The sequence below is a fragment of the Pseudomonas sp. NFACC02 genome (assembly GCF_900110765.1).
Lineage (GTDB): Bacteria > Pseudomonadota > Gammaproteobacteria > Pseudomonadales > Pseudomonadaceae > Aquipseudomonas.
The window spans coordinates 21,399-79,069 of record NZ_FOEO01000022.1 but is presented as its reverse complement, the minus strand read 5'-3'; the positions used below and the strand labels follow the sequence as shown (position 1 = coordinate 79,069).

Annotated in this window: 51 protein-coding genes (1 of these 51 only partly in view); 18 read left to right on the top strand and 33 right to left on the bottom strand. The window is 60.2% G+C overall.

Annotated features, from left to right (window positions below; translation table 11 throughout):
- Nucleotides 1-877, bottom strand: the start of a protein-coding gene (locus tag BMY73_RS18035) for a sensor domain-containing diguanylate cyclase (protein WP_092408752.1). The gene continues 1,133 nt to the left of window position 1, outside the view; only the first 877 of its 2,010 coding nucleotides appear in the window; its start codon is at nt 875-877; the stop codon falls past the left edge of the window.
- A 159-nt stretch (nt 878-1,036) separates the two neighbouring features.
- Complete coding sequence (rlmKL, locus tag BMY73_RS18030) at nt 1,037-3,307, bottom strand: bifunctional 23S rRNA (guanine(2069)-N(7))-methyltransferase RlmK/23S rRNA (guanine(2445)-N(2))-methyltransferase RlmL (protein WP_092408751.1); 2,271 nt, start codon at nt 3,305-3,307, stop codon at nt 1,037-1,039.
- 573 nt (nt 3,308-3,880) lie between these two features.
- Between rlmKL and rmf the strand changes: the two genes are divergently transcribed.
- On the top strand, nt 3,881-4,096 hold the full coding sequence (gene rmf, locus BMY73_RS18025) for a ribosome modulation factor (RefSeq protein ID WP_010223328.1): 216 nt from the start codon (nt 3,881-3,883) through the stop codon (nt 4,094-4,096).
- Between the two features lie 175 nt (nt 4,097-4,271).
- Here the strand turns inward: rmf and BMY73_RS18020 are convergent, their stop codons facing one another.
- Complete coding sequence (locus BMY73_RS18020) at nt 4,272-5,294, bottom strand: quinone-dependent dihydroorotate dehydrogenase (RefSeq protein WP_092408749.1); 1,023 nt, start codon at nt 5,292-5,294, stop codon at nt 4,272-4,274.
- A gap of 274 nt (nt 5,295-5,568) precedes the next feature.
- Here BMY73_RS18020 and BMY73_RS18015 point away from each other — a divergent pair, with 274 nt between their 5' ends.
- The 4 genes from BMY73_RS18015 to BMY73_RS18000 all read left to right on the top strand — a co-directional run bounded on the left by BMY73_RS18015 (nt 5,569) and on the right by BMY73_RS18000 (nt 10,528).
- Nucleotides 5,569-6,777, top strand: coding sequence for a CmpA/NrtA family ABC transporter substrate-binding protein (locus BMY73_RS18015; protein WP_092408747.1), 1,209 nt, complete (start codon nt 5,569-5,571; stop codon nt 6,775-6,777).
- A gap of 12 nt (nt 6,778-6,789) precedes the next feature.
- Nucleotides 6,790-7,365 (top strand): ANTAR domain-containing response regulator, encoded by a 576-nt coding sequence (locus BMY73_RS18010; RefSeq protein WP_092408745.1) that lies wholly within the window; start codon nt 6,790-6,792, stop codon nt 7,363-7,365.
- Nucleotides 7,366-7,604: 239 nt separating this feature from the next.
- Nucleotides 7,605-8,816: a nitrate/nitrite transporter gene (locus BMY73_RS18005; RefSeq protein WP_092408743.1), complete on the top strand. Its 1,212-nt coding sequence runs from the start codon at nt 7,605-7,607 to the stop codon at nt 8,814-8,816.
- Nucleotides 8,817-8,833: 17 nt separating this feature from the next.
- A complete protein-coding gene (locus BMY73_RS18000; RefSeq protein ID WP_371914985.1) occupies nt 8,834-10,528 on the top strand; it encodes a bifunctional protein-serine/threonine kinase/phosphatase in 1,695 nt (564 codons plus the stop codon).
- A 155-nt stretch (nt 10,529-10,683) separates the two neighbouring features.
- Here BMY73_RS18000 and BMY73_RS17995 read toward each other — a convergent pair whose 3' ends face one another.
- The 8 genes from BMY73_RS17995 to ppsA form a co-directional block, all read right to left on the bottom strand.
- Nucleotides 10,684-11,718, bottom strand: coding sequence for an OmpA family protein (locus tag BMY73_RS17995; protein WP_062382447.1), 1,035 nt, complete (start codon nt 11,716-11,718; stop codon nt 10,684-10,686).
- A 107-nt stretch (nt 11,719-11,825) separates the two neighbouring features.
- On the bottom strand, nt 11,826-12,416 hold the full coding sequence (sigX, locus tag BMY73_RS17990) for an RNA polymerase sigma factor SigX (RefSeq protein WP_062382444.1): 591 nt from the start codon (nt 12,414-12,416) through the stop codon (nt 11,826-11,828).
- Between the two features lie 89 nt (nt 12,417-12,505).
- On the bottom strand, nt 12,506-13,330 hold the full coding sequence (locus tag BMY73_RS17985; RefSeq protein WP_062382443.1) for a mechanosensitive ion channel family protein: 825 nt from the start codon (nt 13,328-13,330) through the stop codon (nt 12,506-12,508).
- A gap of 2 nt (nt 13,331-13,332) precedes the next feature.
- Nucleotides 13,333-13,596, bottom strand: a complete 264-nt coding sequence (locus BMY73_RS17980; RefSeq protein ID WP_062382440.1) for a hypothetical protein — start codon at nt 13,594-13,596, stop codon at nt 13,333-13,335.
- An 84-nt stretch (nt 13,597-13,680) separates the two neighbouring features.
- Nucleotides 13,681-14,676, bottom strand: coding sequence for a zinc transporter ZntB (locus BMY73_RS17975; RefSeq protein ID WP_062382438.1), 996 nt, complete (start codon nt 14,674-14,676; stop codon nt 13,681-13,683).
- Nucleotides 14,677-14,721: 45 nt separating this feature from the next.
- Nucleotides 14,722-15,210 carry a ribonuclease E activity regulator RraA gene (gene rraA / locus BMY73_RS17970; protein ID WP_062382436.1) on the bottom strand — a complete coding sequence of 163 codons (489 nt, stop codon included), beginning with the start codon at nt 15,208-15,210 and terminating at the stop codon, nt 14,722-14,724.
- 217 nt (nt 15,211-15,427) lie between these two features.
- On the bottom strand, nt 15,428-16,420 hold the full coding sequence (locus BMY73_RS17965; RefSeq protein WP_062382434.1) for an alpha/beta fold hydrolase: 993 nt from the start codon (nt 16,418-16,420) through the stop codon (nt 15,428-15,430).
- Nucleotides 16,421-16,606: 186 nt separating this feature from the next.
- Nucleotides 16,607-18,982, bottom strand: a complete 2,376-nt coding sequence (gene ppsA / locus BMY73_RS17960; protein WP_062382471.1) for a phosphoenolpyruvate synthase — start codon at nt 18,980-18,982, stop codon at nt 16,607-16,609.
- A gap of 210 nt (nt 18,983-19,192) precedes the next feature.
- Between ppsA and BMY73_RS17955 the strand changes: the two genes are divergently transcribed.
- A complete protein-coding gene (locus BMY73_RS17955; RefSeq protein WP_062382431.1) occupies nt 19,193-20,011 on the top strand; it encodes a posphoenolpyruvate synthetase regulatory kinase/phosphorylase PpsR in 819 nt (272 codons plus the stop codon).
- A gap of 116 nt (nt 20,012-20,127) precedes the next feature.
- Here the strand turns inward: BMY73_RS17955 and prpF are convergent, their stop codons facing one another.
- The 5 genes from prpF to BMY73_RS17930 all read right to left on the bottom strand — a co-directional run bounded on the left by prpF (nt 20,128) and on the right by BMY73_RS17930 (nt 27,042).
- Entirely contained in the window at nt 20,128-21,318 is a 1,191-nt protein-coding gene (gene prpF, locus BMY73_RS17950; protein ID WP_092408741.1) for a 2-methylaconitate cis-trans isomerase PrpF, read from the bottom strand.
- Between the two features lie 59 nt (nt 21,319-21,377).
- Nucleotides 21,378-23,972 carry a Fe/S-dependent 2-methylisocitrate dehydratase AcnD gene (gene acnD / locus BMY73_RS17945; protein WP_092408756.1) on the bottom strand — a complete coding sequence of 865 codons (2,595 nt, stop codon included), beginning with the start codon at nt 23,970-23,972 and terminating at the stop codon, nt 21,378-21,380.
- A 170-nt stretch (nt 23,973-24,142) separates the two neighbouring features.
- Entirely contained in the window at nt 24,143-25,270 is a 1,128-nt protein-coding gene (gene prpC / locus BMY73_RS17940) for a bifunctional 2-methylcitrate synthase/citrate synthase (RefSeq protein WP_062382426.1), read from the bottom strand.
- Between the two features lie 165 nt (nt 25,271-25,435).
- A complete protein-coding gene (gene prpB, locus BMY73_RS17935) occupies nt 25,436-26,326 on the bottom strand; it encodes a methylisocitrate lyase (protein WP_062382424.1) in 891 nt (296 codons plus the stop codon).
- On the bottom strand, nt 26,323-27,042 hold the full coding sequence (locus BMY73_RS17930; RefSeq protein WP_062382421.1) for a GntR family transcriptional regulator: 720 nt from the start codon (nt 27,040-27,042) through the stop codon (nt 26,323-26,325). The genes prpB and BMY73_RS17930 overlap by 4 nt, the downstream gene beginning before the upstream one ends.
- 297 nt (nt 27,043-27,339) lie before the next feature.
- On the opposite strand from BMY73_RS17930, the gene BMY73_RS17925 reads away from it, so the two are divergent.
- From BMY73_RS17925 to pabB, 4 genes are all read left to right on the top strand, one after another.
- The gene (locus tag BMY73_RS17925) at nt 27,340-27,888 is read left to right on the top strand and encodes a retropepsin-like aspartic peptidase RloA (protein WP_092408739.1); all 549 of its coding nucleotides are present in this window, start codon (nt 27,340-27,342) and stop codon (nt 27,886-27,888) included.
- 4 nt (nt 27,889-27,892) lie between these two features.
- Nucleotides 27,893-29,443, top strand: a complete 1,551-nt coding sequence (locus BMY73_RS17920; protein WP_092408754.1) for an osmotic stress tolerance membrane protein RloB — start codon at nt 27,893-27,895, stop codon at nt 29,441-29,443.
- Nucleotides 29,443-30,411, top strand: a complete 969-nt coding sequence (locus BMY73_RS17915; RefSeq protein ID WP_175500205.1) for an alpha-L-glutamate ligase-like protein — start codon at nt 29,443-29,445, stop codon at nt 30,409-30,411. The genes BMY73_RS17920 and BMY73_RS17915 overlap by 1 nt, the downstream gene beginning before the upstream one ends.
- Nucleotides 30,412-30,522: 111 nt before the next feature.
- The gene (gene pabB / locus BMY73_RS17910) at nt 30,523-31,866 is read left to right on the top strand and encodes an aminodeoxychorismate synthase component I (RefSeq protein WP_092408735.1); all 1,344 of its coding nucleotides are present in this window, start codon (nt 30,523-30,525) and stop codon (nt 31,864-31,866) included.
- A 27-nt stretch (nt 31,867-31,893) separates the two neighbouring features.
- Here the strand turns inward: pabB and thrH are convergent, their stop codons facing one another.
- On the bottom strand, nt 31,894-32,511 hold the full coding sequence (gene thrH / locus BMY73_RS17905; protein WP_092408733.1) for a bifunctional phosphoserine phosphatase/homoserine phosphotransferase ThrH: 618 nt from the start codon (nt 32,509-32,511) through the stop codon (nt 31,894-31,896).
- A 188-nt stretch (nt 32,512-32,699) separates the two neighbouring features.
- On the opposite strand from thrH, the gene BMY73_RS17900 reads away from it, so the two are divergent.
- Complete coding sequence (locus BMY73_RS17900; RefSeq protein ID WP_092408731.1) at nt 32,700-33,434, top strand: phosphoadenylyl-sulfate reductase; 735 nt, start codon at nt 32,700-32,702, stop codon at nt 33,432-33,434.
- A 109-nt stretch (nt 33,435-33,543) separates the two neighbouring features.
- On the opposite strand, the gene cysB is transcribed toward BMY73_RS17900, so the two are convergent.
- From cysB to BMY73_RS17875, 5 genes are all read right to left on the bottom strand, one after another.
- Nucleotides 33,544-34,518, bottom strand: a complete 975-nt coding sequence (gene cysB, locus BMY73_RS17895) for an HTH-type transcriptional regulator CysB (RefSeq protein ID WP_062382408.1) — start codon at nt 34,516-34,518, stop codon at nt 33,544-33,546.
- Between the two features lie 141 nt (nt 34,519-34,659).
- Nucleotides 34,660-35,154, bottom strand: a complete 495-nt coding sequence (locus BMY73_RS17890; protein WP_092408729.1) for a universal stress protein — start codon at nt 35,152-35,154, stop codon at nt 34,660-34,662.
- A 95-nt stretch (nt 35,155-35,249) separates the two neighbouring features.
- The gene (locus BMY73_RS17885) at nt 35,250-36,170 is read right to left on the bottom strand and encodes a 5'-nucleotidase (RefSeq protein ID WP_062382405.1); all 921 of its coding nucleotides are present in this window, start codon (nt 36,168-36,170) and stop codon (nt 35,250-35,252) included.
- Between the two features lie 63 nt (nt 36,171-36,233).
- Nucleotides 36,234-37,196 carry a putative 2-dehydropantoate 2-reductase gene (locus BMY73_RS17880; RefSeq protein ID WP_092408727.1) on the bottom strand — a complete coding sequence of 321 codons (963 nt, stop codon included), beginning with the start codon at nt 37,194-37,196 and terminating at the stop codon, nt 36,234-36,236.
- An 11-nt stretch (nt 37,197-37,207) separates the two neighbouring features.
- Complete coding sequence (locus tag BMY73_RS17875) at nt 37,208-37,603, bottom strand: thioredoxin family protein (RefSeq protein ID WP_062382467.1); 396 nt, start codon at nt 37,601-37,603, stop codon at nt 37,208-37,210.
- Nucleotides 37,604-37,799: 196 nt separating this feature from the next.
- On the opposite strand from BMY73_RS17875, the gene BMY73_RS17870 reads away from it, so the two are divergent.
- On the top strand, nt 37,800-38,876 hold the full coding sequence (locus tag BMY73_RS17870; RefSeq protein WP_062382401.1) for a 3-deoxy-7-phosphoheptulonate synthase: 1,077 nt from the start codon (nt 37,800-37,802) through the stop codon (nt 38,874-38,876).
- Nucleotides 38,877-38,954: 78 nt separating this feature from the next.
- On the opposite strand, the gene BMY73_RS17865 is transcribed toward BMY73_RS17870, so the two are convergent.
- Nucleotides 38,955-39,236 carry a GNAT family N-acetyltransferase gene (locus BMY73_RS17865; RefSeq protein WP_062382399.1) on the bottom strand — a complete coding sequence of 94 codons (282 nt, stop codon included), beginning with the start codon at nt 39,234-39,236 and terminating at the stop codon, nt 38,955-38,957.
- 719 nt (nt 39,237-39,955) lie between these two features.
- Between BMY73_RS17865 and oprI the strand changes: the two genes are divergently transcribed.
- Nucleotides 39,956-40,207 carry an outer membrane lipoprotei OprI gene (gene oprI, locus BMY73_RS17860; RefSeq protein WP_062382397.1) on the top strand — a complete coding sequence of 84 codons (252 nt, stop codon included), beginning with the start codon at nt 39,956-39,958 and terminating at the stop codon, nt 40,205-40,207.
- Between the two features lie 190 nt (nt 40,208-40,397).
- On the opposite strand, the gene BMY73_RS17855 is transcribed toward oprI, so the two are convergent.
- From BMY73_RS17855 to BMY73_RS17845, 3 genes are all read right to left on the bottom strand, one after another.
- The gene (locus tag BMY73_RS17855; protein WP_092408725.1) at nt 40,398-41,366 is read right to left on the bottom strand and encodes a L,D-transpeptidase family protein; all 969 of its coding nucleotides are present in this window, start codon (nt 41,364-41,366) and stop codon (nt 40,398-40,400) included.
- Nucleotides 41,367-41,448: 82 nt separating this feature from the next.
- A complete protein-coding gene (locus BMY73_RS17850; protein ID WP_062382394.1) occupies nt 41,449-41,745 on the bottom strand; it encodes a hypothetical protein in 297 nt (98 codons plus the stop codon).
- 341 nt (nt 41,746-42,086) lie between these two features.
- The gene (locus tag BMY73_RS17845) at nt 42,087-42,692 is read right to left on the bottom strand and encodes an arylesterase (protein WP_062382393.1); all 606 of its coding nucleotides are present in this window, start codon (nt 42,690-42,692) and stop codon (nt 42,087-42,089) included.
- A 10-nt stretch (nt 42,693-42,702) separates the two neighbouring features.
- Between BMY73_RS17845 and BMY73_RS17840 the strand changes: the two genes are divergently transcribed.
- The 3 genes from BMY73_RS17840 to greB all read left to right on the top strand — a co-directional run bounded on the left by BMY73_RS17840 (nt 42,703) and on the right by greB (nt 46,515).
- Entirely contained in the window at nt 42,703-43,386 is a 684-nt protein-coding gene (locus BMY73_RS17840) for an ABC transporter ATP-binding protein (RefSeq protein ID WP_062382392.1), read from the top strand.
- Nucleotides 43,386-45,899 carry an ABC transporter permease gene (locus BMY73_RS17835; protein ID WP_062382389.1) on the top strand — a complete coding sequence of 838 codons (2,514 nt, stop codon included), beginning with the start codon at nt 43,386-43,388 and terminating at the stop codon, nt 45,897-45,899. Before BMY73_RS17840 ends, BMY73_RS17835 begins: the two co-directional genes overlap by 1 nt.
- A gap of 106 nt (nt 45,900-46,005) precedes the next feature.
- Nucleotides 46,006-46,515, top strand: coding sequence for a transcription elongation factor GreB (greB, locus tag BMY73_RS17830; protein ID WP_092408723.1), 510 nt, complete (start codon nt 46,006-46,008; stop codon nt 46,513-46,515).
- Between the two features lie 55 nt (nt 46,516-46,570).
- Here the strand turns inward: greB and BMY73_RS17825 are convergent, their stop codons facing one another.
- On the bottom strand, nt 46,571-48,679 hold the full coding sequence (locus BMY73_RS17825) for a TonB-dependent siderophore receptor (protein WP_371914984.1): 2,109 nt from the start codon (nt 48,677-48,679) through the stop codon (nt 46,571-46,573).
- A gap of 251 nt (nt 48,680-48,930) precedes the next feature.
- On the opposite strand from BMY73_RS17825, the gene BMY73_RS17820 reads away from it, so the two are divergent.
- Nucleotides 48,931-49,413: a DUF2938 domain-containing protein gene (locus BMY73_RS17820; RefSeq protein ID WP_092408719.1), complete on the top strand. Its 483-nt coding sequence runs from the start codon at nt 48,931-48,933 to the stop codon at nt 49,411-49,413.
- A 109-nt stretch (nt 49,414-49,522) separates the two neighbouring features.
- Entirely contained in the window at nt 49,523-50,584 is a 1,062-nt protein-coding gene (locus tag BMY73_RS17815) for an SDR family oxidoreductase (RefSeq protein WP_092408717.1), read from the top strand.
- Between the two features lie 71 nt (nt 50,585-50,655).
- On the opposite strand, the gene bla is transcribed toward BMY73_RS17815, so the two are convergent.
- From bla to BMY73_RS17785, 6 genes are all read right to left on the bottom strand, one after another.
- Complete coding sequence (gene bla / locus BMY73_RS17810; RefSeq protein ID WP_092408715.1) at nt 50,656-51,543, bottom strand: class A beta-lactamase; 888 nt, start codon at nt 51,541-51,543, stop codon at nt 50,656-50,658.
- Nucleotides 51,544-51,825: 282 nt separating this feature from the next.
- Nucleotides 51,826-52,029 carry a hypothetical protein gene (locus BMY73_RS17805; RefSeq protein WP_062382382.1) on the bottom strand — a complete coding sequence of 68 codons (204 nt, stop codon included), beginning with the start codon at nt 52,027-52,029 and terminating at the stop codon, nt 51,826-51,828.
- Nucleotides 52,030-52,073: 44 nt separating this feature from the next.
- Nucleotides 52,074-54,131 carry a 2Fe-2S iron-sulfur cluster-binding protein gene (locus tag BMY73_RS17800; RefSeq protein ID WP_092408713.1) on the bottom strand — a complete coding sequence of 686 codons (2,058 nt, stop codon included), beginning with the start codon at nt 54,129-54,131 and terminating at the stop codon, nt 52,074-52,076.
- Between the two features lie 164 nt (nt 54,132-54,295).
- Nucleotides 54,296-54,919, bottom strand: a complete 624-nt coding sequence (locus BMY73_RS17795; protein WP_092408711.1) for a glutathione S-transferase family protein — start codon at nt 54,917-54,919, stop codon at nt 54,296-54,298.
- Between the two features lie 177 nt (nt 54,920-55,096).
- Nucleotides 55,097-55,999, bottom strand: a complete 903-nt coding sequence (locus tag BMY73_RS17790) for a LysR family transcriptional regulator (protein ID WP_092408709.1) — start codon at nt 55,997-55,999, stop codon at nt 55,097-55,099.
- Nucleotides 55,999-56,919, bottom strand: coding sequence for a LysR family transcriptional regulator (locus BMY73_RS17785; protein WP_092408707.1), 921 nt, complete (start codon nt 56,917-56,919; stop codon nt 55,999-56,001). Before BMY73_RS17785 ends, BMY73_RS17790 begins: the two co-directional genes overlap by 1 nt.
- Between the last annotated feature and the right edge of the window lie 752 nt (nt 56,920-57,671).

The following is a 57,671-nucleotide window of genomic DNA, read 5'->3' as shown; positions in this document are numbered from 1 at the left end:
CCAGCGTTTTGGCGAATTGCAGATCGCTGACGGCCGCCTTTGCGGCCGACTCATACAGCACTTCCGGTGCTTCCCCTGACGTCAGGTCTTCCAGGCTAACCGCCAGATTGTCCTGATCAGTGGGGGGCAACGCTTCGGTCATCATCTGGCGCAGACTGATCGCCGCCAGCAACACGCCTCGCAAGGGAGGGGACTCGGCTCCCGCCACATGAGAGCGGGCGGTCACGGGCACGATCAGCAGTACCCCCTTGCGATTCTCGGTATCCAGCCCGACCAGATCCAGCCGGGGCGAAGCCGCCATCTCGCCCGACTGGACAGCACGCTCAAGTGTCGCCCGTCGCACGCTTTCAGCGTTGACGTCGTAACCCATTGGCAAGGCGCCGGTGCTCAGGCTTCGGGTGTACCGGATCGGGAAGTAAAACGGGCGTATGCCAGCCACCTTGAGCGCGTTACCGTCGCCAGGATCCAGAATGGAGAAGCCCGATACACCGGCCTCGCGCGTGCGGCGTTCGTACACTGACCGATCCGCGTCGGCCACTTTTGGCGCCCACGAATAGGCTTGGGTGAACACCAGCAGAGGGTCGGCGAACCCTTTGAATTCGTCTTCCGACACCTCCTCGGAATACACGAAGAAGCGACGCAAGCTGTCCAACCGTCGAATTTGTCCCTCGAGTCGGTCCTCGATACGGCTGATACGCTCGCCGGCCAGCAGTTCGAACCGTTGACGCAACTGACGCTGATACAACTCGACATTGGCCAGCGCCAGCAAGGCAGTCAGCACCGCGCCCACAGAAAACACGAGTGTGCCCACGACCCATGAGGAACTGTCTTCGTTGATGAAGCCCAGGATCTTGGCGCTTGACTTGTTTGACGACATACGCAGAACTCATGACGCCACCCCGTGGCCTCGACAGGTGGCCAGAGCTAACTTATAGCTATTAGCCATTAGTTTGCCTAGTGCTGTGCGTCGTCTGTCTTATATCAGGACGAAACGCCAGCCCTTGCGGGATGGCGCTCGCGGGCGTGCATGGCCGGTTTAACGCGCCGTGATTTTCCAGGCACGATGGATTTTGCCGTTCCGGGCAAAGTCCGGATCGATGGTCTGTTGAGTGATTTCCTCGACGGCATATCGCTCAGCCAGGTTTTCGTCCAGCTGGAACTTGCGGAAGTTGTTGGAGAAATACAAAACACCGCCGCTGGCCAACCGGGCCATTGCCAGGTCAATCAGTTGCACCTGATCGCGCTGCACGTCGAACACACCCTCCATGCGCTTGGAGTTGGAGAATGTCGGAGGATCGATAAAGATCAGATCGTACTCGTCACGACTGGACTCAAGCCACGCCATCACATCACCCTGCTCCAGACGGTTCTTGTCCGAAAAACCGTTGAGTGACAGGTTCCGGCGAGCCCAGTCCAGATAGGTTTTCGACAGGTCGACGCTGGTCGTGCTGCGCGCGCCACCTTTGGCCGCGTGGACGCTGGCCGTCGCGGTGTAGCAGAACAGGTTAAGGAAACGTTTACCCGCCGCTTCCCGTTGAATACGCATCCGCATCGGCCGGTGATCGAGGAACAGACCGGTATCCAGATAGTCGGTCAGGTTGACCAGCAGCTTGATGCCACCTTCGTTCACCTCGTTGAATTTGCCCTGCGCACTCTGACGTTCGTACTGCCGGGTCCCGCTTTGACGCTCACGGCGCTTGACCACCACGCGGCTCTTGTCGATGTTCAGCGCCTGCGGAATTGCCGCCAATGCATCGAACATGCGAATCGAGGCTTTCTCAGGGTCGATGGACTTCGGCGCAGCGTATTCCTGAACGTGAACCCAGTCGTGATACAGATCGATGGCCATCGCGTATTCAGGCATGTCCGCATCATAAACGCGGTAGCAGTCAATCCCTTCGCGCTTGACCCACTTGCCCAGTGCCTTGAGGTTCTTCTGCAAGCGGTTGGCAAACATCTGCCCGCCTTCGCTCAGGCGTGGCTGCTCGATGACCGGAGCCGGTGCGGGTGTCGGCTTGATCGGGTTGCCGTTCTTGTTGAATGCGCGTTCCTGCGGTTCGTCCGGCGTCTGGTCGTATGCCGCCTGCTCGCGCTCAACCTGACGCTGTTCCGGCGTGCGACGCTCGCCCGTGACGAACTGGTCCGGCTGGACCTTGATCAACAGCAGCTTGCACGGCAACGCACCGTTCCAGAACGCATACTGCTTGTGGCTGCGAATCCCCATGCGCTTGCCCAGGTCCGGGGCGCCGGTAAACACGGCAGCTTCCCAGTTCAGGCATGCCTGGCGCAGACGCTCACCGAGGTTCTGGTAGAGGTACAACAGGCTCGCCTCATCCCCCAGACGCTCGCCATAGGGCGGATTGCAGATGACCAGGCCTTTCTGGTTCTGGTCCGGACGTGGCTCGAAGGTCGCGACCTCGCCCTGGTAAATTTTGATCCATTCGGACAGGCCGGCGCGCTCGACGTTGTTACGGCCCGGCTGAATGAGCCGAGGATCAGCTTCATAACCACGAATCCACAATGGCGGCCTGGCGAGCCCTGCCTCGGCACGCGCCAGGGCTTCGTCATGCAACTTGCGCCACAGGGCCGGAACGTGACCCAGCCAGGCAGAAAATCCCCAACGCTCACGCTTCAGGTTCGGGGCAATGTCGGCGGCGATCATGGCGGCTTCGACCAGAAACGTGCCCACACCGCACATCGGGTCAGCCAGTGCGCCACCCTCGGCCGCGATACGTGGCCAACCAGAACGGATGAGGATCGCGGCCGCGAGGTTTTCCTTCAACGGCGCCGCGCCCTGCTGCAAGCGATAGCCGCGCTGGTGCAGGCTGTGACCGGAAAGGTCCAGAGAGAGAATGGCTTCGCCCCGATCCAGACGCAGATGTACGCGCAGATCCGGATTGAGCTTGTCGATCGAGGGGCGCGATCCGTCTGAGGTGCGCAGCCGGTCAACAATGGCGTCCTTGACCTTCAATGCGCCGAAATGGGTGTTGTCGATGCCCGAGCCGTGGCCGCTGAACTCCACGGCGAGGGTACCGTCGGGCTCCAGATGATCGGCCCACTCGATGTCGTGGACGCCGTGGTAGAGATCTTCGGCGTCCTTCATCGGGAAGCGCTTGAGCACCAGCAACACCCGGTTGGCCAGTCGCGACCACAAACAGAGCCGGTAGGCAGTTTCCATGTCGGCGCTGCCGCGGATGGTCGATGTGTGTTCGCGGGTTTCCTGGAGGCCAAGCGCAGTGGCTTCCTCAGCGAGCAGGCCTTCGAGGCCTTTGGGACAGGTGAGGAAAAGTTCGTAACGGTCCGACATGAGTATTCCAGAGCCTTGGCTGTAAGTGGCAGGACAACGCATTGCCCAACCCGATTCAAGCAGGCGCCTTTCATCGAGAACGCCTGCGTGGCACACAAATTGTGCCGGTCCGCCGCACCGATACATTTCGAATACGGCAGCGGTGCCGCCCGCAACTGCGGGCCGGCCACTGATATGAAAAAAGCGCTATTCAGCCCGACAACGGCCTGAATAAAAAGTCACATGAATGACCCTTCGTCAGATTTAAATCTGACGTCAATCAGCCATCAGGTGTACTTGAGAACCACTTGCACCTCTCATGAAAACGCCCGAATCAGGGGCGTCGGGCAAAAAACCTGGCTTAAACCCGCTCATCGCTTATGGTCTTAACGCCTCAACGGTTACGTTCTTATGACAAAACGATCATTCACAGCGCCGCATGCATTGGTTAGAAATCAACTCAGGTTGTCGCCGCAACGACGACAGCACCTGACCCGCGACGCCGGCAGCGGGCATTCGAAGGCAGAAGATTCTGCCTGACCTCAACACGAGGTCTCCAAGGACATAACAGTCAACAAACGAGGGCAACACCCTATGAGAAGACTTAAGCGTGATCCGTTGGAAAGAGCTTTTTCGCGCGGATATCAATACGGCGTAACTGGTAAATCCCGTGAGCTTTGCCCATTTACTCTACCGTCGGTACGTCAAGCCTGGATCAACGGCTGGCGAGAAGGACGAGGCGACAACTGGGACGGTATGACCGGCACTGCGGGTATACACAGACTCAACGAACTTCACGCGGTCGGCTGACGCTTAATTACCAAAGGGACATTCCGACTTTTAAAGTTTTTTCGAAAAATTCGACAATCTGATTCGTTTTACCTTAACCATGCACGTCCCCTCAGGACGGCGGGCTAAAGCCCAAGAGGGGTTCCAGTCGGAACCCCTCTTCTTGTTTCGGCACTTTTTTTCTGTCTGGGGTTAGCTATTTCGGCATCGCGGCAATGGCGTCCACCGCCTCGCGAATCAGCGCTGGACCTTTGTAGATAAACCCTGAATAAATCTGCACCAGGCTCGCACCGGCGGCGATTTTCTCCGCGGCGTGTTTGCCCTCGGTGATGCCGCCCGCCGCGATGATCGGCAATCTGCCCCCCAACTCGCTGGCCAGCACCTTGACGATGTGCGTGCTTTTCTCACGCACGGGCGCCCCCGACAAACCGCCCGCCTCGTCGGCGTGAGGCAGTCCCTCGACGCCCACGCGACTCAATGTGGTGTTGGTGGCAATCACCGCGTCCATCCCCGATTCCAGCAGCGCGGTGGCGACCAGGACCGTTTCCTCATCGCTCATGTCGGGCGCGATCTTGATGGCCAGCGGCACGCGTTTGCCATGCGTCAGCGTCAACGCTTCCTGGCGCACACGCAGGGCTTCGAGCAACTGCTTGAGCGAGTCACCGAATTGCAGGCTGCGCAGCCCCGGGGTATTCGGCGAGCTGACGTTGACGGTGATGTAACTGGCGTGGGTGTATACCTTGTCCAGGCAAATCAGGTAGTCGTCGACCGCGCGCTCGACCGGGGTGTCGAAATTCTTGCCGATATTGATACCCAGCACGCCGTTGTAACTGGCCGCCTTTACCCGACTGATCAGGTTATCGACGCCCAGATTGTTGAACCCCATGCGGTTGATGATGCCCTCGGCATGAGGCAGACGAAAAATGCGTGGCTTGGGATTGCCCGGCTGTGGACGCGGGGTGACGGTGCCGATTTCAATGAAACCGAAACCCAGCTGCGCAAATCCGTCGATGGCCGCTCCGTTCTTGTCCAGGCCGGCGGCCAGGCCCACCGGGTTGGGAAACGACAAGCCCATCACCGTCACCGGCAGCCGCGCGGGCGCCTTGTTGAACAGGCCGTTGAGCCCCAGACGACCGCCCGCGCCGATCAGGTCAATGGACAGATCGTGAGATGTTTCCGGGGAGAGTTTGAACAGTAACTGGCGGGCCAGGTTATACATAGCGGGCGCGGCTCGTTTGAGGCTGAAGTCAGCGGCGGATTATAGACGTGCATACGGGTTGAGCGCGAGGCATGTCGCGTACTTTGCTCGACGTCTGGTCACCACTGGCATATGGCTTGCTTGAACCGATTATCGAACGCTCTCCAACGGCGGAGAGCGTGATCGGACAATGGCGTCGTCCTCGTCCCGGTTAACGCCCGGATGAGGCGACGTTTTTTTATGGAAGATCAGCAGCGCCTGCGGGCATGTCGGTCTTCAGGCGGAACCGAGAACCATGAACGAAACCCTTGATACCTCACTGGCCTGGGTCAATGGCAGCGACGCACCGGAACTGACGCGCATTGATGTGGGCTTCATGGCACTCACTGATGCCGCCTCGCTGATCGTCGCCGCGACGCAAGGCTTCGCTCAACCGTATGGTCTGAACATCAATCTGCACCGACAGCCGTCGTGGGCAAGTCTGCGCGACAAGCTGGTCAGTGGTCAGCTGCACGCCGCGCACAGCCTCTACGGCCTGGTGTACGCCGCACACCTGGGGATTGGCGGCCCCGCGACAGACATGGCGGTATTGATGGGCCTGAATCAGAATGGCCAGAGCATCAATCTCTCCCGGGCACTGCAAGAGCAAGGCGTGGTCACTCCTGAGGCACTGGACCGCCGTACGCACCAAAGCGGAACAAAACTGACCTTTGCGCAGACGTTTCCGACGGGCAATCACGCGATGTGGTTGTATTACTGGCTCGCCAGTCAGGGGATTCACCCCTTGCAGGATGTCGACAGCGTGGTCGTACCGCCGCCACAAATGGTCGAACACCTCAAGGCGAAACGCATAGACGGTTTTTGTGTCGGTGAGCCGTGGGGCGCCAGCGCCGTCAGCCAGCACCTGGGCTTCACCCTGGCGACCACCCAGACGATCTGGCCGGATCATCCCGAAAAAGTCCTCGGCTGCAGCCTGGAGTTCGTCGAACGATACCCCAACACCGCGCGCGCCCTGGTGATGGCAGTGCTGGAGGCCAGCCGATTCATCGAAGAGAGCCCGGAAAATCGCCGCAGTACCGCGCATATGCTCAGCGGCAGCGATTATGTGAACGCTGCCGTCGACGACATCGAAGGACGCCTGCTCGGCCAATACGGCGACGGTCTCGGCAACCACTGGCAGGACCATCACGCCGTGAGTTTCCATCGCAACGGGCAGGTCAACATGCCCTACCTCTCCGATGGCATGTGGTTCATGACGCAATTTCGCCGCTGGGGCCTGCTGCGCGAGGACCCGGCTTACCTGGACGTCGCCCGGCAGGTGCAGCAACTGGCGCTCTACCGCCAGGCGGCCGAAGCACTGAACATCCCCGTGCCCGTATCAGCGATGCGCAGCAGTCAGCTCATCGACGGCAAGGTCTGGGACGGCAGCGACCCGGTGGGTTATGCCCATGGTTTCAAACTGCACGCGCTGGCCGATACCCTGCCTGCCGCCCTTGATCACTGAGGAGACGCGACCATGCTGCGAATCCTGCTGATCAACGACACGCCCAAGAAAGTCGGACGCTTGAAGGCTGCGCTCATCGAGGCCGGTTTCGAGGTCATTGACGAGTCCGGCCTGATTATCGATCTGCCGGCGCGTGTGCATGCGGTGCGTCCGGATGTGATTCTGATTGACACCGAATCGCCGGGGCGCGACGTGCTTGAACAAGTCGTGCTGATCACCCGCGACCTGCCCCGCCCGATCGTGATGTTCACTGATGAACACGATCCTGGCGTGATGCGCCAGGCCATCAAGTCAGGGGTCAGCGCCTACATCGTCGAAGGCATTCATGCCCAACGCTTGCAGCCCATTCTCGACGTGGCCATGGCGCGCTTCGAGAGTGACCAGGACCTGCGCGCGCAGCTGCTGGCGCGTGATCAGCAACTGGCCGAACGCAAGCGCATCGAAACCGCCAAAGGCCTGCTGATGAAGATGAAGAGCTGCACTGAGGATGAGGCCTACACGCTCATGCGCCGTCAGGCCATGAGCCGGCAGCAGAAACTGGTACAAGTGGCGGAGCAGATTATCGCCATGAGCGAGCTGCTGGGTTAACGATGGCCCGCGTTTTGCTACACCGTTCATACAGGTAGCCAACGGCGGTTGCCCCACGTTCGACAAAGACGTCGCACACCCCTTCGCACAGCGCGAACAGGGTGGCGACGTTTTTTCGTTTTGGCCCCCAGAAAACGGGGCGGGTGGAGCGCCGGGCTGGTGCTTCACCTGCAAGACCTGACCCGTGACGGTGCGACGACAGCCGCCCCAGAAACGATTTCCTGCAGATGAGGTGTGAAATGAATACAAGCTTCTGGAAAGCCGGCCATAAACCCACGTTGTTCGCAGCGTTCCTCTACTTCGACCTGAGCTTTATGGTCTGGTACCTGCTCGGCCCATTGGCCGTGCAGATCGCCACCGACCTGCACCTGACCACACAACAACGCGGCCTGATGGTCGCCACGCCGATCCTGGCGGGCGCATTCCTGCGTTTTCTGATGGGCATGCTCGCCGATCAGCTGTCGCCCAAAACAGCGGGCATCATTGGCCAGATCATTGTCATCGTTGCCCTGCTTTGCGCCTGGCTACTGGGCATTCACAGCTATGAACACGCGTTGCTGCTGGGTGTGTTCCTCGGCATGGCGGGTGCGTCATTCGCCGTCGCCCTGCCGCTGGCTTCGCAATGGTATCCGCCGCAGCATCAAGGCAAGGCGATGGGCATCGCGGGTGCCGGCAATTCAGGCACGGTGTTCGCTGCCCTGATCGCACCGGTATTGGCGGCAAGCTTTGGCTGGAGCAATGTGTTCGGTTTCGCGGTGGTGCCACTGGTCCTGACATTGATCGCCTTCTCAGTGATGGCCCGCAACGCGCCGGAACGTCCGAAAGCCAAGTCCATGGGCGACTATTTCAAAGCACTGGGCGACCGTGACAGTTGGTGGTTCATGTTCTTCTACAGCGTCACCTTCGGCGGCTTCATCGGTCTGGCCAGCGCCCTGCCCGGCTACTTCAACGATCAGTACGGTCTGAGCCCGGTGACAGCGGGCTACTACACGGCAGCCTGCGTGTTCGGCGGCAGTCTGATGCGCCCTCTTGGCGGTGCATTGGCGGACCGCTTCGGAGGCATCCGCACCCTGTCCGGCATGTACGCCGTCGCTGCAGTCTGCATCGCCGCGGTCGGTTTCAACCTGCCGAGTTCATGGGCGGCACTGGCGCTGTTCGTCGCCGCCATGCTGGGCCTGGGCGCAGGCAACGGCGCGGTGTTCCAGTTGGTTCCGCAGCGTTTCCGTAAAGAAATCGGCGTCATGACCGGCCTGATCGGCATGGCGGGCGGCATCGGAGGATTTTTGCTTGCTGCCGGCCTGGGCGCTATCAAGCAAAACACCGGGGACTATCAGTTGGGTCTGTGGTTGTTCGCGTCGCTCGGTGTTCTGGCATGGTTCGGTCTGATGAACGTCAAACGCCGCTGGAGAACCACCTGGGGTTCGGCCGCCGTCACCGCTGCTCGCGTCTGAGCCTGACGGAGGTAGCGATGAATCCGCCGTCGACATTGAGCCCGGCCAAAGCGGTGGGCTTGCAGGTGCGCGTTGCCGAGTTCAGCGCCAGCGGCCCACGGACCGAGAACCAGGACGCCACCCGTCTGGTGACCCCCGCACCGGCACTTGCTGCCAGCAAGGGATACCTGTTCGGGCTGGCGGATGGCGTCAGCCAGTGTGCGGATGGCGGCCTGGCGGCACGGTCGACCCTACAGGCCCTGGCCATGGATTACTACGCCACGCCGGAAACCTGGGGCGTCGCACAGGCGCTCGACCGCTTGCTGCTCGCACAGAACCGCTGGTTGCTGGCGAACGGACTGCTGACCACGCTCAGCGCGCTGGTCCTGCGCGGCCGTCGCTTTACCCTCGCCCATGTCGGTGACTGCCGGGTCTACCGCTGGCATGACGGGGTGTTGCAGCGCATCAGCGAGGACCATGTCTGGGAGCAACCGGACATGCAGCACGTGCTCAAACGCGCGCTCGGCCTGGATCAGTACGTGGTCATGGATTATCTGGACGGAGAGCTGCGTCAGGGCGAACGTCTGTTGCTGATCAGCGATGGGGTCTGGTCGACGCTGAACGATGCGCGCATTCGTACGATTCTCAGCGAACAACATGATCTGAACGCCGCCGTTCGGACATTGGTCAACACCGCGCACCTGTCGGGAAGCCAGGACAACGCCAGCGCCGTATTGATCCAGATCGATCAGTTGGGCACTGATACGCTGGCCGACACCCTGATTCAGTTACACCAATGGCCGTTGCCTCCGTCACTGAAACCCGGGCAATCCTTCGAGGGCTGGAAGATCGAGCAACGCCTGGGTGACTCCCGACAATCCCTGCTGTATCGGGTTTCCGACGCCGACCGACAACCCTGGCTGCTCAAAACCCTCCCCGACACCCGACACGACGAGTCCGGCGCCGGTCAAACCTTGCTGCTGGAGGAGTGGTTCCTGCGCCGGGTGGCCGGGCGTTTCTTCCCACAGGTCCATCCATTGCCCGAGCGCCAGCATCTGTATTACGTCATGCGTGAATACCCAGGCGAAACGCTGGCGCAAACCTTTGAGCAACGGGGACCGGTGGAACTGGCGCGATGGCCGGCCCTGGCACGCGACCTGATAGGCGCGATCGGCCTGTTGCACCGACGAAACATTGTCCATCGCGATATCAAGCCGGACAACGTGCTGATCGACGACAAAGGCGAATTACGCGTGCTGGATTTCGGGCTCGCCTTCTGCCCCGGTCTGTCTGCCGACATTAAAGGCGACATTCCCGGGACGCCAAGCTTCATCGCCCCGGAGGCGTTTGACGGCGCTGAACCCGCGCCGGCATTCGATCTGTATGCCGCCAGCGTCACGCTGTATTTCCTGCTGACCGGTCAGTACCCGTACGGAGAGATCGAGCCCTTTCAACACCGCCGCTTCGGCAACCCCGTCCCCGTCAGCCGCTATCGCCCAGACATACCCGAATGGATCGACGCCCATCTGGATCAGGCACTTCAAGCCGATCCGGCCAGGCGCTTTGAAACGGCGGAACAGTGGCTGCTACAGCTTCAACACGGCGAACTTGCCACGTTGCATACGCGAGCCAGGCCCCTTCTGGAGCGCGAACCACTCAAAGTTTGGCAAACGGTAGCGCTAGTGTCGCTGGTGCTTAACCTGTTGTTGTGGATCGCATTACTCAGGCATTAACGTCGATCACAACGGCCTCCAGTCTTCTGTTGCGGGCGTACCACACGATGCGCAAATACTTTTAAAGAAGAACGAATCGCAATTCAGCCGTTTTTCCATCTGCCAGAAAAAGAAAAACCCGGCCGAGGCCGGGTTTTTCGTGAAGCGAGGGCTAATTACTTAGCTTGGGCTTCTACTTGTGCTTCTACGCGACGGTTAATAGCGCGACCTGCTTCAGTTGCGTTGTCTGCAACTGGACGGGTTTCGCCGTAGCCAACCGAGTTCACGCGGTTAGCGCCAACACCGTACTGGTTAACCAGAACTTGTTTAACGGCGTTTGCACGACGCTCGGACAGTTTCTGGTTGTAAGCGTCAGGACCGACGGAGTCAGTGTGACCTTCAACAGTGGTGGTGGTTTGTGGGTACTGCTTCATGAAGTCAGCCAGGTTTTTGATGTCGCCGTAGCTGCTTGGCTTGACAACCGACTTGTCGAAGTCGAATTTCACGTCCAGTTCAACACGTACGACTTCAGCAACAGCCGGGCAACCGTTGGCGTCAACGGTAACGTTGGCCGGGGTGTCAGGGCACTTGTCGACGTTATCGCAAACGCCGTCGTTGTCGCTGTCGGAGCACACTTCAGCGACTGGCGCTGGAGCAGCTTCAACTTTCTTGGAGCCGCCACCGAAGTTTACGCCGATACCGACGCTAGGTGCCCACTCGGTGTCACCCTGGTCGATGTTGTACTGAGCTTCAACGCCAGCACGGGCATAGAAGTTGTCGGTGAAGTACAGCTTGGCACCGCCGCCGATGTTGGCGAAGGTGGAGCGGTTACGACCGCCGCTGCCGTTCTGACCGATGCTCTGATCGGAGAAACCAGCCGAGACGTACGGACGCAGCATGTCGCCCGGGTTGTTGAAGTGGTACAGAGCGTCCAGAGCGGTGTTCGCGCCCTTGATGTTCTTGCCATCGTCGCTACGGACGTTGTGAACTTCGTCGTAGCCCAGACGCAATTCAACGTCGTCAGTCAGGAAGTAGCCAACCGAACCGCCGAACAGGTTGCCGTCGTTTTTGAAATTACGAGCGCTGTCGAACTGTTCTTTCTTGGCGAAGCCTTCGATTTCGACTGCGCCTTGGCCTTGTGCCAGAGCGCCGAACGAAGTTGCGGCAACAATAGTACCAATGGCCAAGCCCAAGGTGTTTTTCAGTTTCATCCGTTAAATCCCCATCTGGTGATTGTAAAGCGGTCCCCCTAATCGGAGGACAACTCGTCGGCAAGTCTATCAGAACTTGCCTGCCCGTTAGAGATATTTGCTCCGAGTTAAGTTTCGGTAACGCCTGCAAATTTCTCACGTAATTTATCAAGTGCCCGTTTGTACCGCATTTTTGTAGCACTCAGGCCCATGTGCATTATGTCTGCGATCTCCTGAAATTCCAGCTCTGCGACAAATCGAAGCACCAGAATTTCCCTGTCAATCGGGTTCACATGCACGAGCCAGCGATCGAGGCCGCCCTTCTCTTCCGGTTTCGGCGTCTTGTCTTCAGACGCTTCCTCGAGGGGGTCCAGACTCAAAGCGTCCATCAACCGACGCTTTCGTCGCTCCTTTCTGTACTGCGTGATGCATTCGTTATAGGTGATGCTGTAGAGCCAGGTTTTGAATTTCGATTTTCCCTCGAAATTCTTCAATCCATACAACACCTTAAGCATCACCTCCTGACAGACATCGTCAGCATCGCGATCGTTCCCTAAATAGCGCGCGCAGACGTTAAAAAGTGTCCGCTGGTAGCGCCGCATCAGCTCTTCATAGGCCCGCGTCACATGGAACAACTCGACGTGCGAGCGCGCAACCAACTCCTCATCAGAGAGCTCGCGGGGGTCGTAACGCAGTGAGAGCGATTGGGGTTTATTCAAAACAGGTCGTGCCGACAGTCAGATAAATGTCCGCCTGATCCCGGAACCTCCGGAATTTTGCGGCGGCATACATTAGCAGATTTGCCGGTTCAGCGGCTGCTCACTCGCTGTTCGAGAAGGATCCGGTTCGACAACGACACCAGTTCCCCTTCATCGGTCAGCAGCGTGGTTTTCACCGTGCCAATCTCTTCGATCTGCCCTTCGACCTCTCCAATACGCACTTGTTGCCCTACCTGATACAACTCCCGCACATAAATTCCTGCCAGGATCTGGCTCGCGATTTCACGGCTACCCAGCCCCATGGCCAGCGCAACGGCCAGACCAACGGTAATCAAACCAATCACTATGACGTGGTTCAGCAGGTCGGTTTTCACCTCCAGCTGACTGATCGCCACCGAAATACTGATGATGATCACCAGCCACTGGGCCACACGTCCAAGGCCCGCCGCGTAATCCAGACCGACACCTTCTGCCGCGCCGCGAACAATGCCATTGACCAGTTGCGCCAGCAGCACACCCACCAGCAACACCAGCGCCGCGCCAAACACTTTCGGCAGGTACAGCGCGAGCATGTCCAGCGTTGCCGATACACGCTCAAGGCCCAGCGACTCGGCCGCCGACACCAGGAAAATCAACAACACGAACCAGTACACGATCTTGCCGATCAGCGTCGAAATCGGGACCTGGATCCCTGCGCGACTGATCAGTTTGGTCAGGCCCGTGCCACCCATCAAACGGTCCAAACCCAGTTTTGCCAACAGCTTGGACAACAGGGTGTCGAGCAGCTTTGCAACCACGAAACCCAACAGTACAACCACCAGAGCGCCGAACAGATTCGGGATGAAGTTCGCAACTTTGGTCCACAACGCAGTCATTGCGGTAACCAGGCTCTGTGTCCAGAGGTCCAATTCCATATTCAATCAGCCTTGTCTTTGGCGGCGGTAAACGCCGTGCCGGCAATCGTCGCCTTGCGACGGGAAACAGGTGAAACGTGAGCCGAGCCGTTGTTCACGGCGATCATCAATGCCTGTGTGCAGCGGCCAAGCAGACCGAACAGGTCGCCCGCGCCGACCTGACGGTTGGCCGTCTTCAACACACGCCCCAATGCCGCATCATCATCCCGGCTGGAGGACGAGGAATTAAGCATGTCTCGCAGTGATTCTTCAAACGGGTCGTGCATGGGCACCTCACGTGATGTCACTGGAAGACGTAGCCAGTTTCGCCTGAGTCACACGTGACACCGTAAACGACGTCGTTTTTTTCATCACACCCACCGCAGACGCTTGAACAGCCACATCTGCCCCACCGCAACCACGATCATCAGACCGCAGGCAAACAGAAAGCCATACGGATTATCCGAGCCCGGAATGCCGCCGACATTGATCCCCAGCAATCCAGTCAGGAAACTCATGGGCAGAAAGATCCCGGTGATGATGCCGAAGCGGTACATGGTCCGGTTCATGCGCTCATTGAGGCGCCTGTCTTCAGCCTCCAACACCAGTCCTACGCGCTCCCGGGTCAATTCCAGCTCCTCGAGATAACGCATCAGGCTGTTGTTCAATTCGTTCCAGTAATCGGCATCGTCGTCCACGAACCAGGGCATCTTGCTGCGCGTCAACTGCGCATAGATTTCTCGCTGAGGGTGCAGAAACCGACGCATTCGCGCCGCCCTGCGCCGGATGTGAACCATATTGCCATGTTCAGGCATGTACCGTTCGTCGGCATCTATGCGTTCCTCCATGTCATCGACCAGTTCAGTCAGCTCGCTGACTACGGCCTGGACCTTGTCGGTGAGCAGTTGCGCCAGATACACCAACAACTCGGACGCGGTTTTGGGGCCTTTCCCCTCATTGAGCAGGTCAATTAACTCATCCGTCGCTCGCAACGAGCGAAGCCGCAGGGATATGACGCTCTGCGCCGCTGCAAAAATCCGTACCGACACCATGTCTTCAGGTTCGGCGCCAGGGTTGAGATTCACCCCGCGCAAAAACAGCAGCAGTTCATCGTCAGGCAGTGGCAGCAAGCGCGGCCGGGTGTTTTCCTCAAGCATCAAGTCGCAAACGAACTCACTCAGCCCGCTCGCGGTGCGCAGCCACGTCTGAGTCTGCGGATGACTGCGATCCCAGTGAAGCCACACGCTTTCGTGTGGCTCCAGTTGCAGGCAATCCAGTTCGGTTCGAGCGATTGAACGCGCCCCGCCTTTTCCGTCCAGCACGAAGGCATGAACCAGCCCCCACTGCGCGTTTGTCTCATCGAACATTCACTGTCCTTGGTATCTCCTGCGGTTTGCGGTATGGAACACCGGTCAGTCCGGCATTTTCAAAGCACTGGGCGAAACGATGATGCCGTTGTTGTCGGCGTACACGTATTCGCCGGGGCGGAAGGTCACACCGCCAAAGGTCACCACCACATTCAGATCCCCCAACCCGCGCTTATCGGTCTTGAGCGGGTGACTGGCCAACGCCTGCACACCGAGATCGGTCTGTGCCAGGACATCGACATCACGCACACAGCCATAAATGATCATGCCTTCCCAGCCATTTTTGGCTGCCTTCTCCGCCAGCATGTCACCCAGCAATGCACGTCGCAGTGAGCCCCCACCATCGACCACCAGCACTTTGCCCTTGCCGTTCTGATCGGCTTGCTCACGCACCAGTGAGTTGTCTTCAAAACATTTGAGCGTAACGATTTCGCCACCGAACGAATCGCGACCGCCAAAATTGCTGAACATCGGCTCGACCACCTGAACAAGCTCAGGGTAGGCGTCGCACAAATCCGGAGTGATGTAGTGCATGGGTAACTCCTGTCAGTGATTCGCTTCAAGGATGAACCTGCCGGAGGCAGGTTCATGTGGCGCACACGTCAGACCATGACACACGCCACAATGCTTCCTTATATAGAACAAAACACCGACCGACGAGTCTTGCTCGCCTGCCAACGTCCCGTGGCCACTCGAATGGATGTAGCTTAGCGCCAGACGACGCCCTTAGGAACGCTTATGGGCGCACAAATCAGAGAGTTGCCACCCTATTCAGCGTTGATTCAGCATGTGATGGCTTGATCTGCCGGTTGAGCCAATCGGCAACCTTTGGCCAGACCTGCGCCTGCGCGGCCTTGCTGACCAGCATCTGTACGTGACCGAAATCTTCGCTGAAACCTTCCCGGCGCCCCAGGCACCAGAACTCTTTCTGCTCGGAGCCGACTTGCTCGAACAGTTCGCGACACGCCCACTCAGGGTCCTGATGATCGCCTGCTCCCGCCACGCACAACAGCGGCACATGCACATGACGCAGGCCTGACCACCAGTCATCTTTCTTGTCACCGAAACGACCGAACAGGCCATGCCAGCGCATGCTTTCGAGCAGGACGCCCATCGGCTCGTCTTCAGGGCCGCGCTTGAAACGGGGGCCGGACACATGCTCGAAACGCTTGAGCAGCAGCCCCGCGCTCCACTGAAGGGGCGGCACCTTGAGAGGCCAGTATGTGCGGCTGATTTGACTGCCGAACAACGCCGCCGAGGCCACCTGCCCGTCGTCCAGATAATGACCACCCAATGCCGCAGCGAGCGTCGTGCCGCCAAGCGAATGACCGATCCAGTGCGGGACTTGCCCGGTCTGTTCACGGACAAACGCGGCGATGGCTGGCAGGTCGTAGCGCGCGTAATCGGCGACGCGGTTATGCCGGTAGGCTTGATTTCGCGCAGACAACCCGTGCCCACGCATCTCCGGAATCCATACGTCAAATCCCGCCCGCGCCAGATACGCCCCCAGCCCGATGCCTTTCGGCGAATACCAGAATCGTCGATTGGAGAAGCTGCCGTGCAACAAGATCACCGGTACGCCCCGGACATCGGGGGCGGCGACCTGACCGAGACGGGTCACGGCCAGCTCGACAGTGAAATCCATGCTGTTGCCGGGTTTCAAACGGTAGACGTCCTCGATCAGGTCGCCACGTCGTTCGGCACTGATCAAGGCCACTGGAAAAAGATCGCTGCTGCTTTGCATAGTGCTCTTGCTTGGTTCTGACAGGTCCCACCGCCCGGAATAGCACGCAGAGGCTGTCCGGTGGCTGAACCTTTCACCTGAAAAATGGGCATGAAAAAGGGCGGATCCGTTAAGGCCGCCCTTCTTCAGAAAGCCGGCCCGTCGAAACGGGCCAGCATCTTACTCGATTGCTCTACCTGTGGGGTATCAGGTTGGAGCATCCTCCTCGGAGAGGAAGAACCAGGTTTCCAGTACCGAATCAGGGTTCAGCGAAACACTTTCGATGCCCTGCTCCATCAGCCAGCGCGCCAGATCCGGATGGTCGGACGGGCCCTGACCACAGATGCCGATGTACTTGCCAGCCTTGTTACAGGCCTGAATGGCGCTGGACAGCAGCTTCTTGACCGCAGGGTTACGCTCGTCGAACAGGTGCGCGATGATGCCGGAGTCGCGGTCCAGGCCCAGGGTCAGTTGGGTCAGGTCGTTGGAACCGATGGAGAAGCCGTCGAAGAACTCGAGGAACTCTTCAGCCATCAGGGCGTTGGACGGCAGTTCGCACATCATGATCACGCGCAGACCATTGTCGCCGCGTGCCAGACCGTTCTCCGCCAGCAGGTCGACCACCTGACTCGCCTCACCCAGGGTGCGCACGAACGGCACCATGATTTCGACGTTGGTCAGGCCCATCTCGTTGCGCACGCGCTTGAGGGCACGGCACTCAAGCTCGAAGCAGTCGCGGAAGTTTTCGCTGATGTAACGCGACGCACCGCGGAAGCCCAGCATCGGGTTCTCTTCTTCCGGCTCATACAGCTTGCCGCCGATCAGGTTGGCGTACTCGTTGGACTTGAAGTCCGACAGGCGCACGATGACCTTTTTCGGGTAGAAGGCAGCCGCCAGGGTGCTGATGCCTTCGACCAGCTTCTCGACATAGAAACCGACAGGATCGCTGTAACCGGCGATACGCTTGTCGACGCTTTCCTTGATGTCCAGCGGCAGGTTCGGGTAGTTCAGCAATGCTTTGGGGTGCACGCCGATCATGCGGTTGATGATGAATTCCAGACGCGCCAGGCCGATACCGGCGTTGGGCAGTTGGGCGAAGTCGAACGCGCGATCAGGGTTGCCGACGTTCATCATGATCTTGAACGGCAGTTCCGGCATGGCATCGACGGAGTTCTGCTTGATGTCGAAGCCCAGTTCGCCTTCAAAGATGTAACCGGTGTCGCCTTCCGCGCAGGAGACGGTCACGCCCTGACCGTCTTTCAACAGCTCAGTCGCGTTGCCGCAGCCCACCACCGCCGGAATACCCAATTCGCGCGCAATGATCGCGGCATGACAGGTACGGCCACCCCGATTGGTGACGATGGCGCTGGCACGCTTCATCACCGGTTCCCAATCCGGGTCGGTCATGTCGGAAACCAGCACGTCGCCGGCCTGGACCTTGTCCATCTCGGACACGTCCTTGATGATCCGCACCTTGCCCGCGCCGATGCGCTGACCGATCGCACGGCCTTCCGCCAGAACGGTGCCCTTCTCTTTGAGCAGGTAACGCTCCATGACGTTGGCCGAGCTGCGGCTCTTCACGGTTTCAGGGCGCGCCTGAACGATGTAGAGCTTGCCGTCATCCCCGTCCTTGGCCCATTCGATGTCCATCGGGCACTGGTAGTGCTTCTCGATGATCATCGCCTGACGCGCCAGGTTGCTGACTTCTTCGTCGGACAGGCAGAACCGGGCGCGATCAGCGGCGTCCACGTCGATCACCTTGACCGATTTACCGGCCTTGGCTTCGTCGCCGTAGATCATCTTGATGGCCTTGCTGCCCAGGTTGCGGCGCAGGATGGCAGGACGACCGGCGTCCAGGGTGCCCTTGTGAACGTAGAACTCGTCCGGGTTGACCGCGCCCTGGACGACGGTTTCACCCAGGCCATAGGCGCCGGTGATGAACACCACGTCACGGAAGCCGGATTCGGTGTCCAGCGTGAACATCACGCCCGCCGTGCCGGTTTCAGAGCGGACCATGCGCTGCACGCCCGCAGACAGTGCCACCAGCTTGTGGTCGAAACCCTGGTGTACGCGGTAGGAAATGGCGCGGTCGTTGAACAGCGAGGCGAAGACTTCTTTCGCCGCGCGGATCACGTTGTCGACGCCACGAATGTTAAGGAAGGTTTCCTGCTGACCGGCGAACGATGCGTCCGGCAGGTCTTCTGCGGTGGCGGAAGAGCGCACGGCAACGGCGATGTCCGGGTTGCCTGCCGACAGTTCGGCAAAGGCAGTACGGATTTCGGCGTTGAGCTTCTCGGGGAATTCGGCCTCCATGATCCACTGACGAATCTGCGCACCGGTTTTCGCCAGCGCGTTGACGTCGTCGACGTCCAGGGCATCGAGCGCCTTGTGAATCTGATCGTTCAGACCACTTTGCTCAAGAAAATCACGATAGGCCTGAGCTGTAGTGGCGAAGCCACCGGGAACGGACACGCCTGCGCCCGCCAGGTTGCTGATCATCTCGCCGAGGGATGCGTTCTTGCCCCCCACATGCTCAACATCATGTTTGCCGAGCTTATCGAGGGAAACTACGTACTCTACCAAGGTGATCTCTCCACTAACCGAATTGTTGTTGGGAAAAGCATTGGTGCTGTCATCACAGGAACAAAGCGACTCTTCACACGAGTCGTCCGGCCCTGAAATCTTCATCCTGACAATCAGGACCTTGAAAAAAGGTAGAATGCGGCCAGTGATGGCGCGCAAGCCCGCCTATCATATCCAAGAATCGTCACCAGCTTAAGGCCCAAGGCGCAAATGAAACGATCCGCTTTCTTTATCTCCGACGGCACCGGCATCACGGCCGAAACGCTTGGTCAGAGCCTGTTGGCGCAATTTGAAAACATAACCTTCAACAAGTTCACCAGGCCCTATATCGACAGCGTCGAGAAAGCCCGCGCGATGGTCCAGCAAATCAACCAGGCCGCCGAGAGAGACGAGGTGCGTCCGATCATCTTCGACACCATCGTCAATCAGGACATTCGCGAGATTCTGGCGACGTCCGACGGTTTCATGATCGACATCTTCTCCACCTTCCTGGCGCCGCTAGAGCAGGAGCTTAGTTCACACTCCTCCTACTCGGTGGGCAAATCGCACTCCATCGGTCACAACTCCAATTACATGGAGCGGATCGAGGCGGTGAACTTCGCGCTGGACAACGATGACGGTGCCAGAACGCACTACTACGACAAGGCCGACATCATTCTGGTGGGTGTCTCGCGCTGTGGGAAGACGCCTACCTGTCTATACATGGCCATGCAATTCGGTATCCGCGCGGCCAACTACCCGTTGACCGAAGACGACATGGAGCGCCTGCAACTGCCGGCGGCGCTGAAGCAGCACCGGGCCAAGCTGTTCGGGTTGACCATCGACCCCGATCGTCTGACCGCCATCCGCCATGAGCGCAAGCCCAACAGCCGCTACTCAAGTTTCGCCCAGTGCGAATTCGAAGTGCGCGAGGTGGAAAACCTGTTCCGCCGCGAAAACATTCCGAATATCAATTCCACGCATTTCTCGGTTGAAGAAATTTCGGCGAAGGTCTTGGTGGAGAAAGGGGTTGAGCGGCGCTTTAAATAGCCCTTTGCAAATTGTAGGAGCGCGCTTGCCCGCGAATGCGTCGTGTCAGTCACGCATTCGTAATTGACAGAAAGCTTTCGCGGGCAAGCGCGCTCCTACAAGAGAAAAAGCAAAACTCAGAAACTATCGCCTGGCACGCGAGCCCACCCTTCCATCAATACCCGCGCACTGCGGCTCATGATGGCTTTCTTGACCTGCCATTCCCCGTCGACCAGCGCCGCCTCCGCGCCTACGCGTAACGTACCGGACGGATGACCGAACCGGACCGCGCTGCGTTCGCCACCACCGGCCGCCAGATTAACCAGCGTGCCAGGAATCGCCGCCGCCGTGCCGATCGCCACCGCCGCCGTGCCCATCATGGCGTGATGCAGCTTGCCCATGGACATTGCGCGGACCAGCAGGTCGGTGTCCTCCACCGTCACACGCTTGCCACTGGACGATACATATTCGGCAGGCCCTGCGACGAAGGCTACTTTTGGCGTGTGCTGACGTTTGGCCGCTTCGTCCACATGGGCGATCAGCCCCATGCGCACGGCGCCATATGCGCGAATGGTTTCAAACCTGTTCAAGGCAGTCACATCGCTGTTGATCGCGTCTTGCAGCTCAGTGCCGGTGTAGCCGATGTCACGGGCGTTGACAAAGATGGTCGGGATGCCGGCATTGATCATGGTCGCCTTGAACGTGCCGACACCCGGCACCTCCAGCTCGTCCACCAGATGGCCGGTCGGGAACATCGAACCGCTTGCGCCCTCTTCTTCTGCGGCCGGGTCCATGAACTCCAGTTGAACCTCGGCGGCCGGGAAGGTCACGCCATCCAGCTCGAAGTCACCGGTTTCCTGCACCGCGCCGTTGGTCATCGGTACGTGCGCAATGATCGTCTTGCCGATGTTGGCTTGCCAGATACGAATCACAGCGACGCCGTTGTCCGGCACGCGGCTCGCATCCACCAGACCATTGCTGATCGCGAACGGACCAACCGCTGCAGAGAGGTTGCCGCAGTTGCCACTCCAGTCCACGAACGGCTTGTCAATGGACACCTGACCGAACAGGTAGTCGACGTCGTGATCGGCCTTGATGCTTTTGGACAGAATCACGGTCTTGCTGGTACTGGATGTCGCGCCGCCCATGCCGTCGATCTGCTTGGCGTAAGGGTCGGGACTGCCGATCACCCGAAGCAACAACGCATCACGCGCAGGGCCCGGCACCTGGGCGGCCTCCGGCAAATCCTGTAAACGGAAAAACACACCTTTACTGGTGCCACCCCGCATGTAGGTCGCGGGAATCCTGATTTGCGCTGTATGAGCCATGGAGTCGTTTTCCTTCTCGTTCAAACGCCGACGCCACCTGAGGCGACGTCGACACATCGTCAGGCCACTGCGGTCGATTCAAGGAAGTCCTGAGCGAACCGCTGCAAAACACCGCCGGCTTCGTAAATCGACACCTCTTCACCGGTATCGAGACGGCAGGTGACCGGAACCTCCAGACGCTCGCCGTTCCTGCGGTGAATCACCAGCGTCAAGGTCGCACGGGGGGTGCGCTCGCCGATGACGTCATACGTTTCGGTCCCGTCGATGCCCAGGGTCATCCGGTCAGTTCCTGGCTTGAACTCCAGCGGCAAGACGCCCATGCCGACCAGATTGGTGCGGTGGATGCGCTCGAAGCCTTCGGCAACGATGGCTTCCACGCCGGCCAGGCGCACGCCCTTGGCGGCCCAGTCGCGGGACGAACCCTGACCGTAATCGGCGCCGGCGACGATGATCAGCGGCTGCTTGCGCTCCATGTAGGTTTCGATGGCTTCCCACATGCGGGTCACCTTGCCTTCCGGCTCGATCCGCGCCAGGGAACCCTGCTTGACCTTGCCGCCTTCCTGAACCATTTCGTTGAACAGCTTGGGGTTGGCAAACGTCGCACGCTGCGCGGTCAGGTGGTCGCCACGGTGGGTCGCGTAAGAGTTGAAGTCTTCTTCCGGCACACCCATTTTCGCCAGGTACTCGCCCGCCGCGCTGTCGAGCATGATCGCATTGGACGGCGACAGGTGGTCGGTGGTGATGTTGTCGGGCAGTACCGCCAGGGGTCGCATGCCTTTGAGCGTGCGCACTCCCGCCAGGGCGCCTTCCCAGTAAGGCGGACGCCGGATATAGGTGCTCATCGGGCGCCAGTCGTACAGCGGCTCGACTTTCGGGCCAGTGTCTTCATGGATCGCAAACATCGGGATGTAAACCTGACGGAACTGCTCCGGCTTCACCGATGCCTTGACCACCGCATCGATTTCCTCGTCCGTCGGCCAGATGTCTTTCAGGCGAATTTCCTGGCCGTTTGCGCCGATACCCAGCACATCCTTCTCGATATCGAAGCGGATGGTGCCTGCGATTGCGTAGGCCACCACCAGCGGTGGCGAGGCAAGAAAGGCCTGTTTGGCGTAAGGGTGGATACGGCCGTCGAAGTTGCGGTTGCCCGACAAAACGGCGGTGGCATACAGGTCGCGGTCGATGATTTCCTGCTGAATCACCGGGTCCAGTGCACCCGACATGCCGTTGCAGGTGGTGCAGGCAAACGCGACGACGCCGAAGCCCAACTGCTCCAGCTCGGTGGTCAGCCCGGCTTCGTCCAGGTACAGCGCGACGGTCTTGGAACCTGGCGCCAGCGAGGACTTCACCCACGGCTTACGGGTCAGGCCAAGCCGGTTGGCATTGCGCGCCAGCAGGCCGGCGGCAATCACGTTGCGCGGGTTGCTGGTGTTGGTGCAACTGGTGATGGCGGCAATGATCACCGCGCCGTCAGGCATCTGGCCGGGCGTGTCTTCCCAGGCACCGGCGATGCCCTTGGCCGCCAGATCCGAGGTCGCCACCCGGGCATGCGGGTTTGACGGTCCGGCCATATTGCGCACGACGCCAGACAGGTCGAAGCTCAATACCCGCTCGTATTCAGCAGTCTTGAGGCTGTCAGCCCACAGGCCGGTTTCCCGGGCGTACGTCTCGACCAGTTTCACCTGATCGTCGTCGCGACCGGTAAGCCTGAGATAGTCGATGGTTTGCGGGTCGATGGAGAACATCGCCGCCGTGGCGCCGTATTCTGGCGCCATGTTGGAAATCGTCGCGCGATCCCCCAACGTCAGCGCCCGAGCGCCCTCGCCATAGAACTCGAGGTAGGCGCCGACGACCTTTTGCTTGCGCAGGTATTCGGTCAGCGCCAGCACCACGTCAGTGGCGGTAATCCCGGGTTGTGGGCGGCCAGTCAATTCCACGCCGATGATGTCTGGAAGGCGCATCCAGGACGCGCGACCAAGCATGACGTTCTCGGCCTCCAGTCCGCCGACACCGATGGCGATCACGCCCAGGGCGTCCACATGCGGCGTATGGCTGTCGGTCCCCACCAGCGTATCCGGGAAGGCAACGCCGTTGAGGGTCTGGATCACCGGCGACATACGCTCCAGATTGATCTGGTGCATGATGCCGTTGCCTGGCGGAATCACCTCAACGTTCTTGAACGCTTGTTTGGTCCAGTTGATGAAGTGAAAACGGTCTTCGTTGCGGCGGTCTTCAATCGCGCGGTTCTTCGCAAACGCGTCCGGGTCGTAGCCACCACATTCGACGGCCAGCGAGTGGTCAACGATCAATTGCACCGGCACCACCGGGTTGACCTGCGCAGGATCGCCGCCCATGTCGGCAATCGCATCCCGCAGGCCGGCAAGATCGACCAGCGCGGTCTGGCCCAGAATGTCGTGGCACACCACACGCGCCGGAAACCAGGGAAAGTCCAGGTCGCGCTTGCGCTCGATCAGTTGCGTCAGCGATGCCTTCAAGGTGGCCGGATCGCAACGGCGGACCAGGTTCTCGGCCAGCACGCGGGAGGTATAAGGCAGCGTCGCGTAGGCGCCGGGCTTGATGGCATCGACCGCCGCTCGGGCGTCGAAGTAGTCAAACGAGGTGCCAGGCAGTTGTTTGCGATGTTCAGTGTTCATCATCAGGACTCGGTCACGGTAGTTTCGAAGGGTGGGGCCTGACCCGGCATGTTCTGTAGGAGCGCGCTTGCCCGCGATTGCGGTATGCCAGACAACATGTCCGTGTCTGATATGCCCAATCGCGGGCAAGCGCGCTCCTACAGGCCTGCAACGGATTCAATCCTCACCGTTCAGCGTTGTTCGATTGGCACGAACGTGCGCTGCTCGACGCCGATGTATTCGGCGCTTGGACGGATGATGCGATTGTTGGCGCGCTGTTCGAACACGTGGGAGGCCCATCCCGTCAGGCGTGAGCAGACGAAGATCGGCGTGAACAGCTTGGTCGGAATCCCCATGAAGTGATACGCCGAGGCATGGTAGAAATCAGCGTTGGGAAACAGTTTCTTCTGCTCCCACATGGTCTTGTCGATGGCTTCGGACACAGGGAACAACACCGTGTCACCGACCTCGTCGGCCAGCTTTCTGGACCAGCCCTTGATCACTTCATTGCGCGGATCGTTGTCTTTGTAGATCGCGTGGCCGAACCCCATGATCTTGTCCTTGCGCGCCAGCATCGCCAGCGTGCCCTGAGTCGCGTCCTCAGCCGAGGAAAACTTCTCGATCATGTCCATCGCCGCTTCGTTGGCGCCGCCATGCAACGGGCCGCGCAACGTGCCGATGGCGGCCGTGACACACGAAAACAGGTCCGACAGGGTCGAGGCACAGACCCGAGCGGTAAAGGTCGACGCGTTGAATTCGTGCTCTGCGTAGAGAATCAGCGAGACGTCCATGACCTTGCGGTGCAGCTCGCTCGGGGTTTTGTCGAGCAGCAGCTTGAGGAAATGCCCGGCGATGGACACCTCATCGGTCACGCAATCGATACGCTCGCCGTCGTGGCTGAAGCGATACCAGTAACACATGATCGCCGGAAAAGCGGCCAGCAGCCGGTCAGTGGAATCGTGTTGCTGATCGAAGCTGAGTTCAGGTTCCAGCGTGCCGAGCATCGAGCAGCCGGTGCGCATCACGTCCATCGGGTGGGTGTCGGCGGGAATACGCTCCAGCACTTCTTTCAAGGCTTGCGGCAGGTCACGCAGCCCCTGCAGCTTTTTCAGGTAACTGTCCAGCTGTGCCTGAGTCGGAAGCTCGCCGTACAGCAGCAGATAGGCCACTTCTTCAAAACGAGCGTCAGCCGCCAGCTCGCGCACGTCATAACCGCGATAGGTCAGCCCGGCGCCTGCCTGGCCAACGGTCGACAAGGCAGTCTGTCCGGCGACCTGGCCACGCAGGCCAGCGCCACTCAATACTTTTGCTTCAGCCATTGCTGTCTCCAGTCTTATAGTTTTCGGGGAATCGGCCATTCAGTTCTGTCTACACACCCGTTTTGCGCAGGAGCGCGCTAGCCCGCGAATGCGACACGCCTGCGAAATAGATGCTGGCTGACACACCTCTGTCGCGGGCAAGCGCGCTCCTACGATGGGGAGTTGTCAGCCCTTCTTCTGCGCAAACAGCGCGTCCAGCTTCTGCTCGAAGGCGTGGTAATCGATGCGCTCATACAGCTCCATGCGGGTTTGCATCGTGTCGACAACGTTCTTTTGCGTGCCGTCGCGACGAATCGCCGTGTAGACGTTTTCGGCCGCCTTGTTCATCGCACGGAAAGCGGATAGCGGATACAGCACCAGCGACACTTCCGCCGACTTCAGTTCGTCCGTCGTAAACAGCGGCGTGGAGCCAAATTCAGTGATGTTCGCCAGAATCGGCGCCTTCACTCGCGAGGCGAACAGCTTGTACATTTCAAGCTCGGTGATTGCCTCGGGGAACACCATGTCCGCGCCGGCCTCGATGCACGCGGCCGCGCGGTCCAGCGCTGACTCCAGGCCTTCGACGGCCAGCGCATCGGTCCGCGCCATGATCACGAAGCTCTCATCCGTGCGCGCGTCGACCGCCGCCTTGATCCGGTCGACCATTTCCTGCTGCGACACGATTTCCTTGCCCGGACGGTGGCCACAGCGCTTGGCGCCCACCTGGTCCTCAATGTGCATGGCCGCCGCGCCAAACTTGATCATCGACTTCACGGTTCGTGCGACGTTGAATGCCGATGCCCCGAACCCCGTGTCCACGTCCACCAGCAACGGCAGTTCGCAGACATCGGTGATGCGGCGCACATCGGTCAATACGTCATCCAGACCGGTAATCCCCAGATCCGGTACGCCCAACGAGCCGGCTGCCACCCCGCCGCCCGACAGATAAATCGCCTTGAAGCCGGCACGTTGCGCCAACAGCGCGTGGTTGGCATTGATGGCGCCGACCACTTGCAAAGGATGCTCGCTCGCCACCGCATCACGGAAGCGTTGGCCGGCAGTCGTTCTTGAAGTCATTGTTCACCTCGGGCAGGAGTGGCTTGGTGTTGTTCTTGATAGCGCTGTTCGATGTTGCGTTTCGACGCACCGATATGGCGGCGCATCAACAGTTCGGCCAGCTCCCCGTCGCGGTCGGCGATGGCATCCAGAATCCGGTGATGCTCAGCGAATGCCTGGCGCGGCCGGTTGGGCGTGGTCGAAAACTGAATGCGGTACATGCGCACCAGTTGGTAAAGCTCGCCGCAGAGCATCTGGGTCAACGTGCTGTTGCGCGCGCCCTGAATGATCCGGTAATGGAAGTCGAAGTCGCCTTCCTGCTGGTAATAGCCCACGCCGGCCTGAAACGCCGTGTCGCGCTCATGTGTTTCGAGAACACGGCGCAGGTCTTCGACTTCCTGGGCAGTCATGCGCTCGGCGGCGAGCCGGCACGCCATGCCTTCCAGCGATTCGCGGATTTCATAAAGCTCTACGAGCTCGGCATGACTCAACGAAACGACGCGAGCGCCCACGTGCGGAACGCGCACCAGCAGACGCTGGCCTTCGAGGCGATGGATCGCCTCACGCAACGGCCCACGACTGATGCCATACGTGCGCGCCAGTTCTGGCTCGGAAATCTTGCTGCCTGGGGCGATCTCGCCTTTGACGATCGCGGACTGGATGCGCCGGAAGACGTTCTCGGACAACGTTTCCGGATCGACCTGAGCAACGGCTGCGGTTTCGATGGATCCCAGCATTGTCGACACCTTGATAGGGAATGCATGCAAAGCTAGCGAAATACACCCTTTCAGTCAAAGCAAAAATACAGATTGTCGACAATCTTCCAATAGTCTCTAGGCATGAGGCGTTTTCCTACGCACCCTGTCCTCCCAACCCGTCGCTGGCGCGCCAACACCTTCATGCTAGAATGCCGACCGCATCGGCCTGCCTGGTCAGGCGAATCAGGGGCGCCCCTGCTGGCCTGGGCCCTCAACTCCGAACCCCGAGCCGACGTCCAGCCGCTCACCGTTTTTCCCTTCATCACGCCAGGATCTATGAGCCGCCATTCCCTACGCTTTCTTTTATGCCTGTTGTTTTCGGGCATGCTGATCCCGGCTTCAAGCCTGGCAGCCGACAAGACCGTCTATGGGCTGAACGAATACGCGGAGCTGGCTGGCATCGACCTTCAGGTCGCGGCAAAACTGGACACGGGGGCGAAAACCGCCTCGTTGAGCGCACGCGACATCAAGCGATTCAAGCGTGATGGCGAGTCCTGGGTGCGCTTCTACCTGGCCATCGACGACGCCCACGAACACCCGATCGAACGGCCGTTGGCGCGGGTCAGCAAAATCAAGCGTCGGGCGGGTGATGTCGACCCGGAGGACGAAAAGAAATACACCGCCCGGCCGGTCATCAGCCTTGATGTCTGCATGGGCAAGGCTTCACGCACCATAGAAGTGAACTTGACCGACCGAAGTGCATTCCAATACCCGCTTTTGATTGGCTCCGAGGCGTTAAAACGCTTCGATGCGCTGGTCGATCCCAGCCTTAAATATGCAGCGGGCAAACCCGCCTGCGTCACTGATGCTCAAACCGCAGAGTAATGACATGCGCTCTCTAACCCTTCATCTGAAACTCCTGATCACAGCCCTGGTGACACTGGGGATGGCGATCACGGCCTATCAGATATTGGTGCTCGGCATCCCGGTGACCGAAGACGAAACAGACGATTTGTGGAACATCGACGCCAAGGTCGAGTTCATTGCCAACCCGAAAGACCCCGTCAAAGTCCAGATGTACGTACCGCCGCTGTCGCGCGACTTCGTCAGCCTCAACGAAAGCTTCATCTCTAACAATTACGGTGTGAACGTTAACCGCGCCGAGGGCAACCGCAAGGTCACCTGGTCCGCCCGACGCGCCAACGGCAACCAGACGCTTTATTATCGTCTGGTGTTGACCAAGCGCTACAGCGGTGAAAAAGCCAAGATCAAAGGCCCGATCTTTCGCGACAGCATCGCCGTCGAGGGCCCGGAAAAAATCGCCGCTGACGCCCTGCTCGCCCCCATCCGCCAGCATTCAGCCGACGTCGAGACATTCGTCAGTGAAGCCATCCGCCGTGTCAACAATCTGAGCGACGACAACGTCAAGCTGCTTCTGGCCGGTGACACTTCGGTCCAGAACAAGGCCCGCATTACCGAAATCCTCCTGTCCATTGCTCACGTCCCCGTCGAGAAGGTCCACACCATTCGCCTGGTGGCCGACCAGCCACAGACACCCGAGCTGTGGCTGCGCAGCTTCAACGGCAAGGACTGGCTGTATTTCAACCCGGAAACCGGTGAAGCCGGCCTGCCGCAGGATCGTTTGCTGTGGTGGGTCGGCGACGACAACCTGATCAGCGTCGAAGGCGGCAGGAAAGCGACCGTCAGCTTCAGTCTGAACAACAGCGAAATGAACGCCATTCGCCTGGCCAAGCTGACCGACGAAAGCACGGACGCCGACTTCCTCGAATATTCACTGTATGGCCTGCCGCTGCAGACCCAGCAGACCTTCATGATCATGGTGATGATCCCGATCGGGGTGCTGGTCATTCTGATCCTGCGCAACCTGATCGGCCTGCAGACCCTGGGCACGTTCACCCCGGTACTGATCGCACTGGCGTTTCGTGAGACGCAACTGGGCTTCGGCATCGTGCTGTTCACGATCATCACCGCGCTGGGCCTGTCGCTGCGCTCCTACCTTGAACACCTCAAGCTGCAAATGTTGCCCAGGTTGTCGGTAGTACTGACCTTCGTCGTCGTGCTGATTGCGGCCATCAGCCTGTTCAGCCATAAACTGGGGCTGGAACGAGGCCTGTCGGTAGCGCTGTTCCCGATGGTCATTCTGACGATGACCATCGAACGCCTGTCGATCACCTGGGAAGAACGCGGCGCAAGCCATGCCATGAAAGTTGCCATCGGCACGCTCTTCGCGGCTTCGCTGGCCCACATCATCATGAGCGTCCCGGAGTTCATTTACTTCGTGTTCACGTTCCCGGCCATCCTGCTCATCCTCGTCGGGTTCATGCTGGCAATGGGTCGCTATCGGGGCTACCGTCTGACCGAACTGGTGCGGTTCAAGGCCTTCCTCAAGGAAGACGCCAAACGGGAAAACGTCAAATGATCGGTTGGTGGAAAACCTGGAAGGCCCTTGAAGCCAAAGGGATCATGGGCATCAACCGGCGAAACGCCGACTACGTGCTCAAGTACAACAAGCGCAGCCTGTATCCCATCGTCGATGACAAGATCATCACCAAGGAACGGGCCATCGCTGCGGGCATCCATGTGCCTGAAATGTACGGGATCATTTCCACCGAGAAAGAAATCGAGAAGCTCGACGACATCATCGGCGGGCGCAACGACTTCGTCATCAAGCCCGCACAAGGTGCGGGTGGCGATGGCATCCTGGTCATCGCCGACCGGTTCGAAGAGCGCTTTCGCACCGTCTCCGGACGCATCATCAGCCACGAAGAAATCGAGCATCAGATTTCCAGCATCCTGACCGGCCTGTATTCCCTGGGCGGACACCGCGACCGCGCACTGATCGAATACCGCGTGACGCCCGACCAGATATTCAAGAGCATCAGTTATGAGGGCGTGCCCGACATCCGTGTCATTGTGCTGATGGGTTACCCGGTCATGGCGATGTTGCGCCTGCCGACGCGGCAGTCCGGAGGAAAGGCCAACCTGCACCAAGGCGCCATCGGCGTTGGCGTGGACCTGGCCACTGGCCTGACATTACGCGGCACATGGCTGAACAACATCATCAGCAAGCACCCGGACACCACCAACGCGGTGGATGGCGTGCAGTTGCCCAACTGGGACGGATTCATGAAACTGGCCGCCGAATGCTACGAGTTGTGCGGCCTGGGCTACATTGGCGTGGACATGGTGCTGGATCAGGACCGGGGCCCGCTGATTCTGGAACTCAACGCCCGTCCTGGCCTGAACATTCAGATCGCCAACGACTGCGGCCTGACGCACCGGACGACAGCCGTCGAGCAGCGACTGGCCGAGCTCGCCACACAAGGCACGCACGAAAGCCCCGAACAGCGCGTGAAATTCGTTCAGGAACTGTTCGGGCACGTTTGACGGGCATGCGATCAATGCGCCACAACACAGCCTGCCGCCGACACTGCCCCTAGGACTCCCCCACGCGTAGGACTACAATCGCCCTCCGCTGCCACCACTGATTTACCTCGAATGCCAACCTGCTCCGTACACCCGCTTGCCTATCAGGTCGACCCGACCGGGTACTTCTCGATCATTCGCCACGCGCCCGGCGCCGTGCTGCTGGACAGCGGTCGACCCGACGCTAATCGGGGCCGCTTCGACATCCTCAGTGCCTGGCCGGTGGAGACGCTGACGCCTGCGACCGAGGAGACCGGCGCCGCCTTCCTGCAGCGTTTGCGCCACAGCCTCGCCCGCATGGGAGAGGCGCAGTTGCCGGATGGAACATCACTGCCCTTTGCCGGTGGACTGATCGGCTATCTGGCCTATGATTTCGGCCGCCTGCTCGAACCCCTGCCCTCGCAGGCCGTCGACGATCTGCACCTGCCGTCGGCCCGGCTTGGGCTTTATGCCTGGGCATTGATCAGCGATCACCCGTCACGCACCAGCCAGTTGGTGTTTCACCCGTCTATGGACGATGAGGAGCGTCGGCGACTGATCGGTCTATTTGAGCAACGCCCGACCGAGGACGCTGCGACCTTCAAACTGAGCGCACCTTTTGCCCCCGACATCACTGCCGAGCAGTACCGGCAAGCCATCTCGCGCATTCATGCCTACATCCAGGCAGGCGATTGCTATCAGGTCAATTATGCGCAGCGCTTGCGCGCCGGATACCGAGGAGATCCGTGGGTTGCCTATCGGGCTTTGCGTGTCGCCTGCCCCACGCCGTTTGCAGGGTATCTCGCCCTGCCCGATGGCAACGCCGTCCTGAGCCTGTCGCCAGAGCGCTTCGTGAAGGTCAGTCAACGCCAGGTGGAAACCCGCCCGATCAAAGGCACCCGTCCACGGGGCAAGGACAGGACCGAAGACGCTGCGTACGCCGAGGAGCTGCTGTCCAGCCCGAAAGACCGCGCCGAAAATCTGATGATCGTCGACCTGCTGCGCAACGACCTGGGGCGCACCTGTCGCATCGGCTCGGTCCGGGTGCCGGAACTGTTCAGCCTCGAAAGCTACCCGAATGTCCACCATCTGGTCAGTGCCGTCACAGGCGAACTGGCGATGGGCAAGGACGCGCTGGACCTGCTTGGCGGCAGTTTCCCCGGCGGCTCGATAACCGGCGCGCCGAAAATCCGCTCCATGCAGATCATCGACGAACTGGAACCCAGCCGTCGGGCACTGTATTGCGGGTCATTGTTGTACCTGGACGTGCGCGGCGAGATGGACAGCTCCATCGCCATTCGCAGCTTGCTGGCCAAAGACGGCCAGATCGCCTGCTGGGGCGGCGGCGGCATCGTCGCCGACTCGCAGTGGGAGGCCGAATACCAGGAGACCTTCACCAAGGTTCGGGTGTTGATGCAGACCCTGGAATCGCTATAACGCCCATGACAATGGACGCTGCAATGTTTATAGAGTCAGCGCCCGGTTCGACGCCTTGATGAATTCCCTTTTCAACGCGTCGAACGAGTGCACGGCCGGAAACTGGGGAAACTCCCGTATGACGTTGTCGGGAGCATGAAACAGGATGCCGACATCGGCCTCGCCGAGCATGGTCGTGTCGTTGTACGAATCCCCCGCTGCGATCACGCGGTAATACAGACTTTTGAAGGCCAGCACCGACTGACGCTTCGGATCTTTCTGCCGCAGCTGGTAATTGACCACCCGGCCCGTTTCATCCGTCACCAGACGATGGCACAGCAAGGTCGGGAAACCCAACTGGCGCATCAGCGGCTGGGAAAATTCGTAGAATGTGTCGGAGAGAATGACCACCTGAAACCGTTCGCGGAGCCAGTCGACGAAATCCACCGCGCCGTCCAGCGGCGACAGCGTGGCGATGACCTCCTGGATGTCTGACAGCTTCAGCCCGTGTTCGTCGAGTATTCGCAGGCGTTGCGTCATCAGCACGTCGTAGTCGGGAACATCGCGCGTGGTGGCGCGCAGCGACTCGATGCCGGTTTTTTCCGCGAACGCAATCCAGATTTCCGGGACCAGCACACCTTCCAGGTCAAGACAGGCAATTTCCACAAACCACTCCTTGTGTGTTCAGTCACGCGACGTCGGGGAAGCAGCACTCTAACCAGCTCGGCAGGCAGCGCGCAAACTCAGGTTTCAGGCAAATCGCCGAAGGTTTTTGTTACCATCTGCGCCATTACGAGCGCTCAAGCGCCGCATTAAGAGCGCCTACGCGCCGCCACCGATTAGGAAGCCGCCTGATGAGCCATCCCTTCGACGTCGCCGAGATAGCAGCGACCTACGCTAACAAGTCCGCTCAGGACATCTTGAAGCTCGCCTTCCAGCACTTCGGCGACGAGCTGTGGATTTCCTTCAGCGGCGCAGAAGACGTGGTGCTGGTGGACATGGCCTGGAAGATCAACAAAAACGTCAAGGTCTTCAGCCTCGACACCGGTCGTCTGCACCCGGAAACTTACCGTTTCATCGATCAGGTGCGCGAGCACTACAACATCGCCATCGACATCGTTTCACCTGACCGTGAAAAGCTTGAACCTTTCGTCAAGGAAAAGGGGCTGTTCAGCTTTTATAAGGATGGCCATGGCGAATGCTGCGGCGTGCGCAAGATTGAACCGCTTCGCCGCAAGCTGACCGACGTGAAGGCCTGGGCAACCGGCCAGCGCCGTGATCAGAGTCCGAGTACTCGCAACAGCGTGGCCGTGGTCGAAATCGACAGCGCGTTTTCGACGCCTGAGCGCACCCTGTACAAATTTAACCCACTGGCGCAGATGAGCAGCGAAGACGTCTGGAATTACATCCGCATGCTTGAGCTGCCCTATAACAGTCTGCATGAGCGCGGTTTCATCAGCATCGGCTGCGAACCCTGCACACGCCCTGTCCTGCCGAATCAGCACGAGCGCGAAGGCCGTTGGTGGTGGGAAGAGGCGACGCAGAAGGAATGCGGACTGCATTCGGGGAATCTGATCACTAAAGCTTGATCACCGCCGAGCCCCAGGAGCATTGCCCGCGATAGCAGTATTTCAGCCGCCAGATGCAATGCCGCGGCGACGAATCGCGGGGCCGCGCGCTCCTGCGCGCTAACGCCTGTCAGTGCTCCGGCAGCACCACGCCATCGAACAGCTCTTCCAGTTCCTGCTTGTTATGGCACTGGATCGCCTTGGCCATGACATCGCGGGTCAGGTGCGGCGCGAACTTCTCGATGAAGTCGCACATGAACCCCCGCAGGAACGTGCCACGACGAAAACCGATCTTGGTAATGCTGGCTTCGAACAGTTCACTGGCATCCAGCACCACCAGATCGCTGTCCAGCTTGGGGTCTACCGCCATTTTGGCGACGATGCCCACGCCCAGCCCCAGCCTGACATAGGTTTTGATCACGTCGGCATCGGCGGCGGTGAAAACCACCTTGGGTGTCAGCCCCCGATGACTGAACGCTTCGTCCAGCTTCGAGCGCCCGGTGAAGCCGAACACGTAGGTCACGATCGGGTATTCGGCCAGAATTTCCAGGGTCAGTTTGGGCAGTTTGGTCAACGGATGCCCCTGGGGCACGACGACACAGCGGTTCCATGTGTAGCACGGCATCATCACCAGATCGCCGAACAGTTCCAGCGCTTCGGTGGCTATCGCAAAATCCACGGTGCCGTCCGCGGCCATTTCAGCGATCTGCATCGGCGACCCCTGATGCATATGCAACGCCACGTCAGGGTACTGCTTGATGAAATTGCTGATGACCGGCGGCAAGGCGTAACGCGCCTGGGTGTGAGTGGTCGCAATCGACAAGGTGCCTTTCTTCTCATTGGAGAATTCTTGAGCGATCTGCTTGATGCTCTCGACCTTGCGCAGGATTTCGCCTGCCGTGGTAATGATGCGCTCCCCCGCCGGCGTCACCCGTGTCAGGTGCTTGCCGCTGCGCGCAAAAACCTCGACGCCCAATTCGTCTTCGAGCAAACGGATCTGCTTGCTGATCCCTGGCTGCGATGTGTACAGGCTTTGTGCCGTGGCCGAAACGTTGAGGTCGTGGTGCGCCACTTCCCAGATGTAGCGCAATTGTTGAAGCTTCATAGGTATCCCTCAACGCCGCGGTCATCAGCGACGGTATATAACTGGATTAATGGTCAGGAAGGCAAAGGTAGAACTTTTTATCACTTTTGCGCCGTAATGACACGCTGCATTTTCACGCCAACATGCGTTTCCCCTTCCCCCTCACGCCCTGGCGCGGTTCTGCACCATCGGTACCATGTACACCGGCACCTCCGACAGCTGTAAAACCTTCGCTGCGGTTCGTCCAATGGGTGTATCCCCCTCTGCCCCATGGCTGTGGCTGCCGACCACCAGCAGATCGACTTCCAGTCTTTGCGCCTGTTCGAGAATGACGTTGGAGGGATCGCCCTGAACGACGCGCACGCTGCGAATCAGCTCAAGGTCCTGGTGATCCTCGCCAAGCTCGTCACGAAAGCTGGCAAGGACTTTCAGCTCGATGCCCTCGATGACGGTGTTCACCCCTTCGCTGTGCAGCTCTCTGAGTACGTCTTCGGCCAGATAACTCTGCAACACGGATTCGGCGAACGGCCCCATGGGCTCGACGACATGGACCACGTGGAGCTCGGCTTTGAACGTCTTGGCCAGCGCCAGCGCATGCTGCAGGACGTAGGGCGCGTAGAGACCAAGGTCCGTGGCATACAGCATCGAGCGAATCATGTGACCTCCAGGCAGCCACGAAGGCGCAGATACCACTGAGCGTAGCAGCGCACACGCGAATCGGCCGCTTTGATACAGCTTTCCGGTCTAAAGGTTCACTGTTTTAGCTCATTGCTGATGCCGTGCGGCACGTGTCCCGTCGCGACGACCTCCCGCGCCTTCTCGCAATGCCCGGGCTGATCGTCAAAAAACACGTCGGCCGCGAACGCTTCGAGGAAGGCCGATTTTTCCAGTCCTCCCAGGAAAAGCGACTCATCCAGCCGGATGTCCCACTCGCGCAGCGTGCGGATGACGCGCTCGTGGGCAGGCGCAGAACGCGCGGTGACCAACGCCGTGCGGATAGGACAGGACGCTTCGGGAAACTCGCGCTGCAACAGGTTCAACGCCGCGAGGAAAGGTTTGAACGGCCCGCCTGGCAACGGCAGACGCGCGGCTTCCCGCTCGTTGGCCTGAAAAGCCTCCAGGCCGCCGGACTGGTAGACCCGTTCGGACTCGTCGGAAAACAACACCGCATCGCCATCGAAGGCAATGCGCAATTCGGCACTGGCGGCGCGCCGGGCGCCACCGGACAGAATCGTGGCCGCCGCGAAACCCGCGTCCAGTGTGCTGCGCACATCCTCTGCATGCGTGGACAGAAACAGGTGGCTGCCAAACGCGGCGAGATAGGGAAACGGACTGCGCCCACCCACGAACGCCGCCCGGGAGATGTCCAGACCATAATGCTGAATCGAATTGAAGACCCGCAGTCCGGTGTCCGCACTGTTGCGCGATACGAGAATGACCTCCACCCGTGATTGGCTGAGGCTGGCATTGAGGCTCAGCAGCTTTTCCACCAGCAGAAAGGCATCACCGGGCTCCAGCACTTCATCTTCATGATCGATCTGGTACTGGCGATACGCAGCAACACCGTCTGCCATGTAGATCGCATGACTTTCCCGCAGGTCGAACAACGCGCGGGAAGAAATCGCCAGAACCAGCTTGTTACCTGCGGTTTTCAGGCTCAGATCGTTGGCCATTGACTACTCCGTCAATTCAATGAGCTCGCGGCCCGACGGGGTCGCGATGACAGAAAGGTCACGCTAGCCTCCACGATGACGGCGATCGATGAAGGCCAGCGCGTGATACAACGCCCGGATCTTCGGCATGTCGCAACCTGCGGCCAACGCCGCTGCCAACGGTTTTGCGTAAATCGCCTCCAGCTCCAGAGGGCGCTTTTCGACAAAATCGTGGTGCATGCTCGGCCGATAATCCGGCATGTGCCCGGTGACCTTGAATAATTGCTCCGCGTACCCGTCCGGCAAGGTATGCCCGCAGGCCTCAGCCCCCTGCACCACTTCGGCCATCAGCCCTTGAATCAATTCGCGGCTGTCCGGATCTGCCATCAGTGGTGTGGTGCTGGCATTGAGCAGCACCGACAAGCCGTTGTAAGGCACGTTCCACACCAGCTTCTGCCAGCGCGCCCTGTCGAGGTTATCCATCGCCACCGATTCGAGACCGGCGGCATGGAACAGCGCTGCGCCTTCTTCGACGACAGTCAAACGTGCCGCGCCATCGACCGCCGGGCCGCTATGATAGCCAAGGTTTACAGCGCCAAAGGCCTGATGTGCGATTTGACCCGGCCCGGTGCGATGCACGCAGATAAAGCAAAGCCCGCCGAGCAAGTGCAAGGAATCGGGTAGAAAAGCACGCAGGTCATCCTCGACGCCCAGGCCGTTTTGTAGCATCAACACCTTGGCACCGGGCGCTGCGGCCTGAATGATCGCCGGCGCGACACCGTCATTGCCGGTGGTTTTCGCGCCCACCAGCAGCCAGTCACAGGCGGGCATGTCGTCGGCCGAGGCGTACGCCTGAACCGGGTCCAGACTCAACACGCCGTGCACCTGGCTGTCCACGCGCAAACCTTTTTGCGAGACCGCGCTGAATTCACTGCGCAGCAGAAAATGCACGTCATAGCCCGCGCGGGCCAACATCACACCATAAAATCCGCCGATGGCGCCGGTGCCAATGATCCCCACACGCGGCTTTTTAAAGATTTCGCTCATGCTTCCCCCGTTCAAGGCAACTCTTCAGGCGCACGGCTCAACACCTGATCGAGGCCGATGGTGATGGCCTCAGCGGATATCTGACTGCGTAACGCACCGTAAAACTCACCGTCGCGAATGACGAACAATGACGGCAGGTGAAATACGCCATAGCGTTGCACGGCGCCACCGTTCTCCTCGGCATCGATCCAGCACAGCCGGTCGACAGGCAACGACTGCTCTGGCAGATGATGCCGGGCCCAGCGGCAACTGGCGCAACCCACGCTGGTGAATATAAGCAGCGAGACGCCAGGTAACGCCAGCAATTGCTGATCGAGGTCAAAATCCGTCAGGTGCAGTTGTTCCACGCCGCTTACTCCAGGTGCGCCACGCGCGCTGTCCGTCCACAGCGCGCAGTTTACCCACATCAGGCGCCCTGTTCGCGACGCCCCGGACATAATGTGCTCGACAATCCCGCACCTGTTGGAGGAAAGCCACGTTTTACCCATTGTCGAAGTACCGGCGAACGCGCTAAGGTTCGGCTCCCCCGTTGCGCTCAATAATGCTCGGCTCCGCCGCACGGGGACGTTGGCGGCCAGCATCCGTGACCTGATGAGTAACACGATGGCTGATTTACCGATTGACGACCTCAACGTTGCCTCCAACGAGACCCTGATCACCCCGGATCAGCTCAAGCGCGAAATCCCCCTCACCGCTGCCGCCCAGGCCACTGTGAGCAAGGGTCGCGAAGTCATCCGCAACATTCTCGATGGCAAGGACCACCGGCTGTTCATCGTGATCGGACCGTGCTCGATCCATGACATCAAGGCTGCCCACGAATACGCCGAGCGCCTGAAGGCCCTGGCGGCGGAAGTGTCCGACACCCTGTATCTGGTCATGCGTGTCTACTTCGAAAAGCCACGCACGACCGTTGGCTGGAAAGGCCTGATCAACGATCCGTACCTGGATGACTCCTTCAAGATTCAGGACGGTCTGCACATTGGTCGTCAACTGTTGCTGGACCTGGCCGAGAAAGGCCTGCCGACCGCGACCGAAGCGCTTGACCCTATCTCGCCGCAATACCTGCAGGACCTGATCAGCTGGTCGGCCATCGGCGCACGCACCACCGAGTCCCAGACCCACCGCGAAATGGCGTCTGGCCTGTCCTCGGCGGTCGGTTTCAAGAACGGCACCGACGGCGGCCTCACGGTTGCCATCAACGCCCTGCAGTCAGTGTCCAGCCCGCACCGTTTCCTGGGTATCAACCAGGAAGGGGGCGTTTCCATCGTCACCACCAAGGGCAATGCCTACGGTCACGTGGTGCTGCGCGGTGGCAACGGCAAGCCGAACTACGACTCGGTCAGCGTCGCGCTCTGCGAGCAGGCGCTGAACAAGGCGAAGATCAAGCCGAATATCATGGTCGATTGCAGCCACGCCAACTCCAACAAGGACCCGGCTCTGCAACCACTGGTCATGGAAAACGTCGCCAACCAGATCCTGGAAGGCAACCAGTCAATCATTGGCCTGATGGTCGAAAGCCACCTGAAATGGGGCGCTCAGGCTATCCCCAAAGACCTGGCCGACCTGCAATACGGCGTGTCGATCACCGATGCCTGCATCGATTGGGAAAGCACCGAGAAAACCTTGCGCAGCATGCACGCCAAGCTCAGGGACGTATTGCCCAAGCGCAACCGCACCTGATCGCTACGCCAGAAACAACAACGCCGAGCACATAGCTCGGCGTTTTTCATTACAGCGGCGGGTGCTTGAATCCCCGACTCAGATCTTGGCGGCCTGGCGTTGATTACGCTCCATATAACGTTCGACGTAAGAGCATGAGGGAATGACGGTGTAGCCCATGCTCTCCGCATAATCGAGCGCCACCTCGGTGAGCGCCGCTGCAATGCCTCGTCCACGCAACGCGTTGGGAACGAACGTGCGATAGATATCCAGGGTCTGTTTCCCCAGGTCCATGTACGTCAGATAGGCTCGGTGACCGTCGATACTGATCTCGAACTGGTGACCGGTCTGGTCATGGTGGATGGACAACGCCTCGCTCATCACTACTCCTCGCGGGTCTTGGAATTGGACCCTTACCTTACCCATCTTTGTCCGGCGAAGGAACCTCTGCAGGCAAGTATGAAAATCACCGCGAGCCGGCCCTTCGGGCCTGTGCACGCAATACTGCCTTCTACGCCACCCTGTGCCTGGTTTGGACACCGAGAAGAGCCTTGCTGTTCTCAAAACAAAGAGCACGTGCAAATAGTAGGCGCCATTATCGGATCCGCTCAAGTGAATCAACCATAAATGCACTGCCGCACATCTGACCGGGTGACCGAGCGGTACGACGGAACCTGACGTCGCCGGGGAATGTCCATTGAGACGCTCAAGGCTCGGCGAAGTCACTTTAAGCATGCATTTAAGCACCCGCAAACAAGCACCATCGCTGATCATCGTCTATACAAAAAAAGGCTGTGACGCGGTTCAATGCCACTCAGTCGATGCCTGAAGCACTGTGATTGACCCGGGTCACGTTATTGACGTACGCGGGGCCGGCAGCCCGTGTGCCCCTACTGACAGGCGTAATCGCCTGACAGGACTGGGTTTTCTCAGACAAAAAGCGTGAAGATGTGCGCGGAACACCTTCAAAGCAAAGAATTTTATGCGGTTCTTGCGCTTAGTCCGTTTACTTACTACAAACAATGGGTAGTATGTACGCCGGTCATTTTCTCATTTTCGAGAGGTGACTAATTTGATAGAAGTCCTTTAAGGGGAACACGATGAACAACGTTCTGAAATTCTCTGCTCTGGCCCTGGCCGCAGTTCTGGCTACCGGTTGCAGCAGCGCCACCAAAGAAACCGAAGCTCGTCTGACTGCAACTGAAGATGCAGCTGCCCGTGCACAAGCTCGTGCTGATGAAGCCTACCGCAAGGCTGATGAAGCTCTGGCTGCTGCTCAGAAAGCTCAGCAGACTGCTGACGAAGCCAACGAGCGCGCTCTGCGCATGTTGGACAAGGCAAGCCGCAAGTAATAATCCTTCGGGATTATTAACAAGCCGATCCGGTTTCGGGTCGGCTTTTTTGTTGCCTGTTTTCCCCTTCCGGACGCTTTTCGGAAACGCCGATCACGGCGCGGCCATCAGGCAATAAAAAACCCGTTCACCCTGCCCTGCATTGCAGAGCGTGGTGAACGGGCATCAGCGTCAGGTCAGACCGTCGCCGTTACTGCAGCGTCACCGGCGTATTGTTCACGGCCGGAGCGGCTGTCCCGGGCACCGCAATCTCGACCGGCATGCCGTCCTCGGCAGCGACCACATCACGCACTTCATCCCAATTGATTCTCAGGTTGTTGGCCAGGTCATCACGCTTGAGCAGCGCGTTGATGACGGCCGTATGCTTATCCACCACCGACGGGTTGCCACTTTCATCCAGCGGCGTGTGGGCTTCGAGGTACACCTTGCCGCCACTGATGCCGAACTTGTAGGGCTCGTTGATGATGCGCACGGTCGTGCCGACCGGCACCATGCTGGCCATTTCCAGCACGTTGTTGTTGTACATGCGGAAGCAGCCGTGGCTGGTGCGCATGCCGATCCCGAACTTCTTGTTCGAACCGTGGATCAGGTAACCCGGCAAGCCCAGACCGAACTTGAAAGGCCCCAGCGGGTTGTCCGGCCCTGCGGGCACCACGTTGGGCAGAATGTCACCTTCGGCGGCGTGCTCGGCTTTGACCGAAGCGGGCGGCGTCCAGGTCGGATTGGGTGTCTTGGCGGTCACCTTGGTGGTGGACACCGGCGAGCCCCAGCCTTCACGGCCAATACCCAGCGGGAAGGTGTACACCACGTTCTGGCCTTTCGGGTAGTAGTACAACCGGTATTCGGCAAGGTTGATGACGATCCCTTCACGCGGACCCGGCGGCAGGATGAAGCGGGTCGGCAGAACGATCTGAGTCCCGGCGCCCGGCAGCCAGGCGTCGACGCCGGGGTTGGCGGCAATCATTTCCAGGTAGCCCAGATCGTATTTGGTGCCGAGGTCGGCAAACGTGTCTTCGTACTTGGCGGTGACGGTCTGGACCGCCCCGATGATGTCTTCGCCGGGCGGCGGCAACGGGAACTCCAGAGCGGAGACAGGGCCAGCCGCACACAGTGCAGCAAGCGACAGACAGCGGGCGAAAGCTGGAATGCGCGACAACATCCGGGAATCCTTGGGTAAACGGGAGGCTTGATGAGCGCGATTGTACACGCACCCAAGGGGCTTCGGGAGTAGGCGCGACGGCTTACTCGCCCGTGTCCAGCTCGGGCCAGATGGGATTCCATCCGCGCCGCTGTGCATCGATGATCGCCCGGCACAACGGGCACAGACGCTCATCCTGGTAAATTGTCTGCTCGACGCTGGACCAGCGTGGCTGCGCGGGCAGCAGGCTGCCACACAAAGTACGGTCAGCGGAACCGGCCAACTCCAGTTGCCGGGCGGCCAGATGCACTCGAACTTCCTGGCACGCGAACAAGTCGAGCTGCTCATCGGGCTCGATCAGTTGATAGGCAAAAAGGGACCAGGCGGGACGGCGCGGCATCGGGGGCTCCAGTAAGGGGGCGCCACATTAGCCGAAAGCCTTGTTTTGGAAAAGGGTTGGCTTGAGATTGGCTCTGAAGCTTTGGATGGGATGGCTTGAGATTGTGACTTTGATGCCCTTCGGGCCCTTTCGCCAGCAAGCCGGCTCCTACATTTGCTTAAACGTGCCGCAGCCTGAGGGATCGAGTTGTCAGCCTTATGAGTTCGCTTGAGATTGGCTTAGATCCCCCAAGGCGGACTAGGCGAGTCTTCAGGCTGCGGCACGTTGCAAAAAATGTGGGAGCCGGCTTGCTGGCGAATAGGCCCGAAGGGCATCAGAGTCACCATCCCGAGCCAACCTTCCTAAAGCAACGCCTTCAACTCCGGCCAGACATTCTCCAGCAACCGACCCTGCGCATTCGCGGCCGGGTGCAGGCCGTCCGCCTGGGTGTATTCGGGAACGCCACCCACCCCTTCGAGCATGAACGGCACCAGCGCGACCTTCTTCTCGGCCGCAAGGTTGCTGTACACCTCTTTGAAGGCCTGGGTATAACGCGCGCCATAGTTCGGTGGAATCTGCATGCCCAGCAGCAACACCTTGGCCCCGGCGGCACGTGAGGTGTCGATCATCGACGCAAGATTTTGTTGCAATTGCGCCGGAGGCTGGCCACGCAGTCCATCGTTACCGCCCAGTTCCAGAATCACGAGATCCGGCTTGTGCTCTGCAAGCAGCGCCGGAAGCCGCGCCTGTCCGCCTGCACTGGTGTCGCCGCTGATCGACGCGTTGACCACTTTATCCTTGTAACCCTGCTCCGCCAGGCGCTGTTCCAGCAAAGCGACCCAGCCCAGACGGGTATCCAGGCCGAAAGCCGCGCTGATACTATCGCCAACGATCAGCACCGTGCCTGCCATCGCCCCTTGAGACAACAGCAGCAACCCCAGGCCAGCACTTAAAAACCACGCACGCATCGGATTCTCCATGAGCGAAAGTATTCTCAGTGCTCGGCACCTTAGCAAAGTGGTCCCAAGCACCGAAGGTGACTTGACCATCCTGCACGAACTCTCCCTGGAACTAAACAAGGGCGACACGCTGGCCATCGTTGGCGCCTCGGGTTCCGGGAAATCTACGCTGCTGGGCCTGCTGGCCGGTCTGGATTTGCCCAGCGCGGGCGCGGTGACGCTTTCAGGGCGCAACCTCAGTGAGCTGGATGAAGATCAACGGGCCAGGGTACGCGCCGAGCACGTCGGCTTCGTGTTCCAGTCTTTCCAGTTGCTAGACAGCCTCAATGCGCTGGAAAACGTCATGTTGCCCATGGAGCTCGAGGGCCGCAAGGACGCCCGCGAACGGGCACGCCATCTGCTGGAACGAGTCGGTCTGGGCCAGCGACTGACCCACACGCCTCGACAGTTGTCTGGCGGCGAGCAGCAGCGGGTGGCTATCGCCCGCGCCTTCGCGGCCGACCCTGATGTGCTGTTTGCCGACGAACCCACCGGCAACCTCGACAGCCACACCGGCGAGCGCATCAGCAACCTGCTGTTCGAACTGAACCAGGAGCGCAACACCACACTGGTGCTGGTGACCCACGATGAACGTCTGGCCCATCGATGCCGGCGCCTGATCCGACTTGAAGGTGGCCGTCTCGTCACCCCTATGGAGCCTTGATGGCACGTCTGCCGTTTGCCCGTCTGCTCAGCCTCGCTGCCCGCCAGTTGCTGCGCGATGCCCGCGCGGGAGAGCTGCGCGTGTTGTTTTTCGCCCTCGTGGTCGCCGTGGCGGCCAGTACCGCCATCGGTTATTTCGGCGCTCGACTGAACAGCGCGATGCTGCTGCGCGCCACCGAGTTTCTCGGCGCGGACCTGATTCTCAGCGGCTCGACCCCGGCCAGCCCTGAGCAGATCGAAGCGGGAATCGCGCTTAAACTCGATCATTCGCACATCGTGATCTTTTCCAGCGTGGTGGCGACCGACAACGGCATTCAACTGGCGAGCGTCAAAGCGGTGGACGCGGCTTATCCGTTGCGAGGCGAACTGAAAAGCGCCGATGCGCCCTACCAACCGGAAGTTGCCGGAGGCGAGCCACAACCCGGTGAGGCCTGGGCGGAAGCGCGTGTGCTGGCTGCGCTCAATCTCAAGGTGGGAGACAGCATCGATGTCGGTTCGACCACGCTCAGGCTGACTCGCGTCCTGACCTATGAGCCTGACCGCGCGGGCAATTTTTACAGCCTGACGCCACGGGTCATGATAAACATGGCGGATCTGGCGGCCACCAAGGTCGTGCAACCGGGAAGCCGCGTCAGTTTTCGCGACCTGTGGCGCGGCACGCCGGAAAACCTCGCGGCGTATCGTAAAGCCATCGAGCCTGCTCTGGCGGCGAATCAGAAGATCGACGACGCCCGCGATGGCAACCAACAGATTGGCGGGGCGCTGGGCAAAGCCGAGCGCTATCTGAACATGGCCAGTCTCGTGGCCGTGCTGTTGGCCGGTGTTGCAGTCGCGCTGTCGGCTGCCCGCTTTGCCGTGCGACGGTTCGATGCCAGTGCACTGCTGCGCTGCCTGGGCCTGTCGCGCAACGAAGCGCTGGTGCTTTTCAGTCTGCAACTGGCGATGCTTGGCATCGTGGCCAGCGTTGCAGGCGCCCTGCTCGGCTGGTTCGCCCAATTGGGGCTGTTTTATCTGCTGGAGAACCTGCTGCCCGCCGCTGTTCCGCCGGGAGGATGGTTGCCCGCACTCGCGGGTATCGGTACAGGCCTGGTCGCACTGGCCGGGTTTGCCTTGCCGCCTTTGGCCGCACTGGGCCGGGTTCCGCCGCTGCGCGTGCTGCGTCGCGACATGCTCCCCATTCCGGCCAGCAGCTGGCTGGTCTACGGCGCTGCACTGCTGGCGCTGGGCCTCATCATGTGGCGCTTGAGCCTGGATCTGGTACTGACTTTCGCCCTGCTCGGCGGTGGCCTGATCGCCGCCGTGGTGCTGGGCGGTGTCCTGCTGCTGGCGCTGCAAAGTCTACGGCGCCTGCTGGCCGGTGCCTCCTTGCCGTGGCGTTTAGGCCTGGGGCAACTGCTGCGTCATCCGATGGCGGCCGCCGGGCAATCGTTGGCATTTGGCCTGATTCTGCTGTCGATGGGACTGATCGCGCTGCTGCGCGGCGAACTGCTCGACACCTGGCAGAACCAGTTGCCCAAGGATGCCCCCAACTATTTCGCGCTGAACATCCTGCCCACGGAACGTGATCACTTCGCCGAACGCATGAGTCAACTGTCGACCCACAGCGCGCCGCTGTACCCCATGATTCCAGGGCGGTTGATGAGCATCAACGGCGAGCCGGTGAGCAAGTTCGTGACGAAGGATTCACGCGGCGAAAACGCCACTCAGCGCGATCTCAACCTGACCTGGTCCGCCAACCTCCCCGAAGGCAACAGCATCACGGAAGGCCAATGGTGGACCAGCGATCAGCCGCCCGCCGCCGATGAGATCCCGGGTGTCTCGGTTGAAACCAAGCTGGCCAGGAGCCTGAACATGAAGCTCGGCGACACATTGAGTTTTGTGATTGGCGGCGCGAACCATGAGGTGAAAGTCACCAGCCTGCGGGACATCAACTGGGACACGTTCCAGCCCAACTTTTTCATGATCTTCCAGCCCGGCACGCTCAAGGATGTCCCGACCACCTACCTGACCAGCTTCTATCTGGCGCCCGGCAACGACCAAAAGATCGTCGAGCTGTCCCGTGCGTTTCCCGCCGTGACCATCCTGCAGGTGGAAGCCTTGCTGGAACAACTGCGCAGCATCCTGGACCAGGTCACGCTGGCGGTGCAGTACGTGCTGTTGTTCGTGCTGGCCGCAGGCTTGGCGGTGCTGTTCTCCGGCTTGCAGGCCACGCTTGACGAGCGCATTCGTCAGGGTGCGCTGCTCAGGGCCCTGGGCGCTAACCGGGCACTGCTGATCAAGGCACGTCGCATCGAATTCGGCCTGTTGGGCGCGGTCAGTGGCGTCCTGGCGGCACTGGGCTGCGAGCTGGTCAGTTTTGCGCTCTACCGCTACGCGTTCAATCTGGAATGGCATCCGCATGCCTGGTTGCTGGTGCTGCCGTTGATCGGCGCTGCGCTGGTGGGCGGCGCAGGCGTGTTTGGCACACGGCGGGCACTGAACGCCAGTCCGCTGACCGTACTGCGCGAAGGCTGAGCAACAAGGGTTGACCGGCGGGGTGTCGGCGGCAAAGATGTCGGCATCGCGCTTGGCCGCTCATCCCTGACGGCCGCCCCTCGAACAGCGACCATCGAGAAATGCTTTGAGCACCAATATCAGTACCCGCCAGGGCCACACCGCCCTCAAGCAAGAACTCGACCACCTGTGGCGCGTCTACCGCCCGGAAATCACCCAGAAAGTCGCCTGGGCGGCGTCCCTGGGTGATCGCAGCGAGAACGCCGACTATCAATACAACAAGAAGCTGCTGCGTGAAATCGACCGCCGCGTGCGCTACCTGCGCAAGCGCCTGGAGGACATGCGCGTGGTGGACTATGCCCCCGAGCAGGAAGGTCGGGTGTTCTTCGGCGCGTGGGTCGAAATCGAAAACGATGACGGCGACAGCAAACGCTTTCGCATCGTGGGCTACGACGAAATCTACGGCCGCATGGACTACATCTCCATCGACTCCCCCATGGCCCGTGCGCTGCTCAAAAAAGAGCAAGGCGACGAGGTGGTGGTGCAGACGCCGACCGGAGAAGCCACCTGGTACATCAGCCACATTTCCTACAAAAACCCGCCAGACGCGGAGCCATTGCCCGAGCCGGGTGAATAGCACCCAGCGCATCGGCGTGAACCTCTTCAAAGAGGCTCACGCGACCGGCAACGTATCAGTACCTCCAGGTCAGCGAAGCGGTCACATTGCGTGGCGCCCCGTAGTTGCTGGCGGTGCCGCTGTACAACGACGTCAGGTACTTGCGGTCGGTGACGTTGTTCACGTTCAGCGCCGCGCTCCAGTTGCTGTCGATGTCGTAGCTGGCCAGCAGGTCGACCAGCGCGTAGGCGTTCTGGCGAATCACGCTGATGTTGTCGTTCTGAATACCGCTCTGCCAGCTCACGCGCGTGCCGATTCGAGCCTGTGGCAAGCCTGGCAACCGGTAGGTCGCCATGCCACGCAAGCTGTGCGTCGGAACATACCGGCGTGATTTATCGCCGTCTTCATTTTCGACATGCACGTAGGTGTAACCCGCCAGCAGATCCAGCCCTGGCAGCGCTTCGCCCGACGCTTCGAGCTCAATGCCATGGCTCTTGTAATCGCCGGAAGGGTAACGGTACTGAGAACCGACCTGAACGGATTGATCCAGCGCGACAACGTTGCTCTGCTCGGTCTTGAACACCGCCGCCGTCAGGTTCAGGCGCTCATCCAGCACGCTGCCCTTGATGCCCGCCTCCAGGCTCTTGCCTTCGAGTGGGTCGACCGGTTTTCCATCAATACCGGCATAGCCGTATTGCGGGTTATAGATTTGCGTCCAGCTGGTATACAGGCTCCACTCATTGTTCAGGTCATACACCAGCCCGGTGTACGGCGTGACCTTGCCGTGCTCGCGCTGCGCGTGATCGACGCCATAACTCTCGCCCGTACCGTCAGTGCTGAGCATGCGCGCACCGGCAATCCAGTGCAGGTCATCCGCCAGACTGAAGCGCGCGCCAGCGAACAGGCTTTTCTGCCGGTCAATGATGTTCTGGGTGTTGATATCGCTGGTGTAGAGGAATTGAGGTGGCGCCTCGGTGCCGGCCAGAATGCTGGCGAACGAGGTGTTGTAATACCCCTTTTCCGCCGCGTCGTACTCGCGCGCCCTCTGGTGCGTGCGGCCATAGCTGGCGCCGAAGGTCAGCTCATGGTCACGACCGAACAGGCTGAACGGGCCGGAAACTTTCGCTTCGCCGATCAACTGGTGTGAGCGACCGGAGGTTTGCGCGGAGAACGCCGTTGCATCGTCGTCAATGACACTGGCGACATACAGCATGCTGCTGTTCTGATATTCGGTAACGCCGGTGCCGGTAAGCGTGGCGTTCCAGCCATTGCCGAAGTCATGCTTCAGCTCGGCGAAGACGCGCTGCGTATGGATGTTCCAGTAGGACCACGGTTGGCCGACGTTGGCGCTCCGACTTGAGTAATGGATAGGGTTGTTATTGCTGTCGACCAAAGGCAGGTTGCCCCAGCTGCTGCCATTCGAGTCGCTGTTGTGCTGAGAGAAACCGACGGTCAGTGTGTCGGCGTCGGACAGGTCGAATGCCAACATGCCTGCCGCGACGTTCTTCTCGTGGCTGTAGCGGTCCATCCACGAATTGCCTTTTTCATGCGCGTAGATGAAACGTCCACGAACATTTCCGGCGTCTGTCAGTGGCCCGGAGACGTCGACATCGACGCGACGGGTGTCCCATGAACCCACGCTGGTGTCGATCTGCGCCTGAAAGTCGCTCGTCGGTCGCTTGCGCACGAAGTTGACCGTGGCAGACGGGTTGCCCGTCCCGCTCATCAAACCGTTCGCACCATGCAGCACGTCGATCTGCTCGTATTCGGCCATGTCCAGATCACCGTTGAGGATGGTCTGGGTGAACGGCATGTTCATTCCGTCAAATTCGAAGCTGTTGATTTCAAAACCGCGCGAAGTGAACTCCGTTCGGTCGGTTTCGCTTTGCTCGACGGTCAGCGACGGTGCAAAACGCAAGGCATCTTTCACGCTGTTCATTTTGTAATCGTTGATCTGGTCACGCGTGATGGTGGTGATCGCCTGGGGTGTTTCTTTGTTGGTCAGCCCGAGCTTCGTGGTGCTGGAAGATGGCTTTCCCACATACCCCACGCTTTGCGCGTCATCCTGAGCGGCAATGTCCTCGATTTGCGTGGCGGGCAATGTCATTTCACCGGCAGCCTGCACGGAGGATAGGCTGCTGACGGCGCTGGCGAAGAGCAACGTGACGGAAACACAACGATTCAAGGTCTCGATTCCTGATCCATAAAAAACCGGATTCTGAATCATAGTGAGAATGATTACTATATGTATCCAAAGCGCTTTTCACGCTTTTTTCACACGCCAATTCAAACGAATGTCGAGCCTCCGCCGCGCGATGCTTATGAATGGGTCGCCGGCTCAGCAACGGAATTGCCCGAGGATGACCTTCCTCAGAAAACTGCTAACGTGTGGCGCCACAACAAACGCATTGATAACCCACGACACCAGGGACAGACATGTTCGAATTCATCTTCCTCGCGGTTTTCATCGGCATTGGCGGCACCGCCTTGCTGGACCTCTGGGCTCAACTGCTCAAAAGAATATTCGGTTTACCCACCCCGCCCTGGCATCTGGTGGGACGCTGGTTCGCCGGGATGCGCAACGGCCGGTTCGTACACCACAACGGCATCGGCAACTCACCCGAAGTCCCGAATGAACTGAAGATCGGCTGGGCGATGCATTACGGGGTCGGCATCATTTTCGCGGCCGTGTTGCTGATGATCTGGGGCGTGCAGTGGGCGCACGCCCCGACATTCTTTCCAGCGCTGCTCGTCGGGCTGGTTACCGTTGGCGCGGGCTGGTTCCTCCTGCAACCGGGCATGGGCGTTGGTGTTGCGTGCAACAAGGCGCCCAACCCGAATCTGGCGCGTTTGCAGAATGTCATCGGGCATGTGGTTTTCGCGACAGGCATGTACTGGACGGCGCTGTTGGTAGGCTGATCGACTGCTGACTGAAAAGCCGCCGTATCGGGATGAACCTCTGCTCCCCTCCCGGCTCTGAGTCTTCAGGGCCGAGATGGCTGACTATTTTTTTCCAGGGAGCACCCCCATGACTCAGACTGCATTGGTCGTCGGCGCCAGCGGCATCGTCGGCAGCGCAACCACTCAACTGTTGCTTGCGAACGGCTGGCAGGTCGCTGCGCTGTCCCGTCACCCTGCGCAGGCGGAGGGCGTGATTCCCGTCGCCGCCGACCTGCAGGACCCGGCTTCGGTCAAGCAAGCGCTCGAGGGCATCAAGCCGACCCACGTGTTCATCACCACGTGGTCGCGTCAGGCCACCGAGGCGGAAAACATCAAGGTCAACGCGGCCATGGTGCGCCATGTGCTGGATGCCCTGAGCCCGGGCAAGAGCGTCAGGCACGTGGCCCTGGTGACCGGCCTGAAACATTACCTCGGCCCCTTTGAGGCTTATGGCAAAGGGTCGCTGCCACAGACGCCGTTTCGCGAAGAACAGGGCCGTCTGGACATCGAGAACTTCTACTATGCCCAGGAAGACGAAGTGTTCGCCGCCGCCGAGCGCGACGGTTTTACCTGGAGCGTGCACCGTCCGCACACGGTGACCGGCGTTGCGGTGGGCAATGCCATGAACATGGCAACCACGCTGGCGGTGTATGCCTCGATCTGCAAAGTCACCGGCAGGCCTTTCGTGTTCCCCGGCTCACCCGTGCAGTGGGACAGCCTCACCGACATGACCGACGCGCGGCAGTTGGCCAAACAGCAATTGTGGGCCGCCACCACGCCGGCGGCAGCGAACCAGGCGTTCAACGTCACCAACGGCGATGTGTTTCGCTGGAAATGGATGTGGGGCCGGATCGCCGACTACTTCGGCCTGCACCCTGCGGCCTACCCGCCAGGCGTTACGCCGCTGGAGACCCAAATGGCTGACGATCAGGCGGCGTGGGCCGATATCGTGCGTGAGCACGGCCTGAAAGAGGCCGACATCAACCGCCTGATCTCCCCCTGGCACACTGACGCGGATCTGGGGCGTCCCATTGAGGTGGTCACCGACATGTCGAAAAGCCGCGCACTGGGCTTCACCGCGTTTCAGGCGAGCGATCAGGCGTTTTTCGACGTGTTCGATGAACTGCGGGCGCAGCGGTTGATTCCGTAACGTCGCCTACCACCGCGTGAGTCAGCGCGTTCCCACGCAGAGCGTGGGAACGCTCATGATCGTCACGATGATCACACTTGCGCGACCAGACGCCCTACATCGGCCATCAGCGCGTTGATCTGATCGCCGGTGGCCTTGGCGCCGGTGTAATACACCGTGACGATCAACGGCGCACGATTCGGTGGCCAGATCACCGCAACGTCGTTACTCGCGTTATTCGAACCTGAGCCCGTCTTGTCTCCTACCCTCCATCCCTTGGGTAGCCCCGCGCGGAGTTTCTGGTCGCCCGTGGTGTTGCTCACCAGCCAGGCGATCAGCTGGTCCCGCGAAGCGCCGGACAGGACGTCCCCCAGGATCAGGGTACGCAGGCTCTGCAGCATGGCAATCGGCGTTGTCGTGTCTTGCGGATCTCCGGCATGGTTTTCGTTCAGATCGGGTTCGCGACGATCAAGCCGGGTGACCTGATCGCCTGTGGACCGCAACCACGCGGTCAACGCGGGCGGGCCGCCGAAACTGTCGAGGAGCAGGTTGGCCGCCGTGTTGTCGCTCAACGTCACCGCCGCCTCACAGATCGACCCCACACTCAACCCGCCCTCGCCCGTGTGTTTTTCAGTGAGGGGCGAATACGGCACCAACTGTTCCTTGCCGTAGACGATCACCCGGGAAAGGTCCTCTTCCTTACGGTCGACCCGCGCCAGTACATACGCAGCGGTGAGCGCCTTGAAGGTGCTGCACATCGCAAAACGCTCATCGCCGCGATGGGCAATCAAACGCTGGTGCCCCGTGTCGAGAATGGCCACGCCCAGACGTCCGCCGTGGCGACGCTCCAGCTCGGCCAGTGTTTGCTCAATCGATGACGAGGAAGCCGGGCCTGAATCGGCAGCCAGCACGTTAAAACAATAAAGCGAAGGGATCGCCACCAATGAGGCGGCAATGAGTTCCCTGCGGGTGATGGACATACACTTCCCTGTCTAGCTGGATGGATGGACAACCTGATCGCCGTGAACGGCCGGCCTATGCCTGGGCCACCGGCCAGTCACAACGATCAACGCATTCAGGCCATTACCCCTTGAGTGAGGTGCGACGCCTGTGTACGGCGTGCCTAGCGCGAACCGACGCACATCATCCCGTCAGACAGCGGATCATTTCAACCCTCATCTGTGCTCGCACGAGCATCACGGTGTGAGTCTGAACTCACCCTGCCCATTGCCAACCAGGACCGTTGAGGGCTCGCCCAGTCATCAGCGGTGGCGACTGAATGCCGAAAACGACCGCACCCAGGAAATCACGCGCGCGGTCGTCGGCGAGTCATGTTCCTCATGGCTGGAAGCCAGCTCCCCGGCCAGCGACGCCAGGGATTGTGGTAACAGCCACGACACTTCCTGCTCGGTGGCGTGCATCAGGTTGGGATCGTCTTCTTTCTCGAACGCTGGCCATTCACTCATCGCAGTCACTCCCGTCAAACATGTCCTGCACACGCAATGGAGGTTTACAGATCAAGCACCAGCGGCCCTGAGGCCGGGACTGCGCAGCAGATCAGCACGTGGTCGGCCGCCGGCATCTCGGCGGGTGGGACCGGGTAATGCACCTGGCCACTGACGAGCCGGGTCTTGCAGGTGCCGCAGGAACCGCCGCGGCAGCTGTATTCAGGTTCAAGCCCCCGGCTCTCGGCCAGTTCCAGCAATGTCCCGCCGTCGGGCTGCCAACGCGCTTCCTTGGCAGACCGTTCAAAGAGCACCGGTACCGAGGCCGTGGCGGCAGGCGGCTGTTGAATCCCGGCCGTCTGTTGGTCACGGGTGCGCTGCAGGGTCGACGGACCGAAGGTTTCCGCATGGATTCGCTCATCGCGAACGTGCATTGCCCTGAGTTCGTCATACAGCCCTTGGGTGAAGCTTGCCGGTCCGCAGACATAAAAATCGAAGTCGTCGAACGGCAACAGCGCCTTGAGCAGATTCAGGTCAATACGACCTGCAAGATGAAAGTCTTTGCTTAAACGAGCTTCGCGCTCAGGCTGGCTCAGCAGCCGGACAGCCGTCAGTTGTTCTCCGGCGCTGGCAACCAGTGTGTCCAGTTCTTCGCGAAAAGCCAGATCCACCAGACGACGTGCACTCTGGATGAACCAGGTGGGTCGCATGCGCCGGACGCGTTTGCCTTCATAGATCACCTCGCGCAGCATCGACAGCATGGGTGTCACGCCGATGCCGGCGCCCAAAAGTACCAGCGGCCGGCGCTCCTGAGTGTCCACCACGAAGCTGCCCTGCGGCGCTCGCGCCTCGATCAGGTCGCCGACCTTGTAGGCGTCGTGCAAGTGTGCCGACACCAGGCCATCACGTTTGACGCTGATGCGAAAGAAGTCGTCGGACGGCGCGCTCGACAGGCTGTAGGTGCGAATCACCGGTTTGGCGTGCCCCTCCAGGGTCAGTCGTAACGGCAGGTGCTGGCCGGCCTTGAAAGCGGGCAAACCGGCGCCATCGGCCGGTTCGAAATAGAACGAGCGGATGCCTGCGCTTTCGTCGGCGATGCGTGTCACGCGCAGCGGGCGCCATTGGTCGCGCAATGCATCGGCCTCAAGACGCGCCGCGGCCTGTTCCCAATCGCCGGTCATCAGGCTGTTGGGCGAAAAACCCTGGAATTCCCAGCGCGAACGCAATGCCTGGGGACGTCGGACCACGGCCTCGACCTTGACTTGCCAGAGGCGCTCGGCACCCTGAAAGGCAGCGATTTCCGGCCCGTCCAGAATCACCGTGGTACGGCCCACCAGTTGCAGCAGATCGCCGCGGGTGAAATCGATGAACACCAGACCGGCTTTCGGGTTGACCAGAAAGTTGCCCAGCGTATTGAAATGCAGGTTGCCGGCGAAGTCAGGAATCGTCAGCACGTCGCCCTCGACCCTGACGAAGCCCGCCTGCCCACCACGGTGGGAAACGTCCACCGAGCGATGTGGCGGATCACCCGGCAGGTCCGCGTAACTGGCGACAAAAAAGGTGTCGGCAGCACGGATCATCGCCACTGCCGCGTCGTCCAGCGTGCTCATGCGTTCGATCGGCACCGGCGTCTTCACGTCAGGCAGCGCGATCTGTTTGAGCTCTCGCAACTGGATGTATTGCGGGCAGTTGCCGAACGAGTGTTCCACCTGCACCGAGAAACCCTGATCGCTCACCGTTTGAATATGCCCGTTGATACGATTACGCCGACGGGTGTGCAGGTCGATGCCCAGCATGCCCACCGCCGCACCCGGTACGAATAGCGCGCCCATGGGGTCGTCAAGGTCGGGCAAGCGAGAGAACTGCAGATGCCGCGAATCGGGCGACTCGATAAAGCCGGCCTGCGCGTCCATCAGGCTGGCCCACGGCCAGCCTTCCTCGTCCACCGCGCCGATGAACATGTAGGGCAGATGCTCGTAGAACTCACGATGCTGATCGGGCATGTAATCACGAATGACTTTCTTGCCCATCACGCCCATGCGCTCGGCAACGCCGACGTGAACCTGCATTTCCAGCTCACCGGCGTGCCAGGGTGAAGGTCTTTCAAAAGGGGCATCGTTCATCACACAGACTCCCAGGGTCAGAGGGTCTCGCATCTGCCCGTCGAACGCAGGGGCCTGGTGTCAGCGTACGGATTGCCAGCCACCATAGGCCCTACGAGTTCGGGTCAAAATCAGCATCGAACGCCGTCAGCCGTTTCTCGGCATGTCGGGGGTTTCCGGTCGAGTCAGACCACCAGACCGGCTTTGGTCCGGGGCATCGGCACAAAGCCTTCGAGCCCCTCGATACGCGCCAGCCAGGCACGAACGTTCGGGTATTCCTGCAGCGAAACGTTGCCTTCCGGCGCATGGGCGATGTAGCTGTAACCAGCGACATCGGCGATGGTGGGGTGACTCGCTGCCAGGTAATCGCGGCCGTTCAGGTGCGTCTCGATCACTTGCAGCACCGCGTGCGCACGGTCAATGGTGTCCTTGGGGTCGAAACCTGCACCGAATACGGTGATCAGGCGTGCTCGCGCCGGGCCGTTGTTGATCTGTCCGGCCGCGACCGCCAGCCAGCGCTGCACTTCTGCCGCACCGGCCGCATCAGCAGGAAGCCATTTTCCCGATGGGTCATATTTTTTCGCGAGATACACCAGGATCGCGGTGGAGTCAGCGATGATGGTGCCGTTATCGTCAATGACGGGCACTTGGCCGAAAGCATTGATCGCCAGGAATTCCGGCGTCTTGTGCGCACCCTTGGCCAGATCGACAAACTCGATCTGAGGGTCGAGGCCCAGCAGCGACAGCATCAGCTGGGCACGATGAGCGTGGCCGGACAACGGGAAATGATAGAGCTTGATGGCGTGCATGGGTTTGGCTCCTGAGGCTGTCGTTGAATGACGGTCGGCGCGGGAGCGGCGTTGCCGCCAGCGGGTTTGACCGCGCCGATGGATGAATAGTGAGCCACGACGCCGAGGAGCAGAATCACCACAAAAAGCAATCCAGCATTGCAACAGATGAAATTATCAGGTTCCGCCAGGGAAGGATCAGTGCTGCAGCACCGGGTGCTGGCGCAGGCGATCAACCGCGAAGTCGACGAAACTGCGCACCCGGGCAGACGCACGCCGGCCTTCCCGGTATACGAGGTGCACCGGCAGTGGATCAGGTTCGAACCCTTCCAGCACAACCTCCAGCCGCCTCGCCTGAAGATGCGCATGAATTTCATAGCCCAGACAGGACGCAAGTCCGGCGCCGTTGATGGCGGCCCCGATTACGCCCACCTGGGTGGTGCAGCGCAGATTCGGCTTCAGGGCCACGCTGCGCGGCGAGCCCTCTCGCGGGAAGCGCCACTCAAGCATGCGGTTGCCGGCATTGCAGAACACCAGCGAATGAGCCGCAAGGTCAGTGGGTTTCAGTGGCGCGCCGTGCCGTTGCAGATAACCAGGGCTGGCGCAGACCATCTGCCGTACCGTCCCCACCTTGCGCGCCACCATGTAAGCGTCGGGCAATGCGCCGATGAGCACCGCGACATCAACACCCTCCTCGTGCAAATGAGGAAAGCGATCCTGATAAACCACCGACAGTTCGATACCCGGCCAGGCGCTCAGATAATCGAGGACGATCGGCAGCAGCAATTGCTCGCCGAACAACAGGGGCGTCACCAGTGTCAGCAAGCCACGAGGCTCGACATGCAGCCCGTTGGCCGAGGCATCGGCTTCGTCCGTCGCACGCAGCAGTCGCGCGCAATCGCTGGCGAACACGCGCCCGGTTTCAGTCAGGGCCACGCCCCGCGTGCTGCGCGTCAGGAGCCGCGTGCCCAGGCGTTTCTCCAGCGCGGCCAGCGAGCGACTGACCGTGGCTTCGGAGACGCCCAGTCTGCGTGACGCTGCCGCCAGCCCTTGTTCAGTGACGACAGCGTCGAAGACGGTCATCTGCTGGTGGCGATCCATCAGCGATGACTCCTGCCTGCCGCTTTGATCGCCGGGTCCTGCATCATGCGCTCGACGCAATAGTCGACGAAGGTGCGCACTTTCGCCGACACCTTGCGTTCCGCCTGGTAGCAGACGTGGATCGGCAAGGCCGGCTCTTCGAATGCTTCCAGCACAAGTTCCAGCGCACCGCTGGCCACCTGACTGGCGACCTGATAGGACAGGACACGGGTCACGCCCCATCCCATGGTGGCCGCCGTGATCGCGGCCTGGTTCGCCGAAACGGTCAGACGCGACTGGAGATCGACATGCATCGGTTTGCCGGCCTCCATAAACTCCCAGCGTCGGAGCAACACGCTGGCGTGAGAGACCACCAGTTGATGCTGTTTCAGGTCTTCGGGATGCTGTGGACGACCGTGGGCATCCAGGTAGGCAGGCGATGCGCACAGCACACGGCGCACTTCGCCAACCTTGACACCATGCTGGGTGCTGTCCATGAGATGGCCGATGCGCACCGCGACGTCGATGCCCTCTTCGACCATCTGCGTCACCCGGTCCAGCAACAGCGCATTGATACTCACGCCGGGGTATTGCTGCAGGTAGCCCACCACCAACGGCATGACAAACAACTCGCCGAAAAGCATCGAGGCGGTGATCGTGAGTTGGCCGACCGGCGCGGCAATGCTTCCACCTGCTGAGTCTTCGGCCTCTTCCAGCTCGCTCAGAATACGGCGGCAATCGGTGAGGTAACGCTGCCCCGCCTCGCTCAAATGCACGCTGCGCGTGGTCCGCGACAACAGCAAGGTGCCAATGCGTTTCTCCAACGCGGCCACGGCTCGGGTCACGCTGGGCGCCGACATATTCAAACGCCTGGCGGCCGTGGCAAAACTGCGCTCTTCACACACGGCAACGAAGACCTGCATTTCCTGAAATCTGTCCATGGATGGGCTCGGCTGTACAGCGTTCTGATCGGTGGTTGCGATAGTAGCGTTTTGGACTAAGAAACGGGCAACTCCAACCCTGACAGGGCGAACCTCAATGGCCCTCCTCGGATCCACGGACATATCCCACAAGGTCCGCGTCGTACCGAAGCCATGAAGACAACGCCGATGCTGTAGCAACTGTCTTCCTCACATCACATGTGCAACCTACCCGGAGGCTTCTGCCCGCAAGGCGTAGAGTGGCTTGTCTCTGGGCCGCATCCGGACGATCTCGCGCGCAGCGGCAGCAAAATCAGGCGACCCCGGTTAGGCCTGACACTCCGCATGTACAGGTTTTGCTGCCGGTTCCCGGCAGATCGCAGGCAAGCGAGCTCCTCCGGCAGAATCAGAAAGCAACGCAGCGGTCTGCCTCTGATCTTCTTACCGAGAAAACTCAGGCACCACTGAACGGGACTTGGGGGCAGGCTAAACGTAGACGACATTAGGGCTTTTAGTTTTTGAGGTTTGCGGTGGGTGGGTTTGTTGGGTTCGTGGGGTTTGGCATTGGGATTGTGAGCAGATCCATTTTCTCGGGTGGCGCCGATTCACCTTTCCGCCCCTCCGGCGGGTCACTTTTGAAAAGGCACCAAAAGTAACCAAAAGTGCCCGGCTTCTGGTTTGGCCCTCGTTCGTCGGGTACCCGCACTCCGACGACGCTCCGTGGGCCCGCGCCGAGCGGGCATCCATGCCCTGACGGCGCTCTCGCGGCATCC

Excerpts from the sequence above, each read along its gene's own strand:
- rlmKL (WP_092408751.1), bottom strand. The coding sequence starts at position 3,307 with ATGTCGGACCGTTACGAACTTTTCCTCACCTGTCCCAAAGGCCTCGAA.
- rmf (WP_010223328.1), top strand. The coding sequence starts at position 3,881 with ATGAGAAGACTTAAGCGTGATCCGTTGGAAAGAGCTTTTTCGCGCGGA.
- BMY73_RS18020 (WP_092408749.1), bottom strand. The coding sequence starts at position 5,294 with ATGTATAACCTGGCCCGCCAGTTACTGTTCAAACTCTCCCCGGAAACA.
- BMY73_RS18015 (WP_092408747.1), top strand. The coding sequence starts at position 5,569 with ATGAACGAAACCCTTGATACCTCACTGGCCTGGGTCAATGGCAGCGAC.
- BMY73_RS18010 (WP_092408745.1), top strand. The coding sequence starts at position 6,790 with ATGCTGCGAATCCTGCTGATCAACGACACGCCCAAGAAAGTCGGACGC.
- BMY73_RS18005 (WP_092408743.1), top strand. The coding sequence starts at position 7,605 with ATGAATACAAGCTTCTGGAAAGCCGGCCATAAACCCACGTTGTTCGCA.
- BMY73_RS18000 (WP_371914985.1), top strand. The coding sequence starts at position 8,834 with ATGAATCCGCCGTCGACATTGAGCCCGGCCAAAGCGGTGGGCTTGCAG.
- BMY73_RS17995 (WP_062382447.1), bottom strand. The coding sequence starts at position 11,718 with ATGAAACTGAAAAACACCTTGGGCTTGGCCATTGGTACTATTGTTGCC.
- BMY73_RS17985 (WP_062382443.1), bottom strand. The coding sequence starts at position 13,330 with ATGGAATTGGACCTCTGGACACAGAGCCTGGTTACCGCAATGACTGCG.
- BMY73_RS17980 (WP_062382440.1), bottom strand. The coding sequence starts at position 13,596 with ATGCACGACCCGTTTGAAGAATCACTGCGAGACATGCTTAATTCCTCG.
- BMY73_RS17975 (WP_062382438.1), bottom strand. The coding sequence starts at position 14,676 with ATGTTCGATGAGACAAACGCGCAGTGGGGGCTGGTTCATGCCTTCGTG.
- rraA (WP_062382436.1), bottom strand. The coding sequence starts at position 15,210 with ATGCACTACATCACTCCGGATTTGTGCGACGCCTACCCTGAGCTTGTT.
- BMY73_RS17965 (WP_062382434.1), bottom strand. The coding sequence starts at position 16,420 with ATGCAAAGCAGCAGCGATCTTTTTCCAGTGGCCTTGATCAGTGCCGAA.
- BMY73_RS17955 (WP_062382431.1), top strand. The coding sequence starts at position 19,193 with ATGAAACGATCCGCTTTCTTTATCTCCGACGGCACCGGCATCACGGCC.
- prpF (WP_092408741.1), bottom strand. The coding sequence starts at position 21,318 with ATGGCTCATACAGCGCAAATCAGGATTCCCGCGACCTACATGCGGGGT.
- acnD (WP_092408756.1), bottom strand. The coding sequence starts at position 23,972 with ATGAACACTGAACATCGCAAACAACTGCCTGGCACCTCGTTTGACTAC.
- prpC (WP_062382426.1), bottom strand. The coding sequence starts at position 25,270 with ATGGCTGAAGCAAAAGTATTGAGTGGCGCTGGCCTGCGTGGCCAGGTC.
- prpB (WP_062382424.1), bottom strand. The coding sequence starts at position 26,326 with ATGACTTCAAGAACGACTGCCGGCCAACGCTTCCGTGATGCGGTGGCG.
- BMY73_RS17930 (WP_062382421.1), bottom strand. The coding sequence starts at position 27,042 with ATGCTGGGATCCATCGAAACCGCAGCCGTTGCTCAGGTCGATCCGGAA.
- BMY73_RS17925 (WP_092408739.1), top strand. The coding sequence starts at position 27,340 with ATGAGCCGCCATTCCCTACGCTTTCTTTTATGCCTGTTGTTTTCGGGC.
- BMY73_RS17920 (WP_092408754.1), top strand. The coding sequence starts at position 27,893 with ATGCGCTCTCTAACCCTTCATCTGAAACTCCTGATCACAGCCCTGGTG.
- pabB (WP_092408735.1), top strand. The coding sequence starts at position 30,523 with ATGCCAACCTGCTCCGTACACCCGCTTGCCTATCAGGTCGACCCGACC.
- BMY73_RS17900 (WP_092408731.1), top strand. The coding sequence starts at position 32,700 with ATGAGCCATCCCTTCGACGTCGCCGAGATAGCAGCGACCTACGCTAAC.
- cysB (WP_062382408.1), bottom strand. The coding sequence starts at position 34,518 with ATGAAGCTTCAACAATTGCGCTACATCTGGGAAGTGGCGCACCACGAC.
- BMY73_RS17890 (WP_092408729.1), bottom strand. The coding sequence starts at position 35,154 with ATGATTCGCTCGATGCTGTATGCCACGGACCTTGGTCTCTACGCGCCC.
- BMY73_RS17885 (WP_062382405.1), bottom strand. The coding sequence starts at position 36,170 with ATGGCCAACGATCTGAGCCTGAAAACCGCAGGTAACAAGCTGGTTCTG.
- BMY73_RS17880 (WP_092408727.1), bottom strand. The coding sequence starts at position 37,196 with ATGAGCGAAATCTTTAAAAAGCCGCGTGTGGGGATCATTGGCACCGGC.
- BMY73_RS17875 (WP_062382467.1), bottom strand. The coding sequence starts at position 37,603 with ATGTGGGTAAACTGCGCGCTGTGGACGGACAGCGCGCGTGGCGCACCT.
- BMY73_RS17870 (WP_062382401.1), top strand. The coding sequence starts at position 37,800 with ATGGCTGATTTACCGATTGACGACCTCAACGTTGCCTCCAACGAGACC.
- BMY73_RS17865 (WP_062382399.1), bottom strand. The coding sequence starts at position 39,236 with ATGAGCGAGGCGTTGTCCATCCACCATGACCAGACCGGTCACCAGTTC.
- oprI (WP_062382397.1), top strand. The coding sequence starts at position 39,956 with ATGAACAACGTTCTGAAATTCTCTGCTCTGGCCCTGGCCGCAGTTCTG.
- BMY73_RS17855 (WP_092408725.1), bottom strand. The coding sequence starts at position 41,366 with ATGTTGTCGCGCATTCCAGCTTTCGCCCGCTGTCTGTCGCTTGCTGCA.
- BMY73_RS17850 (WP_062382394.1), bottom strand. The coding sequence starts at position 41,745 with ATGCCGCGCCGTCCCGCCTGGTCCCTTTTTGCCTATCAACTGATCGAG.
- BMY73_RS17845 (WP_062382393.1), bottom strand. The coding sequence starts at position 42,692 with ATGCGTGCGTGGTTTTTAAGTGCTGGCCTGGGGTTGCTGCTGTTGTCT.
- BMY73_RS17840 (WP_062382392.1), top strand. The coding sequence starts at position 42,703 with ATGAGCGAAAGTATTCTCAGTGCTCGGCACCTTAGCAAAGTGGTCCCA.
- BMY73_RS17835 (WP_062382389.1), top strand. The coding sequence starts at position 43,386 with ATGGCACGTCTGCCGTTTGCCCGTCTGCTCAGCCTCGCTGCCCGCCAG.
- BMY73_RS17820 (WP_092408719.1), top strand. The coding sequence starts at position 48,931 with ATGTTCGAATTCATCTTCCTCGCGGTTTTCATCGGCATTGGCGGCACC.
- BMY73_RS17815 (WP_092408717.1), top strand. The coding sequence starts at position 49,523 with ATGACTCAGACTGCATTGGTCGTCGGCGCCAGCGGCATCGTCGGCAGC.
- bla (WP_092408715.1), bottom strand. The coding sequence starts at position 51,543 with ATGTCCATCACCCGCAGGGAACTCATTGCCGCCTCATTGGTGGCGATC.
- BMY73_RS17805 (WP_062382382.1), bottom strand. The coding sequence starts at position 52,029 with ATGAGTGAATGGCCAGCGTTCGAGAAAGAAGACGATCCCAACCTGATG.
- BMY73_RS17800 (WP_092408713.1), bottom strand. The coding sequence starts at position 54,131 with ATGAACGATGCCCCTTTTGAAAGACCTTCACCCTGGCACGCCGGTGAG.
- BMY73_RS17795 (WP_092408711.1), bottom strand. The coding sequence starts at position 54,919 with ATGCACGCCATCAAGCTCTATCATTTCCCGTTGTCCGGCCACGCTCAT.
- BMY73_RS17790 (WP_092408709.1), bottom strand. The coding sequence starts at position 55,999 with ATGGATCGCCACCAGCAGATGACCGTCTTCGACGCTGTCGTCACTGAA.
- BMY73_RS17785 (WP_092408707.1), bottom strand. The coding sequence starts at position 56,919 with ATGGACAGATTTCAGGAAATGCAGGTCTTCGTTGCCGTGTGTGAAGAG.